General features: G+C 70.9%; 44 protein-coding genes (2 of these 44 running past the window's edge). 22 read left to right on the top strand and 22 right to left on the bottom strand.

Annotation, left to right across the window (positions count from 1 at the left end; translation table 11 throughout):
• Positions 1-1,143, top strand: the 3' portion of a protein-coding gene (gene dnaK, locus IE262_RS19415; protein WP_134027972.1) for a molecular chaperone DnaK. It extends 723 nt beyond the left edge of the window; 1,143 of the gene's 1,866 nt are visible here — the last part of the coding sequence; the start codon falls outside the window, past its left edge; its stop codon occupies positions 1,141-1,143.
• Between the two features lie 30 nt (positions 1,144-1,173).
• Here dnaK and IE262_RS19410 read toward each other — a convergent pair whose 3' ends face one another.
• Complete coding sequence (locus IE262_RS19410; RefSeq protein ID WP_134027970.1) at positions 1,174-2,037, bottom strand: Sco1979 family transcriptional regulator; 864 nt, start codon at positions 2,035-2,037, stop codon at positions 1,174-1,176.
• A gap of 324 nt (positions 2,038-2,361) precedes the next feature.
• Here IE262_RS19410 and IE262_RS19405 point away from each other — a divergent pair, with 324 nt between their 5' ends.
• From IE262_RS19405 to IE262_RS19390, 4 genes are all read left to right on the top strand, one after another.
• Positions 2,362-2,667 carry a 4a-hydroxytetrahydrobiopterin dehydratase gene (locus tag IE262_RS19405; RefSeq protein ID WP_134027968.1) on the top strand — a complete coding sequence of 102 codons (306 nt, stop codon included), beginning with the start codon at positions 2,362-2,364 and terminating at the stop codon, positions 2,665-2,667.
• A gap of 3 nt (positions 2,668-2,670) precedes the next feature.
• Complete coding sequence (locus IE262_RS19400; RefSeq protein WP_134027966.1) at positions 2,671-3,417, top strand: class I SAM-dependent methyltransferase; 747 nt, start codon at positions 2,671-2,673, stop codon at positions 3,415-3,417.
• A gap of 98 nt (positions 3,418-3,515) precedes the next feature.
• Positions 3,516-5,381, top strand: coding sequence for a rhamnogalacturonan lyase (locus tag IE262_RS19395; protein WP_189875156.1), 1,866 nt, complete (start codon positions 3,516-3,518; stop codon positions 5,379-5,381).
• A gap of 168 nt (positions 5,382-5,549) precedes the next feature.
• Complete coding sequence (locus IE262_RS19390; RefSeq protein WP_189875154.1) at positions 5,550-6,125, top strand: DUF4352 domain-containing protein; 576 nt, start codon at positions 5,550-5,552, stop codon at positions 6,123-6,125.
• A 50-nt stretch (positions 6,126-6,175) separates the two neighbouring features.
• On the opposite strand, the gene IE262_RS19385 is transcribed toward IE262_RS19390, so the two are convergent.
• Entirely contained in the window at positions 6,176-8,464 is a 2,289-nt protein-coding gene (locus IE262_RS19385) for a beta propeller repeat protein (RefSeq protein ID WP_308432769.1), read from the bottom strand.
• 147 nt (positions 8,465-8,611) lie between these two features.
• Positions 8,612-11,524: a glycoside hydrolase family 48 protein gene (locus tag IE262_RS19380; RefSeq protein ID WP_189875152.1), complete on the bottom strand. Its 2,913-nt coding sequence runs from the start codon at positions 11,522-11,524 to the stop codon at positions 8,612-8,614.
• Between the two features lie 255 nt (positions 11,525-11,779).
• On the opposite strand from IE262_RS19380, the gene IE262_RS19375 reads away from it, so the two are divergent.
• From IE262_RS19375 to IE262_RS19365, 3 genes are all read left to right on the top strand, one after another.
• The gene (locus IE262_RS19375; protein WP_189875150.1) at positions 11,780-13,297 is read left to right on the top strand and encodes a cellulase family glycosylhydrolase; all 1,518 of its coding nucleotides are present in this window, start codon (positions 11,780-11,782) and stop codon (positions 13,295-13,297) included.
• 117 nt (positions 13,298-13,414) lie between these two features.
• Positions 13,415-15,136: a glycoside hydrolase family 6 protein gene (locus tag IE262_RS19370; protein ID WP_189875147.1), complete on the top strand. Its 1,722-nt coding sequence runs from the start codon at positions 13,415-13,417 to the stop codon at positions 15,134-15,136.
• 236 nt (positions 15,137-15,372) lie between these two features.
• A complete protein-coding gene (locus IE262_RS19365) occupies positions 15,373-16,260 on the top strand; it encodes a class I SAM-dependent methyltransferase (RefSeq protein WP_189875145.1) in 888 nt (295 codons plus the stop codon).
• Positions 16,261-16,344: 84 nt separating this feature from the next.
• Here the strand turns inward: IE262_RS19365 and IE262_RS19360 are convergent, their stop codons facing one another.
• Complete coding sequence (locus IE262_RS19360; protein ID WP_134027952.1) at positions 16,345-17,181, bottom strand: aldo/keto reductase; 837 nt, start codon at positions 17,179-17,181, stop codon at positions 16,345-16,347.
• Between the two features lie 293 nt (positions 17,182-17,474).
• On the opposite strand from IE262_RS19360, the gene IE262_RS19355 reads away from it, so the two are divergent.
• Positions 17,475-18,266, top strand: a complete 792-nt coding sequence (locus IE262_RS19355) for a polysaccharide lyase family protein (protein WP_189875143.1) — start codon at positions 17,475-17,477, stop codon at positions 18,264-18,266.
• Positions 18,267-18,319: 53 nt separating this feature from the next.
• Here IE262_RS19355 and IE262_RS19350 read toward each other — a convergent pair whose 3' ends face one another.
• The 5 genes from IE262_RS19350 to IE262_RS19330 form a co-directional block, all read right to left on the bottom strand.
• On the bottom strand, positions 18,320-19,111 hold the full coding sequence (locus IE262_RS19350) for an ABC transporter ATP-binding protein (RefSeq protein WP_189875142.1): 792 nt from the start codon (positions 19,109-19,111) through the stop codon (positions 18,320-18,322).
• Positions 19,108-21,834: an ABC transporter permease subunit gene (locus IE262_RS19345; protein WP_189875140.1), complete on the bottom strand. Its 2,727-nt coding sequence runs from the start codon at positions 21,832-21,834 to the stop codon at positions 19,108-19,110. The genes IE262_RS19350 and IE262_RS19345 overlap by 4 nt, the downstream gene beginning before the upstream one ends.
• 21 nt (positions 21,835-21,855) lie before the next feature.
• Positions 21,856-23,112, bottom strand: a complete 1,257-nt coding sequence (locus IE262_RS19340) for an ABC transporter substrate-binding protein (RefSeq protein ID WP_189875138.1) — start codon at positions 23,110-23,112, stop codon at positions 21,856-21,858.
• Between the two features lie 110 nt (positions 23,113-23,222).
• Positions 23,223-25,049: an AMP-dependent synthetase/ligase gene (locus IE262_RS19335; protein ID WP_134027942.1), complete on the bottom strand. Its 1,827-nt coding sequence runs from the start codon at positions 25,047-25,049 to the stop codon at positions 23,223-23,225.
• Positions 25,050-25,549: 500 nt separating this feature from the next.
• The gene (locus IE262_RS19330; protein WP_134027940.1) at positions 25,550-26,422 is read right to left on the bottom strand and encodes a LysR substrate-binding domain-containing protein; all 873 of its coding nucleotides are present in this window, start codon (positions 26,420-26,422) and stop codon (positions 25,550-25,552) included.
• Between the two features lie 235 nt (positions 26,423-26,657).
• Between IE262_RS19330 and IE262_RS19325 the strand changes: the two genes are divergently transcribed.
• Positions 26,658-27,698: a bile acid:sodium symporter family protein gene (locus IE262_RS19325; protein ID WP_134027938.1), complete on the top strand. Its 1,041-nt coding sequence runs from the start codon at positions 26,658-26,660 to the stop codon at positions 27,696-27,698.
• On the opposite strand, the gene IE262_RS19320 is transcribed toward IE262_RS19325, so the two are convergent.
• Positions 27,637-28,872 carry a DUF5005 domain-containing protein gene (locus IE262_RS19320; protein ID WP_189875136.1) on the bottom strand — a complete coding sequence of 412 codons (1,236 nt, stop codon included), beginning with the start codon at positions 28,870-28,872 and terminating at the stop codon, positions 27,637-27,639. The two genes, IE262_RS19325 and IE262_RS19320, sit on opposite strands and share 62 nt — an antisense overlap.
• A 10-nt stretch (positions 28,873-28,882) precedes the next feature.
• A complete protein-coding gene (locus IE262_RS19315; protein WP_189875134.1) occupies positions 28,883-30,808 on the bottom strand; it encodes a sialidase family protein in 1,926 nt (641 codons plus the stop codon).
• 629 nt (positions 30,809-31,437) lie between these two features.
• Here IE262_RS19315 and IE262_RS19310 point away from each other — a divergent pair.
• Positions 31,438-31,980: an isochorismatase family protein gene (locus IE262_RS19310; RefSeq protein ID WP_189875132.1), complete on the top strand. Its 543-nt coding sequence runs from the start codon at positions 31,438-31,440 to the stop codon at positions 31,978-31,980.
• A gap of 71 nt (positions 31,981-32,051) precedes the next feature.
• Here the strand turns inward: IE262_RS19310 and fdhD are convergent, their stop codons facing one another.
• The 11 genes from fdhD to IE262_RS19255 all read right to left on the bottom strand — a co-directional run bounded on the left by fdhD (position 32,052) and on the right by IE262_RS19255 (position 45,100).
• Complete coding sequence (gene fdhD / locus IE262_RS19305; RefSeq protein WP_189875130.1) at positions 32,052-32,933, bottom strand: formate dehydrogenase accessory sulfurtransferase FdhD; 882 nt, start codon at positions 32,931-32,933, stop codon at positions 32,052-32,054.
• A gap of 26 nt (positions 32,934-32,959) precedes the next feature.
• Positions 32,960-33,820: a 2Fe-2S iron-sulfur cluster-binding protein gene (locus IE262_RS19300; protein WP_189875128.1), complete on the bottom strand. Its 861-nt coding sequence runs from the start codon at positions 33,818-33,820 to the stop codon at positions 32,960-32,962.
• Positions 33,817-35,781, bottom strand: a complete 1,965-nt coding sequence (locus tag IE262_RS19295) for an NAD(P)H-dependent oxidoreductase subunit E (protein WP_189875126.1) — start codon at positions 35,779-35,781, stop codon at positions 33,817-33,819. Before IE262_RS19295 ends, IE262_RS19300 begins: the two co-directional genes overlap by 4 nt.
• Before the next feature lie 8 nt (positions 35,782-35,789).
• Positions 35,790-37,736 carry a molybdopterin oxidoreductase family protein gene (locus IE262_RS19290; RefSeq protein WP_134027924.1) on the bottom strand — a complete coding sequence of 649 codons (1,947 nt, stop codon included), beginning with the start codon at positions 37,734-37,736 and terminating at the stop codon, positions 35,790-35,792.
• Positions 37,733-38,704: a 2-dehydropantoate 2-reductase gene (locus IE262_RS19285; protein ID WP_189875124.1), complete on the bottom strand. Its 972-nt coding sequence runs from the start codon at positions 38,702-38,704 to the stop codon at positions 37,733-37,735. The genes IE262_RS19290 and IE262_RS19285 overlap by 4 nt, the downstream gene beginning before the upstream one ends.
• A gap of 220 nt (positions 38,705-38,924) precedes the next feature.
• On the bottom strand, positions 38,925-39,701 hold the full coding sequence (locus tag IE262_RS19280; protein ID WP_134027920.1) for a hypothetical protein: 777 nt from the start codon (positions 39,699-39,701) through the stop codon (positions 38,925-38,927).
• Positions 39,701-40,471 (bottom strand): SDR family NAD(P)-dependent oxidoreductase, encoded by a 771-nt coding sequence (locus IE262_RS19275; RefSeq protein ID WP_229877339.1) that lies wholly within the window; start codon positions 40,469-40,471, stop codon positions 39,701-39,703. The genes IE262_RS19280 and IE262_RS19275 overlap by 1 nt, the downstream gene beginning before the upstream one ends.
• Positions 40,472-40,583: 112 nt before the next feature.
• Complete coding sequence (locus IE262_RS19270) at positions 40,584-41,357, bottom strand: SDR family NAD(P)-dependent oxidoreductase (RefSeq protein ID WP_134027918.1); 774 nt, start codon at positions 41,355-41,357, stop codon at positions 40,584-40,586.
• Entirely contained in the window at positions 41,350-42,693 is a 1,344-nt protein-coding gene (locus IE262_RS19265; protein ID WP_189875122.1) for an MFS transporter, read from the bottom strand. The genes IE262_RS19270 and IE262_RS19265 overlap by 8 nt, the downstream gene beginning before the upstream one ends.
• Positions 42,694-42,971: 278 nt before the next feature.
• Positions 42,972-43,859 (bottom strand): polysaccharide deacetylase family protein, encoded by an 888-nt coding sequence (locus IE262_RS19260; protein WP_134027914.1) that lies wholly within the window; start codon positions 43,857-43,859, stop codon positions 42,972-42,974.
• A 2-nt stretch (positions 43,860-43,861) separates the two neighbouring features.
• Positions 43,862-45,100: an asparaginase gene (locus IE262_RS19255; RefSeq protein WP_229877338.1), complete on the bottom strand. Its 1,239-nt coding sequence runs from the start codon at positions 45,098-45,100 to the stop codon at positions 43,862-43,864.
• A 353-nt stretch (positions 45,101-45,453) separates the two neighbouring features.
• Between IE262_RS19255 and IE262_RS19250 the strand changes: the two genes are divergently transcribed.
• From IE262_RS19250 to IE262_RS19200, 11 genes are all read left to right on the top strand, one after another.
• Positions 45,454-46,452, top strand: a complete 999-nt coding sequence (locus IE262_RS19250; protein ID WP_229877337.1) for a LacI family DNA-binding transcriptional regulator — start codon at positions 45,454-45,456, stop codon at positions 46,450-46,452.
• 214 nt (positions 46,453-46,666) lie between these two features.
• Positions 46,667-48,004, top strand: coding sequence for an OFA family MFS transporter (locus IE262_RS19245; RefSeq protein WP_134027910.1), 1,338 nt, complete (start codon positions 46,667-46,669; stop codon positions 48,002-48,004).
• Complete coding sequence (locus tag IE262_RS19240; protein ID WP_166681483.1) at positions 47,970-48,107, top strand: MFS transporter small subunit; 138 nt, start codon at positions 47,970-47,972, stop codon at positions 48,105-48,107. Before IE262_RS19245 ends, IE262_RS19240 begins: the two co-directional genes overlap by 35 nt.
• Positions 48,108-48,301: 194 nt before the next feature.
• Positions 48,302-49,243, top strand: a complete 942-nt coding sequence (locus tag IE262_RS19235) for a beta-ketoacyl-ACP synthase III (protein ID WP_134027908.1) — start codon at positions 48,302-48,304, stop codon at positions 49,241-49,243.
• A 240-nt stretch (positions 49,244-49,483) separates the two neighbouring features.
• Entirely contained in the window at positions 49,484-50,161 is a 678-nt protein-coding gene (locus IE262_RS19230) for a GntR family transcriptional regulator (RefSeq protein ID WP_189875120.1), read from the top strand.
• 269 nt (positions 50,162-50,430) lie between these two features.
• A complete protein-coding gene (locus tag IE262_RS19225) occupies positions 50,431-51,612 on the top strand; it encodes an ROK family transcriptional regulator (RefSeq protein ID WP_134028962.1) in 1,182 nt (393 codons plus the stop codon).
• Between the two features lie 170 nt (positions 51,613-51,782).
• On the top strand, positions 51,783-53,345 hold the full coding sequence (locus IE262_RS19220; protein WP_134027903.1) for a sugar ABC transporter ATP-binding protein: 1,563 nt from the start codon (positions 51,783-51,785) through the stop codon (positions 53,343-53,345).
• Entirely contained in the window at positions 53,342-54,364 is a 1,023-nt protein-coding gene (locus tag IE262_RS19215) for an ABC transporter permease (protein WP_189875118.1), read from the top strand. The genes IE262_RS19220 and IE262_RS19215 overlap by 4 nt, the downstream gene beginning before the upstream one ends.
• Positions 54,365-54,381: 17 nt before the next feature.
• On the top strand, positions 54,382-55,419 hold the full coding sequence (locus tag IE262_RS19210) for a substrate-binding domain-containing protein (RefSeq protein WP_134027899.1): 1,038 nt from the start codon (positions 54,382-54,384) through the stop codon (positions 55,417-55,419).
• 124 nt (positions 55,420-55,543) lie between these two features.
• Complete coding sequence (locus IE262_RS19205; RefSeq protein ID WP_189875116.1) at positions 55,544-56,836, top strand: Gfo/Idh/MocA family protein; 1,293 nt, start codon at positions 55,544-55,546, stop codon at positions 56,834-56,836.
• Positions 56,837-56,850: 14 nt separating this feature from the next.
• Positions 56,851-57,671, top strand: partial view of a sugar phosphate isomerase/epimerase family protein gene (locus IE262_RS19200; protein WP_134027895.1) — the 5' portion only. The gene runs 184 nt beyond the window's last position; only the first 821 of its 1,005 coding nucleotides appear in the window; it begins with the start codon at positions 56,851-56,853; its stop codon lies off the right edge, out of view.

Here is a 57,671-nt window from a genome sequence, read left to right as displayed (position 1 = left end):
GCCGAGAAGGCCAAGATCGAGCTGTCCAGCTCCACCGAGACGACCGTCAACCTCCCGTACATCACCGCCTCCGCCGAGGGCCCGCTCCACCTGGACGAGAAGCTGACGCGCGCCCAGTTCCAGGAACTCACCGCCGACCTCCTCGACCGCTGCCGTACCCCCTTCCACCAGGCGGTCAAGGACGCGGGCGTGAAGCTCTCCGCCATCGACCACGTGATCCTCGTCGGCGGCTCCACCCGGATGCCCGCCGTCACCGACCTCGTGCGGGAACTCACCGGCAAGGACCCGCACAAGGGCGTGAACCCGGACGAGGTCGTGGCCGTCGGCGCGGCGCTCCAGGCGGGCGTCATCCGCGGTGACGTCAAGGACGTCCTCCTTCTCGACGTCACCCCGCTGTCCCTCGGCATCGAGACCAAGGGCGGCATCATGACCAAGCTCATCGAACGCAACACGACGATTCCCACGCGGCGTTCGGAGATCTTCACGACGGCCACGGACAACCAGCCCTCGGTCGGCATCCAGGTGTACCAGGGCGAGCGCGAGATCGCCGCGTACAACAAGAAGCTGGGCGTCTTCGATCTGACCGGTCTGCCGCCCGCGCCGCGCGGGGTGCCTCAGATCGAGGTCGCGTTCGACATCGACGCCAACGGGATCATGCACGTCTCGGCGAAGGACCTCGCCACCGGACGCGAACAGAAGATGACGGTCACGGGCGGCTCGGCCCTCCCCAAGGAGGACATCGACCGCATGATGCGGGACGCCGAGCAGTACGCGGAGGAGGACCGCAGGCGCCGCGAGGCCGCCGAGACCCGCAACCAGGCCGAGCAACTCGTCTACCAGACGGAGAAGTTCCTCCGCGACAACGACGAACGCGTGCCCGCCGCCACCAAGGCCGAGGTCGAGACGGAGATCACCGAGCTGAAGCGGCTGCTGGAACGGAACGGGGAAGGCGCCGAGACCTCAGCGCTGCGCGCGGGAGTCGAGAAGCTCGCAGCGGTCAGCCAGAAGATGGGGCAGGCCATGTACGAGGCGGCGTCCGCCTCCGGCAGCTCGGCCTCGCAGCAGCGCCCGCCCGACGAGGAAGGCGTGGTGGACGCGGAGGTCGTCGACGACGAGAAGGACACGAAAGGGGGCGCCGCGTAGGGCTTGGCCTGTGTCGAACAGGGGCGGGAGTCAGTACCTGTCGCGGTACTCGCGCAGAAGTTCCCTGGTGCGGTCGGCGGTGGCCGCCTGGGCGGCCATGCGGTCCAGCGCCTCCAGGTGCGTGACCACCTCACGCGGCGAGTCCAGGTACAGGGCGCCGGTCAGGTACTCGCTGTACACCACGTCCGGCAGCTCGGGCTCCACGAAGCGGAACAGGACGAAGGGCGCGTACGTCCCCGGATGCGGGCCGGCCTTGAACTCGGCCACCTGGAGCGTGACATGGGCCCGGTCCATCACGTCGAGGAGCCGGTCGAGCTGGTGGCGCATCACCTCGGGCCGGACGCTCACCGGGCGCCGCAGCGCCGTCTCGTCCATGATCACCCACAGCCGGGGCGGGTCGTCGCGGGTCAGGAGCTTCTGCCGGGCCATGCGCAGGGACACATGCCGTTCGATCGACTCCGGCACTCTCTGCCCGACCGTCCCGGCCTCCATGACGGCGCGCGCGTACTCCTCGGTCTGGAGCATGCCGGGCACGTAGTGCGGTTCGTACTGCCGGATCACCTGGGCCGCGCCCTCCAGGCTGACGTGCAGACTGAACCAGTCGGGCAGCACGTCGTGGTACCGCTGCCACCAGCCGGGCCGGTTGGCATCCTCGGCGAGCGCCACGAACGCGGCGACGTCCCTCTCCGCCACGCCGTACGTGGTCAGCAGCACCTGTACGTAGGGAATCCTGAGCGCGACCTCGGCCTTCTCCATGCGCCGTACCGTCGCCGGGGCCACCCTGAGGACCCGCGCCGCCTCTTCCCGCTTCAGCCCGGCGACCTCCCGCAACTCCTGCAACCGCCGCCCGAGTACCACTTGACCCACGGTGGGCGCGGGGCGCCGCTCACTCACGCCACGCCTCCCCACGTGCCGACGTACACAAGCAGTGTGTCATGTTTCACGCGAACACCCATGGGGTCGAACGGCTCGGGCAGGCCCGGTGGGGCCCAATGACGGTAACTCAGTCCGTTTGAGACCGACGGTACTTGACGTCCCCATGCCGACGGGGAGACGGGGTCTCCACGCGGGAGGGACGTCGGTCGCGTGACCGAACCGTGGTGCCAGGGCGCTCCCGAACGCCCCCGGCTTCACCTCCCCCCCGTCTGACCAGGGACTTCATGGCCCGTCTGTGGCAGGCTGGGAGAGGGAGTCCGACGTCATGGAAGGAGCGTCCTCATGCATCTCGAACCCCTGTCCCCGAAGGAGATCGAGGACCGGCTGGCGGAACTGCCGGGCTGGTCCCTGGACGGTGACCGGATCGCCCGCTCCTACCGGCTCGGCTCGCACTTCGCGGCGACGTCGATGGTCGTGCACATCGCCCAGGTACAGGAGGAGCTCGACCACCACTCCGACCTCACCCTCGGCTACCACACCGTCTCGCTCACCGTGAACACCCACAGCGTGGGCGGCGCCGTCACCGAGCGCGACTTCGAACTCGCCCGCCGGGTGGAGCAGCTCGCCCCGGGCCACGGTGCGAGCTGAGCCGTGCTGGACTACGACAAGGAGGCCGAGCGGTACGACGTGCTGCGCGGCGGTGAGCCCCGCGCGCAGGCGGCCGCGGAGGCCGTGCTGAGCCTCGTGCCCGAGGGCGCGCGCAGTCTGCTCGACGTGGCCTGCGGCACCGGCATCGTGACCAGGCGGTACGCGGCCGCGCGGCCCGGCCTGCGGGTGACGGGCGTCGATCTGACGTACGGGATGGCGCGCCGGGCCGCCGACCGGCTGCCGGGCGCCGTCGTCCTCGCGGACAGCCGTCAACTGCCCTTCCCCGACCACGCCTTCGACGCCGTCAGCAGCGTGTGGCTGCTGCACCTCGTCGACAGTCCGGACGACGCCCGGGCCATCGTCGGCGAGTGCGCCCGTGTACTGAGCCCCGGCGGTGTGTACGTCACCACCGTCGACAAGGCCCGTTCCCACAACGTGGGCAGCGACATCGACGCCGTGCTGGCCACCCGTCCGCGCACCCCGGCCCTGGACGCCGCGGCGGCCGTCGAGGAGCACGCCGCCGGGCACGGTCTGCGCCCGGCCGGGCAGGCGCGCTTCCCGGGCCGTGGGCAGGGCCGCAGCCCCCGGCGCGCCCTGGCCGACCTGCGGCGCGGCTGGTTCGTCACGCTGCCGCCCGGCGACCCGCGCGCCGCCCCCTACGCCGCACGGCTCGCGGCCCTCCCCGACCAGGACCGCCCCCGCCCCGACCCGGAGTTCTCCCTGCGCGCCTTCAGGAAGCCGGACGTGTGACTGCACAAGCGCCGTAGCTCGCTACCCCGGCAACTTGCCCCGCACCAGCGGCAACTGTGGGAACAGACACCCGTCTGTCCCCACCGGAGGTATCCACCGTGCAGCACCCGCACAGGCACCGCAGACGCAAGGTCCTGACCATGGCGGCGGCCGTCGTCCTCGCCGCCGCCGGACTCACCACGTTCACCACCGGCCCGGCCGAGGCCGCCGCCGCCCGGCAGGTCGAGGCGCTCGACCGGGGCGTGGTCAGCGTGCACACCGACAGCGGCAACCTGGTCAGCTGGCGCTGGCTCGGCACCGACCCCGGCAACGTGTCCTTCAATGTCTACCGCGCCGGCACGAAGGTGAACTCGACCCCGATCACCGGCTCCACCAACTACTTCCACTCCGGTGCCCCCGCCCAGGCCGACTACACGGTCCGCGCGATCGTGAACGGCGTGGAGCAGAGCGACTCGGTGCACGCGGTGCAGTTCCGCACCGGCTACAAGGACGTACCGATCAGCGCCCCCGCGGGCGGCACCACCCCCGACGGCGTTGCCTACACCTATGAGGCCAACGACGCCTCCGTCGGTGACCTCGACGGTGACGGCGCCCTCGAATTCGTCCTCAAGTGGCAGCCCACCAACGCCAAGGACAACTCCCAGTCCGGTTACACCGGCAACACGATCATCGACGGCATCAAACTCGACGGCACCCGTCTGTGGCGCGTCGACCTGGGCCGCAACATCCGCTCAGGAGCCCACTACACCCAGTTCCAGGTGTACGACTACGACGGCGACGGCAAGGCCGAGGTCGCCATGAAGACCGCGGACGGCACGAAGGACGGCACCGGCGCCGTGATCGGCAGCTCCTCGGCCGACCACCGCAACTCCAGCGGCTACGTCCTGACCGGCCCCGAGTACCTGACGATGTTCAACGGCCAGACCGGCAAGGCGATGGCGAGCGTCGACTACGTCCCTGCCCGTGGCACTGTCTCCTCCTGGGGCGACTCGTACGGCAACCGCGTGGACCGCTTCCTCGCGGGCACGGCCTACCTGGACGGCGCCCGCCCCTCCCTCATCATGGCCCGTGGGTACTACACCCGTACGGTGATCGCGGCCTGGGACTGGCGGAACGGATCCTTCACGCGCCGCTGGACCTTCGACACCAACTCCTCCACCAACAGCGGCAAGGGCTTCGACGGCCAGGGCTCGCACAGCCTGTCCGTGGGGGACGTCGACAACGACGGCAAGGACGAGATCGTGTACGGCGCGATGGCCGTCGACGACAACGGCAACGGCCTGTGGACCACGAAGACCGGACACGGCGACGCCCAGCACCTCGGCGACCTCGACCCGTCGACGCCGGGCCTGGAGTACTACAAGGTCTCCGAGTCCACGTCGCAGCCCGCCGCGCTCTACATCAACCCGGCCGGCGGCGCGGTCCGCTGGAAGCTCGACGCCTGCTGCGACAACGGCCGGGGCGTCGCCGGGGACATCTACGCCGGCAACGACGGCGCCGAGATGTGGTCCGCCTCCGACAGCAGCATCCGCGACGAGGCCGGCGCCACCAAGGGCCGCGAGCCGTCCTCCGTCAACTTCCTGGCCTGGTGGGACGGCGACCCGGTGCGTGAACTGCTCGACGGCACCCGGATCGACAAGTACGGCACGTCCTCCGACACCCGCCTGCTGACCGGCTCCGGCGTCTCCTCCGGCAACGGCACCAAGTCCACCCCCGCCCTGTCCGGCGACATCCTCGGCGACTGGCGCGAGGAGGTCGTCTGGCGCACCAGCGACAACGCGGCGCTGCGGATCTACTCCACACCGATCGAGACGAGCACGAAGATCACGACCCTGCTGCACGACACGATGTACCGCACGGGCCTGGCCTGGCAGAACGTGGCCTACAACCAGCCCCCGCACCCCAGCTTCTTCCTCGGCAACGGCATGCCGACAGCACCCCGCCCGGCGGTCTACACGCCGTGACCCGCTGAAACACCTGAAACACCTGAAGAGCGAGGATGCGGAGGAGCGGCTGCGTGTGACGTGCACGCGGCCGCGACCTTCGTGAGCGTGTCTCTGCCGGGCCACTGGTCCCGGCAAATCAGACAGTTCGGTGATAACGTCCCTGCCTCATCGAGATCTGAGGGGACCATGCGCACCCGCATCCACACCACCGTCGTCGGGCTCACCGCCGCCGGCCTGCTCGCCCTCACGGCCTGCGGAACCGGCGAGGACACCGTCACCACCCAGCCGAAGGCCGCCCCCCGGACGGCCGCCGACGAGAAGGCCGGAGCCACGCGCACGGCGGACAGGACGGCCGGGGTCGGTGACACCCTCGCCCTGAAGGGGACCGGCGGCGAGCAGCTCGACGTCACGCTGAAGAAGTGGCTGCCCACCGCGAAGGGCGCGGACGAGATCAACGTCCCCCCGGACGGCAAGCGCTGGGCCGCCGCTCAGTTCGAGCTGGTGAACACCGGCAGCAAGGTCTACGCGGACAGCCCCGGCAACGGGGCGAAGGCCGCCGACAGCGACGGGCAGCGGTTCGACGCGTGGTTCGGGGAGATCGCCGCGGGCCCGGCGATGGCATCGGACCTGAGTCTGCCCAAGGGGGAGAAGGCCCTGGGCTGGATCGTGTTCCAGGTACCGAAGGGCTCGAAGATCGTGAGCCTGCAGTTCGCGATGAACTCCGGGTTCTCGGACCACACGGGGCAGTGGTCGGTGACGTAGGAGCCGAGGGCGCGTGCCGAGGTCCGGCACGCGCCCCCCCCGCGCTCAGCTCACGCGATGTCGCCGTAGACGACCCCACGCCCGTTCGTCGACACGTACACCCGCCCGTAGACCCGCGGGTCGCCCGTGATCGCGGCCCCCGTCCAACCCCACTGGTGGGCGTCGTCGTTGACGCGTGTCCAGGTCGCGCCCTTGTCCGTGGAGCGGAAGATGCCCCGGACGCCGCCGATCTTCGCGCTGGCGTAGAGCGTCTGGTAGGAGGCGCCCGGTGCCGCCTTGCCGAAGCCGATGGTGTCGGCCTGCTCGACGCCCGAGAGCTTGGTGAAGGTGGCGCCGCCGTCCGTCGAGTGCCACAGCCCGTACGCCCCGTCGGCCGCGCCGCCCGCCAGCCAGATGTCGCCCTTAGTGCCGGGCAGCGCCTTGAAGCGGACGCTGTCGCCGCTCGGCAGCCCCGTGGCGTTCGACGCGGCGAAGGTCGCGCCGCCGTCCGTGCTGACGTAGAACTTGCCCGACTTGAAGCCGTAGAAGGTCTTCGGGTCGACCCGGTCGGACTCGACGATCGCGCCCGCCGGAATTCCGCTGGAGGCCGACCACGAGTTCCCGAAGCCCGTCGTGTACTGCACGCCCGTCCCTGTCGGGCTCCACACGAAGCGGCTGCCGTCCGCGGCCGTGGCGACCGTACCGCCCTCGCTCACGCCCGACGGGTCCGTGCCCGCGAACCAGTTGGCGCCGTTGTCCGTCGAGAACGCGATGTGCGGACCCGAGTCGAGATTGCCCACCCGGACGACCGTGCCCGGGTTCGACTCGGCGTAGTCCAGGCTGGTGGTCGTCGTGAAGTTCGGGGACGTGTACATCATCGAGGGGACCTTCGTGAGGTCCGTGTGGCGGAAGCCGCCGATGTCGCCGAGCGCACTGAGCAGCGGGGCACCGGACGGGGGAGAGGCCAGGTCGTTGACCGCCGTCTCCTCCAGACCCTGCACCATGGGCTTGATGGTGAACTGGGTGCCGCTGTCCCACCGCGTCAGGTTCTCAGTGCCGTAGATCGTCGCGCCCGTCCCGTACATCATCCGGTCCGAGTTGAACGGGTCGATCTCCAGCGCCTCCGTCATCCACCCCAGCTTCGGGGTCTGCTCGGGCGGTGACGGGTACGCGCCCCAGGTCAGCCAGGGCGAGGACGAGACGTCCATCGTGAAGCGGTTCGAGCGGTTGGGATACGACGTGTAGTCCCACGCCCTGGTCCAGGTGCCGCCGCTGTCCGTGGAGCGGAAGATCTGGGTGTCCGGCCACCAGGAGCTGTAGGCCGTGGCCATCACCGTGCCCGGCTTCTGACGGTCGATGGTCAGGCCGGCGAAGCCGTAGTACGTGTCGGCCTCCGCGACCGGGCTGATGTTCGTCCAGGTGCCGGTCGCCGTCGCGTACCGCCACAGCTGGCCCTTGCCTCCGTCGTACGGGCCGCCCTTGTCGCTGTACGCCAGGTACAGGTAGCCGTTCTTCGCGTCGAGGACGCCCTTGTGGGCCAGATAGCCGGTCGGCTGGCCGGGCAGCCGGGACCAGGTGGCGCCCGCGTCCGTCGAGCGGTACACCGCGTTGTCCTTGTCGGCGACCCCGACGTAGACCGTCTTCGTGGCGTTGCCGGACGAGCCCGTCGACTCGTCGAAGGTGACCCAGACGATCCCCTGGTTGTCGGACGCGTAGCCGCTCGTGTCGGACGGGTCCTGCACGTAGTTGCCGACGTTCGGGAAGTTCGTCACCTGGGACCAGTTGGCCCCTGAGTCCGTCGACCGCCACAGGCCCTTGCCGCTGGGCGCGCCCAGGTACAGCACGCTGTTCCTGTTCGGGTCGACCGCGAGACGCTCGCCCATGCCGCGGCCGGGCATGTTGCCGCCCAGCTTGAACGGCAGGTCGGCCTTCCGCCAGGTCGCGCCCCGGTCGGAGGACCTGAGCACGGCACCGTTCTTCGGGTCCCAGCTGTTGGTGTACGTGCCGACGGCCGCGTACACCTTGTTCGGGTCGACCGTGTCGGAGGCGAGGCTGACGACACCCGTGTGACCCCAGTTGTCCCAGCCGATCGAGTCGAGCAGCGGGGTCCACGTCTTCGAGGACTCCATCCAGCGGTAGGCGCCGCCGATGTCCGTGCGGGCGTACGCGAGGTTCTTCTCCTTGCGGTTGAAGACGATGCCGGGGACGAAGCCGCCGCCGTCGATGCGGGCGTTCTTCCAGGTGTAGGTGTCGGCGGCGACCGACACCTTCTCGGTGCCCGCGGCCAGGGCGGGCGGGCTGCCCGCGAGCAGGCCGGCCGACAGGGCGAGTACGGCCGTGAGGATGCGGGTTCTTCGCACGGTTGTCCTCTCCGTGAAGGTGGGGGGAATGGACGGGAGGAAAGGCACGCACGACCGGGCGGACCCGAAGGGGACGGGGCCGCCCGGCCTGGGGCCCTGACGACTCGTGGATGTCAGCGCCCGGTACGCGGAACTTTCAGCGGGGACTTATTCGAGGAGCTCCGCGTACGAGCCCATGGCGAGGGCGATGTCCGCCTGGGCCCAGAACCGGTGGTACGTGAAGGAGGGCGCGGCTCCGCCCGCCAGGTAGGCCTCGATCTTCGACCAGGCCGGGTCGTCCTCGTAGAACGAGCGGATCGAGTCGAAGGTCGACGACGAGTTGATCGTGTCGCCGTTCGGCATGGTGCCGGTCCAGCCGCTCGGGACGTACACACCGTCGTCGAAGCGGTTGTAGTCGGCGCGGGTCTCCGGGACGGCGATGCCGAGCGCGTCCTGGTTGTTCTTCCACATGCCGTCCAGCAGCGCCTTCGCCGTCGCCGCCGCCTCGGTGTCACCGGAGCGGTCGGCGTAGTACGTCAGCGTCTTGGCGTACGCGGCCGCCACGCCCACGTCGTCGGTGTAGTCGGCGACGGTGACGTGCAGTCCGGCGTTCGCACCCGGGTTCGACGCGTTCCAGGTGTCGGGGGCGCCCGACCACTGGAGCGTCGAGGGGATGCGGTAGGTGCCGTCCGGGTTGACCGTGGTCTTGGACAGCGCCCAGTCGACCCACTTGTCGAGGATCGCCTTCGCGCTCGCGTTCCCCGTCTGCTGGTAGTACTCGGCGACCCGTTCCATGGACCACGCCTGGAAGCCGAACCACTGGTTGGACGGCGGGTCGTGGTACACGGGCTTCTCGTCGTAGTACATGCCGTAGAACGTCGGCTTGCCGGTCGGCGGCGTGGCGTACCGCCCGGCCCAGCTGTTGGTGGCACCGCCCGCGATGGCCCCCTCGTTCGACTGGAGCCAGCGGTAGAACTCGATCTGCCGGTCCAGCGACTTGGCCCAGTCCGCCTGACCGGTCGCCGACTTGGGCTTCAGGGGCGCGTAGTTGCTCAGCGCGTACGCGGCGAGCGGGTTCTGGTAGCCGCCGTGGGCGAAGCTGGAGCCGATGCGCCAGGCCCAGCCCGCCGAGGAGTCGGTGGCGCCGCCCCACGCGTAGTACCAGGACAGCAGGTAGTGCGAGGAGTCCTTGCCGGTGCCCGCCGGGCAGGACGAGGCCCCCACACAGTTGCCGATCTTCTTGAAGTACTTGTCGTACATGGCGTAGCGCAGGTAGTCGCCCATCTTCGCGGCCTTGCCGACGACCGCGGAGACGTCACCGCCCTTGCCCTGCTCCTTGGCCCACTTGTCCGCCCAGTACGCGGCCTGCACGGCCCGCGCGTCGGCGTCCGGGGCGTTGGTGAACTTCCACTGCTTGGCGTACGACGCGTCGCCGGTGAACAGGTCCAGGTACCCGTTCTTCCCGCCGTACTTGAAGGCGTCACAGGTGGGCTGCGGGACGGTCTCCCACACCGACTCCTGCGGACCGCGCTGGAAGGTGTTGATGTACGACGGACCGGTGTCCGACGGGCCCGCCTCGCACTTGCCGGGCGAGTTGCCGTAGCCGTAGACGTTGTCGACGTCCTGCAGCCAGTGCATGCCGTACACGTCGTCCGTGCCGTAGGCGCTCTTCAGCTCGCCGGCGATCGGGTCCTGGCCGACCGAGATCCCGGTGTCGAGGCGTGCCGGGTACTCGTTCGGAGTGTCGTACTCGGGCGCGTACGTCGCGGGCTTCGAGGGGTTGTAGAAGGAGTTGGTCGGCTGATCGGCCTTCGTGGGGATCATGTACTTCTCCATGATCTCCCAGGCGCCGTTGAACTTGGACCAGTCGCCCGTCACCTTGCCGTACATGGCCTGGAGCCACAGCAGATAGCTGTACGCCTCCGACGTGGTCTCATGGCCATGGTCCGGCGCCTCGACGATCAGCGTCTCCACCGAGTGGTACGGGATGCCCTCGGGGGAGAAGTAGCCGTTCGCCGGGTTGGTGATCTTGCCGTACATCTCCAGGAAGCGGGAGTCGTACTCCTTCGACGCGGCCAGCTGCGTCACGGTCACCGCGGCCTTGGCATGGCCGGTGGCCGTCGACTCGAAGGTCGCCGAGCCGGTGCCGGAGGTGCCCGCGGTGACGGTCACCTTCTGCGCGGTGTTCCAGTTCTGCGGAGTGAAGGTGAGGGAGGCGCCACCGGTGACCGACAGGCCCGAGTTGCCGCTCGCGCGGGCGGACGTGACCGTCACGTTGCCCGAGGGCTGTGTCGAAAGTTTCACCTCGTACGTGCCCGTCTTGCCCTGCTGGACGCCGAGTTGAGGAGGCGAGGCCACCACGGCGGGGCCCGAGGCGACCGTGATGCCGACCGGGGTGGAGTCCGCCGACGCGCCCATGCTGTCGTACGCCTTCGCGACCAGCGAATGGCTGCCCACGGCCAACGCGGAGACGGACAGCGTGTAGGGGGAGCTCGTGTCCGTACCCAGCAGCTTGGTGTCGTCGTAGAACTCGACCTTGCTGACGGTCGCTCCGTCGGCCGCCGCGGCGGTGGCGGCGAGCGGCACCGCGTCGCCCTGCGCGTAGACGGCACCCGGGGCCGGGCTGGTCAGCACCGTCACCGGCGGCTGGTGGGCGCCGGCGCAGGACGTGCCGTTGATCGCGAAGTTGGACGGCGCCACGTTGCGCCCGCTGTAGGTGAACTGGGCGCCCGTGGTGACGGCGGCTCCGACGGCGATCGTCCCGTTCCAGGACGCGTTCTTCGCCGTCACCGTCGTGCCGGACTGCGACCAGGTGCCGCTCCAGCCGTTGGTGAGCTTCTGGTCGCCCGTGTAGTCGTACGTCAGGGTCCAGCCGGAGATCGCCTCCGTGCCCCGGTTGCTGATCGTGAGCTCGGCGCTGAAACCAGAGCCCCAGTCATTGGTCTTGTAGTCGACACTGCACTGAACCGCCGCTGCCTGCACGGGAGTCGAACCCGTGCTCAGCATGGCGAAGGGGAGTGCGAGAGCCGCCACGGCGGCCGTCCACAGCCGTCGCGTGCGAGGTCTCCGTCCGGTGAGCATGTGCTGGTTCCTCCTTGCGGCTCTAGGGAGTGGGGGGAGGAGCAACAAGCCTTGAACCAGTGGGAGCGCTCCCATATTGAGGAGGGGGGTGGAGGCGGTCAAGGTGTTCGAAGAGTCGAAAAGATTCGATGAACGCAAGATGACGTCACCTCTGGTCTTTACCGTCGCTTGGCGCTACCTTCCCCCACACCAGTGGGAGCGATTCCGTCAGTCGACGCGTCCGTCAGGGCGCGTCAGAGCTGCAAGGAGTCGCTCATGCGACACCCCCCGCGTTCAGGTCTTTTACTCGTCGCCGCCGCGGTCGCCCTGGTCGGCACCGCGGTGGCGCCGGTGGTCACGGCGTCCGGTGCCGCGCCCGTCTGCTCGGTGGAGTACTCGGTCACCAGCCGGTGGGACGCCGGCTTCCAGGGTGCCGTGGAGATCACCAACAATCAGGCGGCGCTGAGCAGTTGGCGCCTGACCTTCGACCTCACCGGTGGTCAGGAGGTCACCCAGGGCTGGAGCGCCCGGTGGTCCCAGACCGGTACGACGGTCACCGCGGCCAACGAGAGCTGGAACGGTTCGCTGGGCTCGGGTGCGAGCGTCAGCGCCGGGTTCATCGCCTCGGGGCCGGGGAGCGACGCCGTGCCCACGGCGTTCAGGCTCAACGGGACGACGTGCAACGTGGACGCGGAGCCCTCGCCGGACCCGACCGACCCGGGGCCCACGGATCCCGGTCCGACGGATCCGGGGCCTTCGGACCCGCCGTCGAGTGGTGACGGGCCTCCCGCGCTGAAGGTGTCGGGCAACAAGCTCGTCGACGAAAGCGGCGCGACCCGCCGCCTGCTCGGCGTCAACCGCTCCGGCGGAGAGTTCGCCTGCGTCCAGGGCCACGGCATCTGGGACGGGCCCGTCGACGACGCCTCGGTCAAGGCGATCGCCGACTGGAACGTCAACACGGTCCGCATCCCGCTCAACGAGGAGTGCTGGCTCGGGCTGTCCAACATCAAGCCCGAGTACGCCGGCGCCCGCTACATCGGCGCCGTCAAGGACCTGGTGGCCAAGGTGAAGGTGCACGGCATGACGCCGATGGTCGAACTGCACTGGTCCTGGGGCCAGTACACCGGCAGCTCGGCCGGCTGCTCCGATGTGCACGCGACCTGCCAGAAGCCGATGCCCAACATGCGGTACACCCCGTCCTTCTGGACCTCGGTCGCCAACACCTTCAAGGATGATCAGGCCGTCGTCTTCGACCTGTTCAACGAGCCCTACCCGGATCGCGCCACCTCCACGGCCGCCCAGGCGTGGACCTGCTGGCGCGACGGCGGCACCTGCCCCGGCATCGCCTACGAGGTCGCCGGAATGCAGGACCTCGTCGACGCTGTCCGGGGCACCGGCGCGAAGAACGTGATCCTCGCCGGCGGGCTCGCGTACGCGAACGACCTGAGCCAGTGGCTGACGTACAGGCCCAACGATCCCACGGGCAATCTCGCCGCCGCCTGGCACGTCTACAACTTCAACACCTGCTCGAACGAGAGTTGCTGGGACTCCACGCTCGCGCCCGTCGCCGGCCGGGTCCCGCTGGTCGCCGGAGAGATCGGCGAGAACACCTGCGCCCATTCCTTCATCGACCGCGTCATGGCCTGGTTCGACGCCCGGGGGCTCTCGTACCTCGGCTGGACCTGGAACACCTGGAACTGCAACTCCGGGCCGTCCCTGATCTCCGACTACCAAGGGACCCCCACGTCCTTCGGTGTCGGGCTGCGCGACCATCTGCGGTCCGTCAACGGATAGCCGTCAACGGACAGCCGTCAACACACCACCACGGAACCCCTGACGGACACCCCCCACAGCCACCCCCCCCACGAACCACCCTCACGGAAAACCCCCACGGAGAGGAAACCCGCACTGATGAGCCGCATCCGAACAAGAACGTCGCTGCTCGCCGCACTGGCGCTGGTGGGCGGTACGACCGGCACCGCGATGGCCGCCGTCCCCGACGACACCGGCGTCCGGGCCGTCCCCTGCACCGTCGACTACAAGATCCAGAACCAGTGGGACTCCGGCTTCACCGCCTCCGTCACGGTCACCAACAACGGCGCCGCCAAGTCGTCGTGGGCCGTGAAGTGGTCGTATGCCGGAAACCAGAAGATCACCAGCGGCTGGAACGCCAATCTCGCCCAGAGCGGCACCGCCGTGACCGCGTCCAACGAGAACTACAACGGGCCGATGTCGACCGGCGGTTCGGTCAGCTTCGGCTTCAACGCCTCCTACAGCGGCAGCAACGCGATCCCGGCCACCTTCATGCTCGACGGCGTGGCCTGCAATGTCGACGACGGCGGGAGCGGCCCCACGGATCCGCCGGACCCCAGCGGCCCGAACGCCAAGGTCGACAACCCGTACTCCGGCGCCAAGGTGTACGTGAATCCGGAGTGGCGGGCGAAGGCCAACGCCGAGCCGGGCGGCAGCCGCATCGCCAACCAGCCCACGGCCGTATGGCTCGACCGGACCGCCGCCATCAACGGGGTGAACGGCGGGATGAGTCTGCGGGCGCACCTCGACGAGGCGCTGCGGCAGAAGGGCTCCGACGAACTGGTCGTCCAACTGGTCATCTACAACCTGCCCGGACGTGACTGCTCCGCCCTCGCCTCCAACGGTGAGCTCGGCCCGACGGAGATCGACAAGTACAAGACGCAGTACATCGACCCGATCGCGGCGATCCTCGCCGACCCGAAGTACGCCTCGCTCAGGATCGTCACGACGGTCGAGATCGACTCGCTGCCGAACCTGGTGACCAACACCGGCAGCCGGCCCACGGCCACCCCGCAGTGCGATGTGATGAAGGCCAACGGCAACTACGTCAAGGGCGTCGGATACGCACTGAACAAGCTCGGCGACGTCGCCAACGTCTACAACTACATCGACGCCGGACACCACGGCTGGCTCGGCTGGGACGACAACTTCGGTCCGTCCGCCAACATCATCAAGGAGGCGGCGACCGCAGAGGGCGCCACGGTGAACGACGTGCACGGCTTCATCACCAACACGGCGAACTACAGCGCCCTGAAGGAGAACAACTACACCATCAACGACAACGTGGCCGGCAAGTCGGTCCGTGAGTCCAAGTGGGTCGACTGGAACCGCTACGTCGACGAGCTGTCCTTCGCCCAGGCCTTCCGCAACCAGCTGGTCTCGGTCGGCTTCAACTCCGGCATCGGCATGCTGATCGACACCTCCCGCAACGGCTGGGGCGGCACCGCGCGGCCCACCGGACCGGGGGCGACGACCAGCGTCGACACGTACGTCGACGGCGGGCGCTACGACCGCCGTATCCACGTCGGCAACTGGTGCAACCAGTCCGGAGCCGGCCTCGGTGAGCGCCCGCAGGCCAACCCGGCGGCCGGGATCGACGCCTACGTGTGGGTGAAGCCCCCGGGTGAGTCCGACGGAGCCAGCTCGTCCATCCCGAACGACGAGGGCAAGGGCTTCGACCGCATGTGCGACCCGACCTACACGGGCAACCCGCGCAACGGCAACAACCTGTCGGGCTCCCTGCCGAACGCGCCGCTGTCCGGGCACTGGTTCTCGGCCCAGTTCCAGGAGCTCATGAAGAACGCGTACCCGGCGCTGTGAGCCGACACATGTCCGGACCCCACGCCCCGGACATGTGAGCGCCTGGTGCACGACGTCCGCCGGGGGCCAGGATTCCTGGGCCGGCCCCCGGCGGACCGATCCGGCCGGAAGCGACCTCTCGCCCGATGTCTCTCACCCGATCTCTCTCGCCCGATTTGCCGAAGCGGCAACGGGAATTGCCGTGGCCGGGTGCGTCGGCGCACGCTGACGGGCATCCGGACGAGAGGGTCTTCACCATGGGACACCACCACAACCACGAGCACCATGATCACGGCGACCGGGACTGGGCCGCCATGGCTCCGCGGCTGGAGGCGGAGGCCGAGCTGTTCTCTCCCCTGTACGCGCGGGCCGCGGCCTGGCTGAGCAAGCGGCAGCCCCATCCGGGGCTCGTCGTCGACGCGGGCAGCGGGCCCGGCGTCGTGGCCTGTGTGCTGGCCGAGGCGTTCCCGGGGGCACGGGTCGTCGCCGCCGACGGTTCCGGCCCCCTCCTCGAACGCGCCCGGGCGCGGGCCGAGCGCCTCGGTGTCGGCGACCGCTTCAGCACGCTGGAGGGCGAACTCCCGGACGCGCTCGGTGACCTGGACTACCCGGTCGATCTGTTCTGGGCGAGCCGGAGCCTGCACCACCTCGCCGACCAGCGGGCGGCTCTCGCGGCGTTCGCCGAGCGGCTGGCGCCCGGCGGCACCCTCGCCCTGCTGGAGGGCGGCCTCCCCGCCCGCTATCTGCCCCGCGACATCGGCATCGGCCGGCCCGGTCTCCAGGCCCGTATCGGCGCCGTCGAGGCCGAGCGGTTCACCGCGATGCGGGCCGAACTCCCCGGCGCCGTCGCGGAGACCGAGGACTGGCCGGGCCTGCTCGCCGCCGTCGGCCTGCACGGCGCCACCAGCCGCACCTTCCTGCTCGACCTGCCCGCCCCGCTGTCCGGTGAGGCCCGCGCGTTCGTCGTGGCCATGTTCCAGCACTACCGCGAAAACCTCGGAGAGCACCTCGACGCGTCCGACCTCGCGACCGTCGACCGGCTCCTCGACCCCGAGGACAAGGCGAGCCTGTACCACCGGCCGGACGTCTTCGTCCTGGCGGCGCACACGATTCATGTGGCGGAGGCGGAGTTGGGGAACCGATAGCGGGACATGCGAAGCGCCCCGGAACCGGACCGGAAGGTCGGGCTCCGGGGCGCTTCGTGCAGCGGTCAGGCCATCGTGTACCGGTCAGACCAGGCTGAACGTCGCCGGGTCCGGGCCGATGCGCCGGTCCTCGTTCAGGGCGCCGATCGCGGCCATGTCCTCCGTGTCGAGGGAGAAGTCGAACACCTCGATGTTCTCCTTGATCCGGGACGGGGTCACGGACTTGGGGATCACGACGTTGCCGATCTGGAGGTGCCAGCGCAGCACGATCTGGGCCGGGGTGCGGCCGTGCTTCTGCGCGATGGCGACGATCGCCGGGACCTCCAGGAGGCCCTTGCCCTGACCGAGCGGCGACCAGGCCTCGGTGGCGATGCCCTGCTCCGCGTGGTACTCACGGGCCGCCTGCTGCTGGAGGTGCGGGTGCAGCTCGATCTGGTTGACCGCGGGGATCACCGAGGTGGCGTCGAGCAGCTGCTCCAGGTGCTCCGGAAGGAAGTTGGAGACACCGATGGCGCGGACGCGGCCGTCCGCGAGCAGCTTCTCGAAGGCCTTGTACGTCTCGACGAACGTGCCCTTGGCCGGCAGCGGCCAGTGGATCAGGTAGAGGTCCACGAACTCCAGGCCCAGCTTCTCCAGTGACGCGTCGAAGGCGCGCAGCGTGGAGTCGTAGCCCTGATCGCTGTTCCAGAGCTTGGTGGTGACGAAGAGATCCTCGCGGGGGATGCCGGAGGCGGCGATGGCCTTGCCGGTGCCCTCTTCGTTGCCGTAGATCGCCGCTGTGTCGATGCTGCGGTACCCGGCCTCCAGCGCGGTGCCGACCGCCTGCTCCGCCTCGTCGTCCGGCACCTGCCAGACGCCGAAGCCCAGCTGGGGCATCTCGACGCCGTTGTTCAGGGTGATCGGGGGGACGTTGCTGCTCACGAGCTCTCGATCCTTCAGTCGTCGGGTGGTACTCCCATCGTCAACGATCACGGGCTCGTTTGCATTCCTGACCGGTGAGCCCTTCGCCTGCATCACAGAATGGCCGGAATGTGCGCAGGGAGTTCACACGTATCGGTCTGGACCATTGACCATGCATCGTCATGCCGCCACCCTGTACTCCCATGGGCGGGCGCGTCAGTGAACGCTGGTCATGTATGTGAATCAGCTCGCGGCTCAGACTCCCGGCTCAGACTCCCGGCTCAGACTCACGACTCACGACGAGGTGATCAGTCATGAGCACCACACGAAGGAAAATCCTGGGCGCCACCCTCGGCGGTGCCGCCGCCGCTGCCGTCGGCCTCCCCGCCGCCTCCACCGCGCACGCCGCCTCCTGGCAGCTGAAGTGGTCCCCGTCGGCGAGCGCCGACGGCCTCGGTGCCTTCGAGACCATCGAGGACGACCGCGCCGACTCGCACACCTCCGCCTCCCCGCACATCTACGCCACGGGCAACAACTGGCGCTTCGACATGCACACCGTCGACCGGGACACCTCGACCGACCGCCAGCGCCAGGAGGTCACCGGACTGCGCAACGGCGGCGGCAGCAACTACCTCAAGTGGACCGAGGGCCAGACCTGGCGGGTCACGTACTCGATGTACCTGCCGAGTTCGCTGAAGGCGACCACCACCTTCACCCACATCATGCAGATGAAGCAGCCGGGCACGGGTTCCGCGCCGATCGTCGTGCAGTCGCTGCGCCGGGTGAACGGGGCCCAGACCATCGAGCTGAAGCTGTTCGAGGACGACATCCTGGTCGGCCGTACCCCTCTCGACCCGCTGCACGACACATGGACGGACGTCGACTTCCAGATCAAGGTCGGCAACGGCTCGGCCGGTTCGGTCCGCTGGATCCTCAAGAGCGGTTCGAGCACCGTCATCGACGCCTCCAAGACCGGCGTGGACACCTTCCTCGCCGACCGCGTCCGCCCCAAGTGGGGCATCTACCGCTCCCTGGGCGACACGTCGGGCTCCCTCCAGAACACCTACATGCTGCTCACCAACCTGCGCGGCTACCAACTCGTCTGACCGCCTCGTCCACCGCCTCGTCCACCGCCTCGTCCACCGCCGGGTCCGCCGCGTCAGCCCGGTACGCCCGTGCCGAGGTACGCCTCCCGCACCCGTGGGTCCGCGCGCACCCCGGCGGGTGTCCCCTCGGCCAGGACCCGGCCCAGGTCGAGGACGACGACCCGGGCGCACAGCGCCATGACGAAGGAGACGTTGTGCTCGACGAGGAGGACGGCACAGCCCTCCTCGGCCGCCAGCCGGAGCACCACGGACTTGAGGGCGCGGCTCTCCTCGGCGGTCATGCCGGAGGCGGGCTCGTCCAGGAGCAGCACCCGGGGCGGGTCCGCGACCGCGCGGGCCAGCTCCAGCATGCGGGCGCGGCCGACGGGCAGGGCCGCCGCGTACGACCCGGCGACCGCGTCCAGACCGCAGGCGGCCAGCACGGCCGCGGCCCGGTCCCGGCGCGCCCTTTCGTAGGGCCGCCGGGCCGGCGCCCCCACCAGGTCGGCGGCGAGGCCGCCGCCACCGCCGCGCCACTCCTGGGCCACGACGAGGTTGTCGGCCACCGTCAACTGGCCGAAGGGCTGCTGCCGTTGGAAGGTGCGCCGCATGCCGTGCCGGGCGCGCCACACGGGGGACCGGCGGGTGATGTCGGAGCCGTCGAGGAGCACACGGCCTGCGTCCGGGCGGCGGATGCCGGACAGGACGTCGAACAGGGTCGTCTTTCCCGCCCCGTTGGGGCCGATGAGCCCGCACACCTCGCCGGGGCGCAGTGTCAGATCCACGCCGTCCAGGGCGCGCACCCCGCCGAAGCGGACGCCCACGCCGGTGGCCCGGAGAACCGGGGCGCTCGTGTTCGTGTTCATGGCCGGCGCACCTCCTGGGGGCGGCCCCCAGGGTCACCGGGGGCGTCATCATGACGTCCCGCACCGCTCGCCCCGATCCCCAGGTACGCCTCCGTCAACCGGTCCGCCTCCACCTCGGCGCGCGGCCCGCACCAGGTCACCCGCCCCTGAGAGAGGTACGCGACCGTGTCGGCGACCTCCAGGACCTCCGCGGCCTTCTCCTCGACGAGCAGCAACGCCGTACCGGCGCTCCTGAGTTCGACGAGGAGGTGGAACACCTCGTCGACCACGCGGGGCGCGAGACCCAGGGACGGTTCGTCCGCGATCAGGACCGCGGGCGGGCGCTGGAGGAGGGGCGCGAGCGCGAGCAACTGCTGTTCGCCACCGGACAACGACCCCGCGGCGACCCCGCGCCGGGCGGCGAGCGCGGCGAAGCGGTCGTAGACGGCGTCACGGTCACCCCTGGCCCGCAGGTGGAGTGCGAGGTTCTCTTCGATGGTCAGCGCCGGGAAGATGCCCCGGCCCTCGGGCGCCAGCAGCACACCGGCCCGCGCCCGCCCCACGGCTCGCTCCCGCGTGAGGTCACGTCCGGCCGCGTACACCTGCCCGGACAGCGGCGGCAGCAGCCCGGCGGCCACCCGGCACAGGGTCGACTTCCCCGCTCCGTTGGGCCCGAGCAGCGCGAGGATCTCACCGGGGCGTACGGCGAGGTCGACGCCGTGCAGGACGGGGGCACCGTCGTATCCGGCGCGCACACCGCGCAGTTGGAGGGCGGCATCCTCGCTGGGCGCCTGCCGGGGCACGGGCGGCTCGGGGGCGGTGCCGTGCGGTTCCGCCGCGGTCCGCCGCCGGTGCAGGCGCGTCGGCAGCGCCGCGCAGTAGCCGTCGGGATCGTGTCCGAGGGCGAGCCCCGCCAGCCCGAACAGGATCACCGGCAGATGCGCCGACTCCGTCACGTAGTCCGCCATGACGTGCGGCATCACCGCGAACACCAGCCCGGCCACCACCGCGTACTGCGGCCGCCGCACCCCCGCGGCCACGACCACCGCGAGCCACACGAGCCCCGTCATCGCCGTGAAGTCGGTCGCTGTGATCCTCGTGCTGTACGACGCGTACATCACGCCCCCGAACCCGGCGAGCCCCGCGGACAGCGTGAACAGCGTCAGCTTGGTGCGTACCACGGAGACGCCGGAGGCCATCGCGGCCGCCGGGGCCGACCGCACCGCCAGCATGGCCCGCCCGGACGGTGAGTCACGCAACGCGCTCAGCGACGCCACGGCCACCGCGACGAGCACGATCATCGCCAGGCCCATCGCCCGGTCGTCGGACAGGTCCAGCGGGCCGAGGACGGGCCGTGGGATCGCCCACCCCGTGTCGCCGTTCCTCAGCCAGCCCATCTGGAAGAGCACCTGATCCGCGAGGAAGGCCAGCGCGAGCGTCGCGAGGGCCAGCGACCTGCCGCCCAGCCGCAGCGCGGGCAGCGCCACCAGCGCGCCCAGCACGGCTGCCGCGCACGTGCCCACGGCGGCCGCCGCCGCGAACGGCCACCCGTGGCTCATCAGCAGCCCCGCCACCAGCGCCGCGGCCGTCACGAACGTCGCCTGCGCCAGGGACACCATCGCCCCCAGCCCCGTCACCACCGTGAAGGACACGAACACCAGCGAGATCGCGAGCCCTTGGGCGATGATGCCGCTCCAGAAGGGGGTGGTCACCGTGTAGAGCGCCACGGCCAGCAGCACGGCCGCCACCGTCCAGGGACCCCACCGCCGTGCCCACGACCGCCCCGCCAGGTGGTCCACGGGCGGCGCGTCGGCCGTCGCGGTCCCCGCCGTCCGCTGCCGCCGGGTGAGCACCAGCAGGCCCGCGAAGAGGATCAGGAACGGTACGGCCGTACGGAACCCGGTGATCCGCTCGGCGAACGACGCGTACCCCGCGACCAGGTTCTGCAGCACCCCGAGCCCGAGCCCGCCCGCGAAGGCGAGCGGGACCGAGGCGAAGCGGCCCAGCACGGCGGCCGTGGCCGACACGAACAGGAACAGAGTGAAGTCGTGCGCCGACAGGCCGAGCAGGGGAGTGGCCAGCACACCCGCCAGCCCCGCCAGCCCGCTCGACACCATCCACGCCACCGACGACAGCCGGTCCGCGCTCATGCCGCGCAACTCCACCAGCGACCGGTTGTCGACGGCCGCGCGCAGCCGCAGCCCCAGCGGGGTGTGCCGCATCAGCACCCACAGCCCCACGGCCACCACGGCCGTCACCACCCAGGTGATCAGCTGGTCGGAGTCGATCCCGACCCCGTCCGTCAGGTGCCAGGACGCGGCCGGGCTCGGCCCGACCCCGGGCAGCCCGAACTGGTTCTCGGCCGGCGTGACCGGTGCCCCCGCGTCCTCAAGCAACTCCACGGTCCACAGCCCGAGCGCCGGCAGCGCCACCAGCAGCCCGATGGTGGCCACGATCTGGGCCGTCTCACCGACCCGCGCCAGCTTGCGGAACATCAGCCGGTCCAGGCACCAGCCCAGCCCGGGTGCGACGACGCACACCAGCAGCAGGGCCGTCGGCACCGCGGGCCAACCGAACCCGGAGTGCAGCTCGTAGAAGGTCAGCGCACACAGGTAGGCGGTGGCGCCGTGCGCGAAGTTGAACAGCCCCGAGGCCGAGTACGACAGCACGAGCCCGCTCGCCAGCAGCGCGTACAACGCGCCGGAGACCAGTCCGCTCAGTACGAACCCCAGCAGGTCGGACATCCCCATCCCTCCCGGGGGCAGCTAGGTGAAGGGAATCGGCGAGTAGCACGTGAAGGGCGCCGACACCACGTACGTCCCGTCCTTCAGCTGGACCAGCGCCCCGCACCCGAAGGACTCCTTCTGCCCCTTGGGCTCGGCCCGGTCGCCGACCAGCGTGCCCGTGTCGGAGAAGCCCTTCGCCGCCTTCTGGAAGGACCCCGCGGTCAGGTTCCTGCCCGCCTTCCGGGCGATGGCGAGGAAGAGATCCGCGGACATGTAACCGGTCATCATGTGCATGTTGAGCTGCACGTCCTTCCCTGCCGCCTTCCGGATGTCCGCCCGGAACCGCCGCATGTCCGCGCTGTCCTGCTCGAACGGCTGGAACTGCGTGAGCACGTGCACCCCGTCCAGCGCCTGCGCGGTCGCGTCCTTGGCGAGCAGCGCCGGGTCGTAGTCGGTGGGATCGGAGAGCACGCCCCGGTAGCCGGTCCGTTTGACGGCGGTGAACAGGCCGATGTTGTACGGCGTCTGCATCACCGACACCACGGCGTCCGGGGCCTTCCCGCCGTCGCTGCGCAGGATCTCCTTCGTGTAGGCCGACCAGTCGCTCGGCACGGACCCGGCGGGGACGGCCGCCTTCGCGTACGTCACCTCGTAGCCCGCCGAGAGGAAGCTCTGCTTGTAGGTGCGGATCGCGAACGTGCCGGCGTCGCTGTCGTTGGCGAGGATCGCCACCGACTTGCCGTCGGAGCCGCCCATCACCTTCTTCAGGCCCTCCGGCCAGGTCTGCGAGATGGTCCCTCCGGGGGTGGGGACCATGCAGCCGCCGAAGCCGTAGATGTAGCTGGGCCCGCAGAACGAGGGCAGGGTGCCCCAGCCGAAGGTCGGCACCTTCTGCTGCTGCAGGAAGTCGGCGCCGGAGAAGGTGGTGGAACTCATGGGCGCGATCGCGAACACCTCGTCCTGCTGGACGAGTTTCCGCGCGGCCGCGAGGTTCTTCGCCGGGTCCTGCCCGTCGTCCTCCGCGCCCAGGTAGTCGATGGTCCGCCCGCCCACCCCGCCCTCGGCGTTGGCCCGGTTGAACCGCGCCTTCGCGCCCAGGTCCGTGTCCTTCTTCGAGTACCCCGTACTCGTGGTCATCGAGACGATCCCGCCGACCCGGACCGAGTCGTCGGTCACTCCCCGGACGGCGCCTGAGCCGGCCTTTCCGGAACTGCCGCTGTTCGCGGCGGAGTTGCAGGAGGTGACGAGCAACAGCCCGGCCACGACGGCGGTGATGGCACGGATCGAACGCGACACGGTCGGCCCCCTTGCGTCGGGTGACCGAAAGCGTGCGGCAGATCTGATGGATCGTCAATAACTGCTGCGGCTGGAACTGGGGAGCCGTCAGGAAACGCTGACCTCGGGGCTCACGCCCGGTACAGCGCCTCGACCTCCACCGCGTACGCGTTCTCGATCGACTTCCGTTTCAGCTTCAGCGACGGCGTGAGCAACCCGTGCTCCTCGGTGAACTGGTGGGCGAGTATCCGGAACGTACGGATCGACTCGGCCTGCGACACCAGGGTGTTGGCCGCGACCACGGCCCGCCGTACCTCGGTCTCCAGATCGGGGTCCCGCACCAGTTGGGCCGGAGTCATCTTCGGCTTGTCCCGCATCTGCAGCCAGTGCTCCACGGCCTCCCCGTCGAGCGTGACGAGGGCCGCTATGTACGGCCGGTCGTTGCCGACGACGATGCACTGGGCGACCAGCGGATGGTCCCGTACCCGCTCCTCCAGCAGGCCGGGGGAGACGCTCTTGCCGCCCGAGGTCACCAGGATCTCCTTCTTGCGCCCGGTGATGGTGAGGTAGCCGTCCTGGTCGAGCGAGCCGAGGTCACCGGTGGCCAGCCAGCCGTCGTGCAGCGCCTCGTCGGTGGCCTTGGGGTTGTTGAGGTACCCCTGGAAGACGTTGTCGCCGCGCAGCCAGATCTCGCCGTCGTCCGAGATGTGCACGGTCATGCCCGGGATGGGCTGCCCGACCGTGCCGTACCGGGTGCGCTCGGGCGGGTTGGCGGTCGCGGCCGCGGTGGACTCCGTGAGGCCGTACCCCTCGTAGATGGAAACGCCCGCGCCCGCGAAGAACAGGCCGAGCCGCCGGTCCATCGCAGAGCCGCCGGACATCGCGTGCCGCACACGTCCGCCCATCGCGGCCCTGATCTTGGAGTAGACGAGCTTGTCGAAGATCTGGTGCTGCAGGCGCAGGCCGGCCGAGGGGCCTGGTCCGATGCCCCACGCCTTCGCCTCCATGGCGTCCGCGTAGTTCACGGCGACCTCGACGGCCTTCTCGAACGCGCCGGCCCTGCCCTCCTTCTCGGCCTTGCGGCGCGCGGCGTTGAAGACCTTCTCGAAGATGTACGGCACGGCCAGGAAGAAGGTCGGCCGGAAGGCGGCCAGGTCGGGCAGCAGCGCCGCCGCGTTGAGCTGGGGCTGGTGGCCGAACTTGACCTTCCCGCGGATCCCGGCGACCTGCACCATGCGCCCGAAGACATGGGCGAGCGGCAGGAACAGCAGGGTCGCCGCCTCGTCGCCCTTCCTGGAGTGGAAGAGGGGCTTCCAGCGTTCGATGACGGTGTCCGCCTGGAACATGAAGTTCCCGTGGCTGATGACGCAGCCCTTGGGGCGGCCGGTGGTGCCGGACGTGTAGATGATCGTCGCGGTGGACTCCGGGGTGACCGCGCGCCGGTGCCGGTGCACCACGTCGTCGTCGAGGTGCGCGCCCGCCTCGTACAGCTCCTGTACGGCGCCCGCGTCGAGCTGCCACAGCTTGTGCAGTGCCGGAAGCCGGTCGACGACGGTGGCGACCGTCATCGCGTGGTCCTCGTGCTCCACCATCACGGCCGACACCTGCGCGTCGTGCAGCATCCAGAAGACCTGCTCGGCGGAGGACGTGGGGTAGACCGGGACGACCTGGGCGCCGACGGACCACAGGGCGAAGTCGAAGAGTGTCCACTCGTAGCGCGTACGGCACATGATGGCGACCCGGTCGCCGAAACGTATGCCCTGGGCGAGGAGCCCCTTGGCGAGGGCGAGCACCTCGTCGCGGAACCCGGCGGAGGTGACGTCCCGCCACCGTCCCCGCTCGTCCTTGCGGCCGAGCGCGACATACCGGGGGTCGTCCCGGGCGTACTCGTAGACGACGTCGGCCAGGCCGCCCACCGGCGGTGCCGACGCCAACGGAGGGTTGGTGAACTCGCGCAATCCCGCTCCTCGTGGCGCTCCCCACAGCGCCGTGAAAGCTACCCCACCTGCGGACGGGGCGGGAGGGGCGTCCGAACGTGTCAACGGGGTGGCACCGGCCCCCGGCTGCCTGCGGAAATGCCCGCACAGGGGGAGAGTCCGGACAGAATTTCCTACGGTGGGGTAAGTTTCGAGCCCGTAATCTCCACCGAATCTGTACGGCGCGGTTACGGTGCGCGTCGGTGCGGACACGATCCGGAAGACCTTGTTCCGTGTGCGGGGCGTGGCCGGCGTGGTGGCCGCTGGGGCCGGGTCACGCCGCTTCGGTTCCCGGCCCCAGCGGCGGTCCGTCGCGCGGCTTCGCGGCTTCCTCCGCCGGTGCGTGCTCACGGACGACGTCCTGCGTGGTCCGCGGGGCACGCCCCAACACCTGTACCAGCGCACCGGCCGCCGCCACCGTCACACCCCCCGCCACATCGCCCGTGTCCGGCCGGGAAGTGACGGCCGCCCGCCTCCGACGGTCAGCCCCGCCGCCCGGGGTGCAGCCGGTCCCCGCCGGACAGGATCGCCGCCGCGAGCGCGTCCGCGGCGCCCCGTTCCGCGCCGTGCCGCCGCCCGTGGACGATGACGAAGTCGACCTCGCCCAGCTCGGGCAGGCCGGCCCGGTCGGGCACCCGGACCAGGCCCGGGGGCACCAGCCCGTGCGAGTGCGCCATCACCCCGAGGCCCGCGCGGGCCGCTGCGATCAGCCCGTTGAGGCTGCCGCTCGTGCACGCGATGCGCCAGGCGCGGCCCTCGCGCTCCAGCGCCTCCAGAGCCAGCGCCCGGGTGATCCCCGGCGGCGGGTACACGATGAGCGGCACCGGCCGCTCGGGGTCCAGGCGCAGCCGCTCCGCACCGATCCAGACCAGCCGGTCGTGCCAGACCAGTTCACCGCGCGGGTCCTGGGGCCGCCGCTTGGCCAGCACCAGGTCGAGTTTGCCCGCGGCGAGCTGCTCGTGCAGGGTCCCGGACAGCTCCACCGTCAGCTCCAGATCCACCTCGGGGTGGTCGCTGCGGAAGCGCTCCAGGATCTCCGGGAGCCGGGTCAGCACGAAGTCCTCGGAGGCCCCGAAGCGCAGGCGTCCGCGCAGCCGGGTGCCCGTGAAGAACGCCGTCGCCTGTTCCTGCACCTCCAGCAGCCGGCGCGCGAAACCGAGCATCGCCTCGCCGTCCTCCGTCAGCTCCACGGAGTGGGTGTCCCGCGAGAACAGCTGCCGCCCGGTGGCGTCCTCCAGGCGGCGCACATGCTGGCTGACCGTGGACTGGCGCAGCCCGAGCCGGCGGGCGGCCTGTGTGAAGCTCAGCGTCTGGGCCACCGCGAGGAACGTGCGCAGATGGGAGGGGTCGTACATGGCGACCAGCGTAGTGCGCGGTCATCACGAAATCCGATGACAGTGAGAGCGGTATACCGGATTCCCGATCGCGGTGATCAGGAGGACCATGGAGAGGGCACGATCCAGCCCCGAGACGATCCCGGGACGATCAGAACCAAGCGATCGGAACCGGGCGATCGAGAACCAAGCAAGTAACGAGAACCAAGCAGTTTCAAGAACCAAGCAGTTTCAAGAACCAAGCAAGTGGAGCACCGTGAAACGCCTGCAGTGGCCCAGCCGGCTGCCGATCGACCCGTACATCCTGCTGTTGCTCGGGACGGTGGGTGTCGCCGCTCTCCTCCCGGCCCGGGGTACGGCCGCCGACGTCGCCTCGGGGGCGTCCACGGCCGCGATCGCCCTGCTGTTCTTCCTCTACGGTGTCCGGCTCTCCACCCGTGACGCACTCAACGGACTGAAGCACTGGCGGCTGCACGTCACCGTCCTCGCCTGCACCTTCGTGATCTTCCCGCTGCTCGGCCTCGCCGCCCGCGCGCTCGAACCGGTGTTCCTGACGCACTCCCTCTACACCGGTCTCCTCTTCCTGACCCTCGTGCCGTCGACCATCCAGTCGTCGATCGCGTTCACCTCGATGGCGCGCGGCAACGTGCCCGCCGCGATCTGCGCGGGCTCCTTCTCCTCCCTCGCCGGCATCGTCATCACCCCGCTTCTCGCGGCGAGCCTGCTCGGCAGCAGCGCGGGCGGGTTCGCCGCGGACTCGCTCGTCGAGATCGTGCTGCAACTGCTGGTGCCGTTCGCCGCGGGGCAGATCGCGCGCCGCTGGATCGGCGGCTTCATCGCCCGGCACCGGAAGGTCGTGGGCCTCGTCGACCGCGGCTCGATCCTCCTCGTCGTCTACGTCGCGTTCAGCGAGGGCATGGTGCGGGGCATCTGGCACCAGGTCAGCCCCGTACGGCTCGGCGGCCTGCTGGTCGTGGAGGCCGTACTGCTCGCGGTGATGCTGGCGCTCACCTGGTACGGCGGGAAGGCACTGCGGTTCAGCCGTGAGGACCGCATCGCCCTCCAGTTCGCGGGCTCGAAGAAGTCCCTCGCCTCCGGGCTGCCCATGGCGAGCGTGCTCTTCGGCGCCCAGGCGTCCCTCGCCGTGCTGCCGCTGATGCTCTTCCACCAGATGCAGCTCATGGTGTGCGCGGTCATCGCCAAGCGCCGCTCCCACGACCCGGTGGAGCCGGAGCTCACCCAGGAGCGAGACGAAGCGATACGAACCGCGGTCGGTACAGGGACACGTTCCGGCTGAGGTTCACCTGCGCCGACGTGGCATTCGCGGTCAGCCAGTTGACGTCATAGCTGAGCACGAGCCGACTGCCGCCGCCGCTGAGCGCCTCGTGGGCCTGCGGGTTGTACGCCGCCACCTCCCCGGCGGGCAGGGGCGGGCGGAAACCCTTCCCGGGGCCGTGCCAGGGGCCGGTGGGCGAGCAGGACCAGTACGAGGTGACCGTGGTCAGGCCCCGGATGCCCGCGGCCATCGTGAACAGCACGTACGTACGGCCGTCGCGGACCACCGTGAACGCGCTGCCCACACCCCGTCGCCGCCCGTCCCCGAGCACCGGCTCGGGCCGGCCGCGCACCGCCCACCGGCCGCCGTCCCAGTACTCCCACGCACCGGGCTCCCCGAGCCTGCCGCGCGGCACCCGGGCGACGTACGCCTGCGACACCCGGCGGGAGACGGCCTGCGCGTCGTTCCCGCCGAAGACGTAGGTCCAGGCGCCCGCGTCGACGGCCGTCGTCCCGAACAGCGTCCGCCGGGCCGGGTCGGCGACCGACCGCTGGTCCAGGACCGTCCTGATGCCCTCAAGGCGGAGACCGGGCAGCGAGAGCGTGGCGACCTCGGTGGCCGTGGGAACGCCGTAGATCCACGGGGCCTGCCCGGCCGCGCGGGTCCACAGAAGAACCCTCACCACCCTCTCCGCCGAGCCGGGGGAGCGCGGCTCGACGCGCGCCGCGACCGGCCAGCGCCACTGCTGAGGGGCCGGGTCCGGGAAGACCGGGGCGGGCAGGGTGGACAGCAGCCGACCGGAATCGGACATCACCACGGCCGAGTTGCGCACCAGCGGCGTCGAGGTGTCCCGCCACGCGACGGACTCGCCGACCGGATTGGGCGGCCCGTGCACCCGGCCGAGATACGTGTCCGAGAACAGCCACAGCACGCGCCCGTCCGGCAGCCGCACCGAGTGGGTGCCGTCGCCGCCGGTCCAGTCGTCGGTGCGCGTGCCGTCGTCCCCGTACCGCGCGAACTCGCCCGTGAGCGCGCTGTCCGCACGCCAGGTCCGGACCGTACGGGCCCCGCACGTGCCGCCGCCCTCCCGGTCGTCCGGGAGGGCGGTGAGCAGCACGGCGGCGAGGACCAGCGCCAGGAGAAGCCCCAGCCCGGTCCCCGTCCGCCCTCGTGCTCGTGCGTCGTCGTCGGGCACGGACGGGACGTTAGTGGTCCGCGCGTACCCGGTCCACCCGGTCCATGGGCAGCCACAGGACCGAGCCGCGGGCCGCCGTGCCTGCCGCGCCCGGCTTTCGCAGACCGGTCAGCTCTTCGTCACCGAGCGCCCGGTCGTAGACGCGCACGTCGTCGATCGCCCCGTCGAAGAACGCCCGGCTGTCCATTTTCTGCCCTATGTGGACCCCGAAGGGTGAGTTCCGGCTGACCGACCCGGGTGCGTCCGCCGTACCGACCGCCGTCCCGTCGATGAACAGCGTCAGCTGCCCTCCGCCGCGCCGCAGCGCGAGGTGGTGCCACCGGCCGTCGTTGTAGGCACCGGCCGTGCGCACGGACGCCGACCTGGGCGGGGAGGACCCCTCCCGCACGGTGATCAGGCCCTGGATACGGTCCGACGCGGGCTCGCCGCGCAGCCACACCTGGGGCTGCGTCGTCCCGACACCGCCCATCCACAGCAGCGGCTGCTCACCGGTCGTGGCCGAGTAGCGGAACCACAGGGACGCGGTGAAGTCCCTCGTCCCGAGCGGGAGCCGCGGGCTGTACGGCAGGCGTACGGCGTCGTCGGTGCCGTCGAACTCGATCGCGCCGCCGAACACGCCGTCCGTCGCGCGGGCCCCGCCGAGCACGAGCGCGGGCCTGCCGCCGGCCGCCCGGTCGGCCGTGGTCGGGTCCGGGCCTCGGCGCGACTCCAGCCAGTTCTCGGTGAAGCGGGCGAAGCGGATCTCGTCGCGGGCGTCGACCGCACCGCCCTCGTACATCAACCCCACGGTGTCCGCGCCGATCTGCACCATGTCGGAGTAACCGGACCAGTCCGTGGTGATCACGGTGCCGCGGTCCACGCTGTCCCAGGTGCGGCCGCCGTCGTAGGAGGAGCGGATCATCATGGTCCGCCGGCGGTCCGGGTCGCCGGGGCAGGCGAGCAGCAGCCGCTTCCCGAGGCGGAGCGAGGAGCCCTGTACCTGCGGCGTGTAGAAGTCGGGGAGAGCCCGGAAGGGGGAGTCGAAGCTGTCGCCGCCGTCGCGGCTGACGGTCTGGGTGCGATGGCCGAGGTCGGTCCCGTCCTGTTCGCGTCCGCTGACGAAGACTGAACCGTCCTGGCGTTCGGTGAGCGTCAGCTCGGAGGGCTTCTGGCGGAACGTGCCGTCGTCCGCGATCGGCCACGAGTCCGTGGCGCCGGTGCGCCAGTGCTCGCCGCCGTCGTCGCTGACGATGAGGGCGGCGTGGTTGGCGGTGACGCGGGTGCCGTCCCAGGTCTCGGCGTTGACGCCGAAGACCAGCCGGCCGGCGTGCTTGCCGCGGCTGAGCTGGATGCCGTGCACCGGGCCGGTGGCGTACCAGGAGTTCCAGTGCGGCGGCAGGATCTCCGCACTCAGGTCACGCGGCTGTGACCACGTGAGACCGTCGTCGTCGCTGTACTGGAGGTGCGGGGTGCGGTCGCACGGCACCTGGCAGCTGGCGCTGTCCTTACGGCCCGTGTTGTACGTCTCGGCGAGGACGATGCGGCCGGTCTCGCGGTCCACGATCGGCGCGGGGTTGCCGTGTGTGTCGCCCGCGCCCTCGTTGACGACCCGGAGCGGGCCCCAGGTGCGGCCCCCGTCGGTGGAACGCTTGACCACGATGTCGATGTCGGCCGCGTCCCCGCAGTTGAGCACGCGGCCCTCGGCGAACGCCAGGAGCGTGCCCTTCGTGGTCCTCACGATCGCAGGGATCCGGAAGCAGGCGTAGCCGGGGTCCTGCGAGGCCTTGAAGAGGATCTGCTGGTCGAACTGCCCGGTCGCGGGCTCCGCGCCGGCTGCCACCCTCGCCGGTTCGGCGCCCGCCGGTCCGGGCGACACGAGTAAGGCGGCCACGGCGAGAAAGGCGGTGAGTGTGGCGGTGACGAGCGCTCTCAGACGTGCACGGTGACTTGACGGCATGGTGCGGCCCGCCCTTCATGCGTCTAGACAAACAGGACATCGGACATCCCACGTCCAACGTGCGGGGCCACAGACGCTACTTCGCGCCCATGTGCGTCACAAGAGGTGCGGGGCCAAGCCGGTGACGAAGGGTCAGGCCCGACGCCCCGCCCCGGATCACGCCCCCGCCGCCCCTACCCGTCCCATCCTCAGGGGCTCCGCCCCTTCGCCCCCGCCAAGGGGCCAACCCCCCTGAACCCCCGATTACGGGGCTCGGCCCCGGCCCCACCCATCGGTTCGCCCCTCGGACCGGGATTCCGGGCCCCGATCTTGCCCATCGGTCCGCCTTCCGGACCGGGATTCCGACGCCCCGCCCCGCCCCCGAACTTCCGGGGCTCCGCCCCGTACCCCCGCTCCTCAAACGCCGGAGGGGCTGGACTTTTCAGCCCGTCCGGCGTTTGAGGACGAGGCCGTTCAGGCCGACAAGCGGGGGTTTGGGGGTGGCAGCCCCCAGGGATGGGACGGGTAGGGGCGGCGGGGGCGAAGGGCACCGGTACGGGGGGCCGTGTCGTGTGCCGAGCGCGAGCAGTTCACGGGCTCGTTGACATGGATTTCCGGTACGGACGGCTCTCGCGGGCTAACGTTCCGTCATGACCGCACCGGACCCCGAATCCCACCCCGCCCTGGACCCGTCACGCACCGCCCTCGTGCTCGTAGACCTGATGGACCGCATCGTCGGGCTGCCCCTGGAGCCCCGCAAGGGAACGGACGTCCTCGCCGCCGCGGAAGAGCTGGCGAGCTCCTTCCGCTCCGCCGGCGCCCCCGTCGTACTCATCCGCGTCGAACGCTCCAGCACCGTCGAACAGCCGCCCGGCAGCGGTCTGGTCGCCGGTCTCGCCCGGGACGGGGATCTGGAGATCGTGAAGCGGACCATCGGCGGCTTCCAGGGCACCGGCCTCGACGAGCGGCTGCGCGAACGCGGCATCACCACGCTCGTCTTCGGAGGGATCGCCACCAACCTCGGCGTGGAGTCCACCGCCCGCGCCGCCGGCGACCTCGGCTACGAGCTCGTCTTCGTGGAAGACGCGATGGCCGCGTTCACGGCCGCCGAGCACGACGCGTCGGTGCGGCTGGACTTCCCGCGGCTCGGCACGGTCGTCACGACGGGCGACGTGCGCTTCGCCAAGGGGTGAGGCGGGGCCCCTGCGGCGCAGGGGGCGCTCCCCGCCGACCGGGGCCCCGCCGCCGTGTCGCGGGGAGCCGGTCAACCCTGGGCGGCCGCGGCCCGCAGGGCGATACGGTCCTCGCCCGCGTACACGTTCATGGAGGCGCCCCGCAGGAAGCCGACGAGCGTCAGGCCCGACTCCAGGGCCAGGTCGACCGCCAGCGACGACGGGGCCGACACCGCCGCCAGCACGGGGATGCCCGCCATCACCGCCTTCTGCGCCAGCTCGAAGGAGGCGCGGCCCGACACCAGCAGGATCGTGCGGGACAGCGGCAGCGCGCCGTTCTGCAGCGCACGCCCCACCAGCTTGTCCACCGCGTTGTGACGGCCCACGTCCTCCCGTATGTCGAGGAGCTCGCCGTCCTCACGGAACAGGGCGGCCGCGTGCAGGCCCCCGGTCCGGTCGAAGACCCGCTGGGCCGCGCGCAGCCGGTCGGGGAGCCGCGCGAGCAGTGCGGGATCGATACGGACCGGGGGAGCCTCACCGCCGTGCGCGCCGTGCGCGCCGTGCGTGTCGTCGATCGGCCAGCGGGCCGTCGTACGGACCGCGTCCAGGCTCGCCTTTCCGCACAGCCCGCAGGACGATGTCGTGTACACGTTGCGTTCGAGCGTGATGTCCGGGATGACGACGCCCGGCGCCGTCTTCACGTCCACGATGTTGTACGTGTTCGAACCGTCCACCGTGGCGCCCGCGCAGTACACGATGTTCTGGAGGTCCTGCTGGTGCGCCAGCACACCTTCGCTCACCAGGAAGCCCGCCGCCAGCGCGAAGTCGTCACCCGGGGTGCGCATGGTGATCGCGAGGGGCTTGCCGTTGAGCCGGATCTCCAGGGGTTCCTCGGCGACGAGCGTGTCCGGGCGGGCGGAGACCGCGCCGTCCCGGATGCGGATCACCTTGCGTCGTTCCGTGACTCGTCCCATGTCCCCTCAGTCCCCATCGGTCCCGATCAGTCCAGGTTCTGTACGTGCTGATAGCCGAAGCGGCCCTTGATGCACAGGTTGCCGTGGGTCACCGGGTTGTCGTGCGGCGAGGTGACCTTCACGATCTCATTGTCCTGCACGTGGAGCGTGAGGTTGCAGCCCACTCCGCAGTACGCGCACACCGTCGTCGTCTCCGTCTGCGCGGACTCGTCCCAGGTACCCGCCGCGCGCATGTCGAACTCCGACTTGAAGGAGAGCGCGCCCGTCGGGCACACCTCGATGCAGTTCCCGCAGTACACGCAGGCCGAGTCGGTGAGCGGCGCGTCGTGCTCGACGGCGATCCGGGCGTCGAAGCCGCGTCCGGCGACGGAGATCGCGAACGTGTTCTGCCACTGGTCGCCGCACGCGTCCACGCACTTGTAGCAGAGGATGCACTTGTCGTAGTCGCGCACATAGAGGTCGTTGTCGATCTTCGGTTCCTCGTTGAGGCGGGCCGCGTCCGGGCCGAAACGGTCCGGCTTCGCCTCGTACTCCTTGATCCACTCGGCGACCTGCGGAGTCGTCGACAGGTCGACGGAGGACGCGAGCAGTTCGAGCACGATCTTGCGGCTGTGCCGGGCGCGCTCGGTGTCGGTACGGACCTCCATGCCGGGCTCGGCCTTGCGGGAACAGGCCGGGACGAGGGTCCTGGATCCCTCGACCTCGACCACACAGACACGGCAGGCGTTCTTGGGGGTGAGGGTGTCGCCCTGGCACAGGGTCGGGACGTCCTTGCCCGCGGCACGGCAGGCGTCGAGGATCGTCGAGCCCTCGGGGGCGCGCACCGGCTCCCCGTCGATGGTGAACTCCAGGAGGCGACGCGGCACTCCGAGCGGTATCACGGTCATTCGTAGGCCCCCAGACGGTCGATGGCGGATTCCACGGCGTTCCACGCGGTCTGCCCGAGACCGCAGATCGAGGCGTCCCGCATGGCGCGGCCCACCTCGCGCAGCAGGGCGATGTCGTCGGCCGCGGCCGCTCCCGTGCGCTCGGCGATCCGGTGCAGCGCCTCCTCCTGGCGCACGGTCCCCACGCGGCACGGCACGCACTGGCCGCACGACTCGTCGCGGAAGAACTCGGCGATGCGGAGCAGCAGGCGGGGCAGCGGAACGGTGTCGTCGAAGGCCATCACGACACCCGAGCCGAGCGTGGTGCCCGCCTCCCGCGTGCCCTCGAACGTGAGCGGGATGTCCAGCTCGTCGGGCCGTACGAAGCCGCCGGCCGCTCCGCCCAGGAGCACCGCCCGCAGCCGCTCCCGTACCCCGGCGAGTTCCAGCAGCTCGCCCAGCGTGGCGCCGAAGGGCAGCTCGTAGATGCCGGGACGGTCGACGCTGCCGGACACACAGAACAGCTTGGGGCCGGTGGACCTGCCCGTGCCGATGGCCGCGTACGCCTGGGCCCCCATCGTCAGGATGGGCAGGACGTTGACGAGGGTCTCGACGTTGTTCTCGGCGGTGGGTTTGCCGAAGAGTCCCTTCTCCACGGGGAACGGAGGCTTCGAGCGAGGCTCGCCCCGGTAGCCCTCGATGGAGTTGAACAGCGCGGTCTCCTCACCGCAGATGTACGCGCCCGCCCCGCGCCGGATCTCGATGTCGAAGGCGTACCCCTGGCCGAGGACGTCGTCGCCGAGCAGCCCGCGTGCCCGTGCCTGCTCGATGGCGTGGGTCAGCCGGTCGAGGGCGCGCGGGTACTCGCCCCGCAGATAGAGGTAGCCCTTGTGCGCCCCGGTGGCGTACCCCGCGATCGTCATCGCCTCGACGAGCGCGTACGGGTCGCCCTCCATGACCACGCGGTCCTTGAAGGTGCCCGGCTCGGATTCGTCCGCGTTGCACACCAGGTAGTGCGGGTGGTCCGGCTGGGACGCCGTGGCCTGCCACTTGCGGCCCGTGGGGAACGCGGCGCCGCCCCGCCCGACCAGACCGGAGTCGGTCACCTCGCGGATGACCCCGGCGGGGCCGAGCGCGAAGGCCCGGCGCAGGGCCGTGTAGCCGCCGTGGGCCCGGTAGTCGTCGAGGCTGAGCGGGTCGACGACACCGATGCGGCGCAGGAGGACCAGGTTGTCCTGTCCCGCTTGGGGGACGGCCATGGCCGCCGGCGCTTCGGCGGGGGCCGTTTCGGGGGCGGTCGCGGCGAGGACGGTGGCGTCGGGGGCGGCGGGTGCGACGACGGCTGTGGCCCGGGAGGCCCGCGGCGGAGCCGCTGATGGATCCAGTCGCCCCCGCCGCCCCTTCCCGTTCCCGACCTTGGGGGCTGCCGCCCCCCAACCCCCGCTGTCGGCCTGAACGGCCTCGTCCTCAAGCGCCGGACGGGCTGAACTGCTCGGAACCCCCGCCCGCACCACCAGCGCCGCGGGCGCCCGCTCGCACAACCCCAGGCACGGGCTCCGCTCCACCGAAACCCCGCTCCCGGGCCCCAGCCGCGACTCCACCCCCGCGCACAGCTCCGCCGCCCCCGCCGCCGCACACGCGAGGTCCGTGCACACGTGCAGCACGGTCGCGGGCCGCGGGCGTACCGAGAACATCGAGTAAAACGTCGCCACCCCGTACGCCTCCGCCGGTGGCACCGTCAGACGTCGGCACAGGTAGTCCAGCGCGCCCTCGCTGATCCAGCCCACCCGGTCGTTGATCGCGTGCAGCCCCGGCAACAGCAGGTCGCGGCGGTCCCGCGCCTCGCGCCCGCCCCGCGCCCACCGCAGATCCGCATCGGAGCGGTCGGCGCCTTCCCAGGACGACTCCGGCGGGCCGAGCAGCGCGTCGACCGCCGCCCGTTCGTCGTCCGTCGGCTTGCTGTCACCGAAGTGCAGATCCATGTCCTGTCTCAGCTCCTCACGGCCGTGACGGGCAGCTTCTCGATCCGGATCGCCGACGCCTTGAACTCCGCCGTGCCCGCGATCGGGCAGTTGGCCTCGATCGTCAGCTGGTTGGTGTCCACCTCGTCGGGAAAGTGCATGGTCATGAAGGCCAGTCCGGGCCGGAGCGCCGTGTCGATCCACACCGGCGCCACCACCGAGCCGCGCCGCGAGGACACCCGGACCTTCTCGCCGACCACCACCCCGTACCGCTCCGCGTCCTCCGGGCACAGCTCCACGAACTCGCCGCGCCGCAGCGGCGAGGCGAAACCGCCGCTCTGTACGCCCGTGTTGTACGAGTCGAGCCGCCGGCCCGTGGTCAGCCGGATGGGGAACTCCTCGTCCGTCAGGTCCACCGGCGGATCGTGCGGGACGAGACCGAAGGGGGCGGGCCGGCCCCGCCGCCCGGGATCCGGGTCCCACAACCGGCCGTGCAGATAGGTCGGTTCCAGCTTGTCCGTGTCCGGGCACGGCCACTGGATGCCCTGGTGCTCCTCCAGACGGTCGTACGTCATCCCGTAGTGGTCCGGTGACACCGACCGCAGTTCGTTCCAGACGGCCTCGGAGTCGGCGTACTTCCAGTCGTGGCCGAGGCGCGAGGCGAGGTCACAGATGATGTCGATGTCCTCACGGGCCTCACCGGGCGGGGTGACCGCGCGGCGTACGCGTTGAACCCGTCGCTCGCTGTTGGTGGTGGTGCCTTCGGTCTCCGCCCAGCCGGCGGTCGCGGGGAGGACGACGTCCGCCAACTCGGCCGTCTTCGTCAGGAAGATGTCCTGCACGACGAGGAAGTCCAGCTGCCGCATGCGCCGTACGGCCTGCCCGCTGTCCGCCTCCGACTGCGCCGGGTTCTCCCCGATGCAGTAGACGGCCTTGAGCGTGCCCTCCTCCATGGCCTCGAACATCTCCGTCAGGTTCAGCCCGTAGCGCGGCTGGATGACGGTGTCCCACGCCGACTCGAACTTCAGCCGGGTGCCCGGGTCGAGGAGGTCCTGGAAGCCGGGCAGTCGGTTCGGGATGGCGCCCATGTCGCCGCCGCCCTGCACGTTGTTCTGCCCGCGCAGGGGTTGCAGGCCCGCCCCGTAGCGGCCCACGTGCCCGGTCAGCAGGGACAGGTTGATCAGGGCCCGTACGTTGTCCGTGCCGTTGTGGTGCTCGGTGATGCCGAGCGTCCAGCACAACTGGGCACGCTCGGCGCGGGCGTACGCGTGCGCCAGGTCCCGGATCGCGGCGGCCGGCACGCCCGTCACCTTCTCGGCGAGCGACAGCGTCCACGGCTCGACCAGTTCCCTGTACTCCTCGAAGCCCGTCGTCGCGCGCTCGATGAACGCGGTGTTCGCCAGGCCCGCGTGGATGATCTCCCGGCCGATCGCGTGGGCCATCGGAATGTCCGTGCCCACGTTCAGCCCGAGCCAGCTCTCCGCCCACTCGGCGGTGGACGTGCGGCGTGGGTCGACCGCGTACATCCGGGCGCCGTTCCTGATCCCCTTCAGCACGTGCTGGAAGAAGATCGGGTGGGCGAAACGGGCGTTGGAGCCCCACATCACGATCAGGTCGGTGTGCTCGACCTCCTCGTACGACGACGTCCCGCCACCGGAGCCGAAGGCGGCCGACAGGCCCGCGACGCTGGGGGCGTGGCAGGTGCGGTTGCAGGAGTCCACGTTGTTGGTGCCCATGACCACGCGGGCGAACTTCTGCGCCACGTAGTTCATCTCGTTGGTCGCGCGGGCGCAGGAGAACATGCCGAACGCGCCGCGCGCCGCGTCCAGTCCGCGGGCGGCCCGGTCCAGGGCCTCGTCCCAACTCGCCCGGCGGAAGGGCTCGTCGCGCGAGTCCCGGACCAGGGGATGGGTCAGGCGGGTGTAGGTCTTCGGGGCTCGGTCGCGTTTCCTGGTACGGCGTTCTTCAGCCTTCATGCGGCGCTCCTCAGCGCGAGCAGGTCCGAGATGGCGTGGACGGTGCGCAGGGTGGGCACCTCCACGCCGGTGATCTCCGCCAACTCGACGACGGCCGCGAGGAGTACGTCGAGTTCGAGCGGTTTGCCGCGCTCCAGGTCCTGGAGCGTGGAGGTGCGGTGGTCGCCGACGCGCTCGGCGCCCGCGAGACGGCGCTCGATGGAGATGCCCACCTCGCAGCCCAGCGTCTCGGCGACGGCGAGCGTCTCGGCCATCATGATCTCGATGACCTTGCGGGTGCCGCCGTGCAGGCACATCTGCCGCATGGTGGCGCGGGCCAGCGCGCTGATCGGGTTGAACGAGATGTTGCCGAGCAGCTTGAGCCAGATGTCGTTGCGCAGGTCGGGCTCCACCGGGCACTTCAGCCCGCCCGCCGTCATGGCCTCGCTGAACATCCGGCAGCGCGCCGAGATCGTACGGTCGGGCTCGCCGATGGAGAACCGGGTGCCTTCGAGGTGGCGGACGACTCCTGGTCCGGCGAGTTCCGTCGCCGCGTAGACGACACACCCGACGGCCCGTTCGGGCGCGAGCACCGCACTGACCGCGCCGTCCGGGTCCACGCTCTCGACACGGTGCCCGTCGTGGGGGCCGCCGTGCCGGTGGAAGTACCACCAGGGAATGCCGTTCTGGGCGGCCACCACCGCCGTCGTGTCATGGAGCAGCGGCTCGATCAGCGGCCCGCACGCCGCGTACGAGTTGGCCTTCAGGCCCAGGAAGACGAAGTCGACCGGGCCGATCTCGGCCGGGTCGTCGGTGGCGTGGGCGCGCGCGGTGAAGTCGCCGCGCGGGCTGAGCACGCGCACTCCGTGCTGCCTCATGGCCGCCAGATGCGGTCCACGGGCGATGAGGTGCACGTCGGCGCCCGCACGATGCAGGGCCGCGCCGACGTAGGCGCCGATGGCTCCGGCGCCGAGAACTGCGACTTTCATACGAGGGAGCTCCGTTCGGTCGAGGGTACCGAGGAACTGCCGAACTGTGTCGACGAAATATTGTCTACAGTATGGAAGCAGGCCCAGCAAGGCTTCGCGCAGCAACTCGACGGTCCGCTGCGGCCGGTGAGGGAAACCGGCGGGTCAGCTCCGAGCCGTCGACTGGTCCGCCACCCGCCGCGAGCGGATCGACGCGGCGCTGGGCATCACCGACGACCGGTCACCGCCGCGATGTCACGGCACGGTGCGGTAGGGCACGGCATGGCACGGCGCGGACCACCCATCCCGCGCGCACCTCGACGTCCAGCTCGGCGTCGGCGGTGAGGGGCACCCGCACCGTTATCGCCGCGTCGTCGAACCGGCCCTCCTGACGCGCCAATTCCACCCATACGACGAGATCGGCGGCCGAGTCCGGGGCGCCGTGGGAGCACAGCGGCATGGCCGGGGCGCCCCACGGGGCCGTCACGCCGGTGAGCCCGGCGAGGTAGTGGCGCGTGGCGTGCGGGCCGTCGGCCAGTGCCTTCAGGGCCGCTCTGGCCTCGGCCTCGGTTCTCACGGTCCAGGTGTCCGCGGCTCCCGGCGTCGAGGTGTCCGCCGTCCGCGCTTCCGTTGGTCCCGTTCGCAGAGGGGTACCGGCCGGGCCCTCCGTGCCGGTCGTACGGTCCGGGGTCAGGGCGACCACGACACCCCGGCGGTGGTCGGGGCCGGGCAGGGTGAGCCGGCCGGAGGCGGCGTCGGGGCCGGTCGCCGCCTCGCTGCCGGCCGGCCGCCCGGTGTCGGCCCGTACCCGGGCGACGAGTTCGGTGAGCGTGTCACAGACGGCGAGTGCCCCGGTGACACCGAGCACCGACCAGCCGCCGGGGCGCACCGCGATGCGCCCCGCCCGGCGGCCCGCGATCCGGGTCACGGCCGTCGCCACGGCGGAGCGTGCGGTGACCTCGGCGGTGAGCGGCCGGGCCCAGTCGCCGAGGGCCTGTGTGCCGCACGCCCCGCACATCAGGGCATCACGTCCCCGGAGTTGGGGCCGAGGGTCTGGCCGGTGTAGAGGTTGCCGCCCGGATCGGAGGCGAGGAGGACAGCCGTGGGGGCGATCTCCTCGGGCCGGCCGAAGCGCCCGAGCGGCAGCTCCGCGCGTTTGGCGTCCTTCCACTCCTCGGTGATGCCGTCCACCATCGGCGTCTCGACCGGCCCCGGAGCGATGGCGTTGACGAGGATGCCGTGCGGAGCCGCTTCCAGCGCGAGGGACTTGGTGAAGCCGATCACCCCGGCCTTGGCCGCGGCGTAGTGGGCGAGCCCGGTTCCGCCCTTGATGCCGAGCTGCGACGCGACGTTGATGATGCGGCCGGAGCCGCGTGCGGTCATGCCGGGCAGCACGGCGCGGCAGCACAGGAACACTCCGGTGAGGTCCACCGCGAGAGTCTGCGCCCAGGTCGCGAGGGACATCTCGGCGACGGGCGCCTCGGTGAGGATGCCCGCGGAGTTGACCAGGATGTCGATCCCGCCGCCGAGCCGGGCCTCGGCATCGGCCACGGCGGCGGCGACGGACGCCTCCTCGGTGATGTCCACGCGGACGGAGCCGACCGCCCCGGCGGAGCGGGCCGTGGCAGCGGCGCGGTCGCCGTCGTGGTCGGCGAGCACCACTCGGGCTCCTTCCGCGACGAACGCCGTCGCGATGGCGGCGCCGATGCCGCCCGCCGCCCCGACCACCAGCGCGGTGCGGTCCTTCAGTACCTGCATGGCCTTCTCTGCCCCTCTCGCGGTTCTCATGGTTCTCACGGTTCTCGTGCTTTTCACGGTCGGATTCCCGGTCGGTCGCGGTGCCCCGGACGCCCGGTTCCCGGATCGCCCCGGTTCCCGGTCGTCCCGGCTCCCGAATCACTCAGGCCGGCATGCGCACGGTGAGTCCGCCGTCGACGACGATCTCCTGGCCGGTGAGGTACGAGGCCTCGGGCGAGGTGAGGAAGCGGATCACCTCGGCGATCTCCTCGGGGCGCCCGGCGCGGCCGAGCGGGATGTCCCGGCCCGCGCGCTCCAGCCCGTCCGGGCCCAGGGAGTTGACCGGGTCGAGGGACTGTGGGGTCACCACGTAGCCCGGGACCACGGTGTTGACGCGGATGCCGCGCGGCGCGAGTTCGACGGCGAGGCTGCGCACCAGCCCGAACACCCCCGCCTTCGCGGCTCCGTAGTGGGCGTGTTCTCCCCAGCCGTACACCCCGCCCGCGATGGAGGACACGGCGACCAGGGCGCCCGGCCCGGTCATGGCCCCGGCCGCCGAGCGGAACGTGCGCAGGACGCCGGTGAGGTCGACCTGGAGCAGGTCGTCCCAGGCGGTGTCGTCGAGGTCGGCGAGCGCGGCCCGGCGCAGGATCCCGGCGCCCGCGACCGCGATGTCCAGCCGCCCCCACTCGTCCAGGGCCCGCTGTGCGAAGGCGTCGGTCTGGGCCGAGGACCGCACGTCGAGTTCGTGGACGACACAGGTGCCGCCCGCGGCCTCCACGGCCCGCACGGTCTCCCGCGGGTCGTGCGGGTCTCCGGGGTAGCTGCCGACGACCGTACGGATGCCGTGGCGGGCGTAGGTCACGGCCAGGGAGGCGCCGATGCCGCTGGCGGCACCGGTGATGACGGCGACGGGGCGCTGGTCGTGGTCAGCCATGGAGGGTCTCCACCTTGCGTGCGGCGAACATGACGAGCCCGGACAGGGAGGTGCCGATCGCGCCGACCAGGAGCGCCGCGGTGTTCCAACCGGTCCCGGAGGCGAGCAGCGCGGTCACGATGAGTCCGGCGACGATGGCACCGGGCTGCGAGAGGGCGTTGAGGAAGGCGGTGCCCGTGGCCCGGCAGCCGGTGTCGTAGCACTCGCCCATGTAGAAGAGCAGCGCCGCGTACGGGCCGACCAGGAAGAACATGCCGAGGGAGTAGAGGGCGACGACCGCGAAGGTGCCGTGGGCGACGGTGAGGGTCAGAGTGAAGAAGATCCCGGAGGCGATCCAGCCGAAGCCGATGACGTTGCGCCGGCCGACGCGGTCGCCGATCCAGCCGTGGAAGACATAGCCGAGGTATCCCACGGCGTTGATCACGATCAGCATCACCAGGGACCCGGTGAAGCTGACGTGCTTGCCCTCCGTGAGAACCGTGGTGCCGAGGACACTGAAGACCTGGATGCCGAACCAGTTGACGATCCACGCGAGTCCGAGGACCAGGGTGTTGCGCAGCGCGGTGCCGCGGAAGATCGCGGCGAGCGGGGCCTTGGGCTGCTCCTCGACGCCGTAGGAGCGGGCGAGGACGGCTGCCTCGTCGGTGCGGCCCTCCTTGCGCAGCGTGCGCAGCCTCAGTTCCAGTTCGAACTGCGGGGATTCCTTGAGGCCGCGCCGGGTCAGGGCGATGACCGCGGCGGGGAAGACGGCGAGGAGGAAACAGCCGCGCCAGCCGACCAGCGGAAGGAAGACGGCGACGAAGGCGGCGGCGAGGAGCACGCCAAGTGGCCAGCCGCCCTGCACCAGGCTGTAGACGAACCCGCGGCGCTTCTTGATCTTCTCGTCCTCGGTGACGGCGTAGATCTCGTTGAGGTAGGTGGCGTTGACGGCCTGTTCGGACAGTCCGAGGCCGCCGAGCGCACGGACCCCGACCAGGTATCCGGCGCCGGGGGTGACGGCGGTCGCCGCGGAGGCGAGGGCGGTGCCGGCGACGGTGAGGATCATGCCCTTGCGGCGCCCGATGCGGTCGACGAGGGGACCCACGCCGAGCGCGACGATCGCCGTACCGACGGATATGAGGGTGGACACGAACGAGGCTGTGGCCGAGTCCCAGCCGAAGTGGGTGGACATCTCCGGCAGCAGCGTGCCGAAGAGGATGTAGTCGTAGACGGCGAAGAGCCAGGCCAGGAAGGCGATCACGGTGGCCTTGCGGGTGGCGCGGACACCGACTCTGGGGAAGGAGCGGGCGGGGCCGGTGACAGTGCCGGCCGCCGTGCCGGGGGTTGCAGCGGACATCGGAAAGCACCCTTCTACGGGAGCGGTTCGGGTCTGGGCGAGAACGGGAGCGGGAGCGGGCACGCGGACCCGCCGGGGTCCGGAACGGGTGCGTGCCGGGGAAGGGGAGAGAGGGGCAGTGGGGCGTCCGGGCCGCGCGAACGGCGTACGGGGGCACGTCGCGCCGTGCACACGGACAGCGGGCCGACAGCAACGGCAATGGCGACGACGGCAACGGCACCTGTGATGACGACGGCGGCAGCCGGCCGGGAAGAGGCGGGACGGAGCGGCGGTGGCCGTCAGCCGCGCGGGGTGCGGGCGATGAAGTCGTCGGCGATCTCGTCGAAGGTGGACCAGGTCACGCCCTCGTGGCCGCCGATGTGGTCGATGAGACGTTCCAGCATCAGCAGGTTCTGCGGGCGCCCGGAGACATCGGGGTGGATCGTCATCGTGAAGACCCCGTAGTCCATCTCGCGGTAGACCCAGTCGAACTGGTCGCGCCACATCTGTTCGAGGTCGCGCGGGTTCACGAAGCCGTGGCTGTTGGCGCTGGCCTTGACGAACATCATGGGCGGCAGGTCGTCCAGGTACCAGTTGGCCGGGATCTCCACCAGGCCGGTCTCCTCGCCCCGCACCAGCGGCTTCATCCACTGCTCGGCGGGCAGCGAGTAGTCGATCTTGGTCCAGCGGTCGCCGACGCGCACGTAGTAGGGGCTGAAGTCGTTGTGCATCAGCGAGTGGTCGTACTTGATGCCGCGTTCCAGCAGGAGTTCGTTGGTGACGGGGGAGAACTCCCACCAGGGGGCGACATAGCCGGTGGGGCGGCGGCCCGAGACCTGCTCGACCAGGTCGATACCGCGGTCCAGCACCGCGCTCTCCTGGGCGCGGGTCATGGCGATGGGGTTCTCGTGCGAGTAGCCGTGGATGCCGATCTCGTGTCCGGCGTCGACCACCATCCGGGTCTGGTCCGGGAACGTCTCGATGGAGTGCCCGGGGATGAACCAGGTGGTGCGCAGGCCACGGCGTTCGAACAGGCGGAGGATTCGCGGCATGCCGACCTCGCCCGCGAACAGGCCACGGGAGATGTCACAGGGCGAGTCCTCGCCGCCGTAGGAGCCGAGCCAGCCGGCCACGGCGTCCACGTCCACGCCGAAGGCGACACGGATGTCCTTGCTTGCCTTGCTCATGATCACTCATTCCTCTCGGTGGAGCGGACGGGCACGGTGGCCCGTCCGGGGAAGCCGGCACCGGGGGACCGCGGGGCGGCGGCGTCCGGGCCGCACGGATCGGTGCGGGGGGATTCGGAGTGGGGGGAGTCGGAGCGGAGGGATTCAGTGCGGGGGGATTCAGCGCGGGGGGAGGCGGAGCCGGGAGAGTCGGAGGGGCGGGGAGAGTCGGTGAGGGGGACGTCGCCCTGGCGGAAGCCGGCGTCGGGGAAGTCGGCGTGCCTGCTCAGTTCGCTCGCGGCGCGTATCGGATCGGTGTCCGTGGCGAGGAGCGCGGCGAGCAGGATGCGTGCCTGGGAGGCGCGGAGTGTGCCGGTGGGCACGGCCCCCGCGCGCACCAGGTCGGCGCCGCCGCCGTTGCCGTACAGCGCGGCTACGGGACCTGCGTGCACCCGACTGGAGAGTGCCACCACGATCCCGGCGCGGGTCAGCCGGGCGATCGCGGCGTACACGTCGTGGTTGGCGTTGCCCGCGCCGGTCGCCTCCAGCACCAGGCCGCGCGCGCCCGCGGCGGCGAACGCGTCCATGGCGATGGCGTCCGAGCCCGGGTAGCAGGCCACGATGTCCACGCGGGCGGCCTCCAGGTCCAGCGCCGAGGGGCCGAGCGCGGGCGGCCGCACCGGCCGGGCGGAGAGCCGGGGCACCCCCTGCGTCACCCGGCCGAGCGGGCCGGAGTCCGGGGCGGAGAACGCCGCCGGCGCGAGCGTGTGGGACTTGCGCGCGCCGCGGGCGGCGAAGATCCGCCCGTCGAAGACGATCAGCACTCCGCAGCCCGCCATCTGCGGTGACGCGGCGACCGCGACCGCGTCGGCGAGGTTGCGCGGACCGTCGGTGTCCCGGTTCGCGGCGTGCCGCTGGGCGCCGGTGAACACCACCGAACGCGGGTCCCGGTGCACCAGGTCGGCGAGGAACGCGGTCTCCTCCAGGGTGTCGGTGCCGTGGGTGACGACCACCCCCGCCACGTCGGGATCGTCCAGTGCCCGGTGCACTTCGCGGACGATGCCGGCCATGCCGCCGGGCGTGAGCAGATAACTGCCGACCCGCGCGACGTCCCGACCCTCCACGGCGACATCCGCCGGGCCGGGCAGCCCGGGCAGCCCGGCGAGCAGCGCCTCCGCACCGTCCGTGGCACGCGCGGCACCACGGCTGTCGGGGCGGGAGGCGATGGTTCCGCCGGTGGAGAGGACGACGACCCTGCGCACGAGGAGACCTCCTGGCCAACTAGAGCAAACGATTGGGCCAAACGTTTGGGTATCTTGCACGCATGGGTGCGTCCGGTCAATGACCTCACTGTTACGATCACGGAAAACGCCGTCCGCACCCGGTGGCGCGCTCACCGGGCACCGGCCATCGGCGGGCCGTCCGGGGGATCAGGCTGGAGGAACCCACCGGAGCCTCGTCACCGCAGGTCAGGCCCTTGCGGCCACCGGCACCGGACGGAACGGGCCTGGACGGAACGGGACCGCACGGAACGGCACCGCACAGGGCGGCACCGCACAGGACGGGAGGGACACGGGCAGCGATGGACCCGCAGCGTCCACAGGTAACCCTGCGCATGTTGGCCGACCGGCTGGGGCTTCATGTCTCGACGGTGTCACGCGCCCTGCACGCCAAGCCCGAGGAGGGCCGGCGTGCCGCGTCCAGTGCCACCATCGCCCGGATCAGGGAACTCGCCGACGAGCTCGGCTACCAGCCCAACCCGCACGCCACGAGCCTGCGGACCCAGCGCAGCAATCTGGTCGGCGTCCTGGTGCCCCGGCTGTCGGACCTGGTGCTCGCGACCGTCTACGAGGGGATCCAGGAGGCGGCGCGCGCCCAGGGGCTGTCCACCTTCGTGACCAACACCAAGGACGAGCCGGACACACAACGGGCCCAGACGGAGATGATGCTGGCCCGCCGGGTCGACGGTCTGATCTTCGGCGACGCCCGTGCCGACGGCGCCCTGCTGGCCGAGACCGCCGCCCGCGGTGTGCCGTTCGTCCTGGTCAGCCGGCACGTGGCCGGGCACACCTCGGTGACCTGCGACGACCCGCTGGGCGGTCGGCAGGCGGCCGAGCACCTTCTGGGCCTCGGGCACCGCGACTTCGCCGTGATCGCCGGCGAGCCCTACGCGAGCACGGGCATCGACCGTACGCGAGGCTTCCTGGAACGCTGCGCCGAGGACGGCGTGACCGTTCCCCCCGACCGGATCGTGCACTCCGCCTTCGACGCCCGGGGTGGCCGAGAAGCCGCCGACCGGGTCCTGGACACCTCCGGCCCACAGCCGACCGCACTCTTCGCCGTCAACGACTTCGCGGCGATCGGAGCCATGGGCGCGCTCCGCGACCGGGGTCTGAGTCCCGGTCAGGACATCGCGGTCGTCGGCTTCAACGACACCCCGCTCGCGGCCGAGTTGCCCATCCCGCTCACCAGCATCCGCTCGCCCATGCACGAGATGGGCCGCCGCGGCCTGGACCTGCTCACCCGCCTCCTCGCCGGCGAGCCCGCCCCCTCGGAACGCCTCGCCCCGACCCTCGTCGTACGGGCGTCCAGCGACCGGCCGCCACGGTCCTGACGCGACCGTTCGCCACGGGCCTGATGTGATCGATCGTTCGCCCCCACTTCGCGATCGTTCGCCCCCTCCTTGCGACCGTTCACCCCCTCCTGGTGACCGCTCGTCCCGCCCCACCGACCGTTCGTCGCGCCCGGCATACCGTTCACCGCATACGGTCGACAAGTTGACGCGTCATGCTTCCCAACACCCTGGCCGGTTCCTATCGTTCGGGATCATGAGCCCCCCTGTAGCACCACCCGGCTGGAGCCGCTGGCTCGTCCCTCCGGCCGCCCTCTCGGTCCACCTCTCCATCGGACAGGCCTACGCCTGGAGCGTGTTCAAGCCGCCGCTGGAGTCCGCGCTCGGTCTCAGCGGAACGCAGAGCGCGCTGCCCTTCCAGCTCGGCATCGTCATGCTCGGCCTGTCCGCCGCGTTCGGCGGCACGCTCGTGGAGCGCAACGGGCCGCGCTGGGCGATGACCGTGGCCCTCGTCTGCTTCTCCTCCGGCTTCCTGATCTCGGCCCTCGGTGCCGCCGTCGAGCAGTACTGGCTGATCGTGTTCGGCTACGGCTTCATCGGTGGTATCGGACTCGGCATCGGCTACATCTCGCCCGTCTCGACGCTGATCAAATGGTTCCCCGACCGGCCCGGCATGGCCACCGGCATCGCCATCATGGGCTTCGGCGGCGGCGCCCTCATCGCCTCGCCCTGGTCCACCCAGATGCTGGAGTCCTTCGGCGCCGACTCCTCCGGGATCGCCCTCGCCTTCCTCGTCCACGGACTGGCGTACGCGGTCTTCATGTCGCTCGGTGTGCTGCTGGTGCGCGTGCCGAGGAGCGAGAAGCCGGTCGACACCGGGCCGGGTGTCCTCGACGGGGTGCAGGTCTCGGCGCGCAGCGCGCTGCGCACCCCGCAGTTCTGGTGTCTGTGGATCGTGCTCTGCATGAACGTGACCGCGGGCATCGGCATCCTGGAGAAGGCCGCCCCGATGATCACTGACTTCTTCGCCGACTCCCCGACACCGGTGTCCGTCACCGCGGCCGCGGGATTCGTCGCGCTGCTGTCGGCGGCCAACATGGCGGGCCGTATCTGCTGGTCGTCCACGTCCGACCTGATCGGACGCAAGAACATCTACCGCGTCTACCTGGGCGTGGGCGCGCTGATGTACCTGCTGATCGCCCTGTTCGGGGACTCCTCCAAGCCGCTGTTCATCGTCTGCGCGCTGGTCATCCTGTCGTTCTACGGCGGCGGCTTCGCCACCGTCCCGGCGTATCTGAAGGACCTGTTCGGCACCTACCAGGTCGGCGCGATCCACGGCCGGCTGCTCACCGCCTGGTCCACGGCCGGCGTCCTCGGGCCGCTGATCGTGAACTGGATCGCCGACCGGCAGGAGGCGGCGGGCAAACACGGCTCGTCGCTCTACGACCTGTCCTTCTTCATCATGATCGGCTTGCTCGTCGTCGGTTTCGTCGCCAACGAGCTGGTCCGCCCCGTCCATGCCCGCCATCACGTCCCCGCACCGAGGGAGGCCACCGCCGATGCCGTCCAGCGACAGCAGCCCGAATCCGCCTGACCGGCGTGCCCTGATCGCCGTCTCCTGGCTGTGGGTCGGGCTGCCGCTCGGCTACGGACTGTACGAACTCGTACGGAAGGCGACGCAGCTGTTCACGGGGTGAGCCGCCGTCGCCGGTCACAGGGGGCGGGCACCGCTGGCCCGCGAACGATTGGACGATTGTTCGGGCGTCCTGGGGAATGACAGAAGCCCACAACCCTGCCGCCCCTTTCCTGTGTCTGTACGTGCACACTTACCCGTGAGTCAGTGATCAGACTGGTGAATCCCGCTACCCGAGGCTACGAGGGGGATCCACCCATGAACGGCACTCGCATCGCCGCCGTCGGCCACTACCAGCCCGCCAAGGTGCTCACCAACGAGGACCTGGCGGGCATGGTCGACACCAGTGACGAGTGGATCAAGTCCCGGGTGGGCATCCGTACGCGTCACATCGCCGGGCCCGACGAGCCCGTCGACGAGCTGGCCTCGCACGCCGGCGCCAAGGCGCTCGCCGCCGCGGGCCTCGCCCCGGGTGCCGTCGACCTCGTCGTGGTCGCCACCTCCACGGCCGTCGACCGCTCCCCGAACACCGCCGCCCGGGTCGCCGCCCGCCTGGGCATCCCCTCCCCGGCGGCCCTGGACGTCAACGTCGTCTGCGCCGGCTTCACCCACGCGCTCGCCACCGCCGACCACGCCGTGCGCGCGGGCGCGGCGAGCCGCGCCCTGGTCATCGGCGCCGACAAGATGTCCGACGTCACGGACTGGACCGACCGTACGACCTGCGTGCTCGTGGGTGACGGAGCGGGCGCGGCCGTCGTCGAGGGCGTCGAGGGCGAGCCCGGCATCGGACCGGTGTTCTGGGGCTCGGTGCCGGAGATGGGGCACGCGGTACGCATCGAGGGAACGCCCCCGAGGTTCGCGCAGGAGGGGCAGAGCGTCTACCGCTGGGCGACCACCCAGCTGCCGGCCGTCGCCCGGAAGGCGTGCGAGCGTGCGGGGTTCGCCCCGGAGGAACTCGCCGCGGTCGTCCTGCACCAGGCCAACCTGCGGATCATCGAACCGCTCGCGGAGAAGATCGGCGCGGTGAACGCCGTGGTGGCACGGGACGTCACCGAGTCCGGGAACACCTCGGCGGCGAGCATCCCGCTGGCCCTGTCCAAGCTGGTCGAGCACGGCGAGATCTCCACCGGGGACCCCGTGCTGCTGTTCGGCTTCGGCGGAAACCTGTCGTACGCGGGGCAGGTCGTCCGCTGCCCGTGAGGCTCCACCGGTCTGGTGGGCCCACTGCCTGTGTGGGCCCCACTACCCATGCGGGCCTCGCTTCCGGTGAGGGCCGCATGACTTTCGACGGCGCCGAATGATCTCTCGGTGATGCAGCCGATGTGACGAGGCCAACTCCCTCCAGGCCTGGCCACTGTGCACCGTAGACTGTAGACGAAAGACAATCCATACTGACGTTCCGGCTGCTGCCGCGCCGCCGTTGCCCTGGAGGGGGACGCGATGTTGTCGACAGGACTGCCACAGGGGGCGGTGCCCAAGCTCGAACGCCCCGGTCCGCTGCGCGACCGCGTGTACGAGGCGCTGCTCGAACTGATCACGACGCGCGCCCTCCAGCCCGGCCAGCACCTGGTCGAGAGCGAGCTCGCGGGCCATCTGGGGGTCTCGCGGCAGCCGGTGCGCGAGGCGCTGCAGCGGCTGAACACCGAGGGCTGGGTCGACCTGCGGCCCGCCCAGGGCGCGTTCGTGCACGAGCCGACCGAGGAGGAAGCCGACCAACTCCTCACGGTGCGCACGCTGCTGGAGGCCGAGGCGGCCCGGCTCGCCGCCGCCCACGCGGACACGGCGGGTATCACGGCGCTGGAGGAACTGTGCGCCGAGGGCGAGAGCGCCGTCGAGGCCGACGACGTGGACGGCGCGGTCGCGATGAACGCCCGTTTCCACGCGAAGGTCATGGAACTCGCGGGCAACACGGTCCTCGCCGAACTCGCCGGCCAGGTCGACCGCCGCGTCCGCTGGTACTACACGCCGGTCGCCCGGCAGCGCGGACAGCAGTCCTGGATCGAGCACCGCGACCTGATCGCCGCGATCACGGCCCGCGACGAGCGGCGCGCCACCGAGGTCATGCGCGCCCACACGGAGCACACACGCAGGACCTACCACGCCCGTCCGCGATCGTAGGTCTCCAGATATCTGCGTGCGCTTGCGGGTGCTGCCGCCGGGCGCGGCCCCGTCGACTCGACCGTCGACGGGGCCGCGCCCGGCGGCCGGTTGAGGACACCCTCCGACCCGCCTTTGTCCTGTGAGTGGAGAAAGTAGTAAGTAATTCGTGCGCAAGTTCTTCCCACTCGCGGCAGCCACTGCTACGTTCCCCTCGAAAGCAAGCCACACATGTGGCTGGAACCCGACGGACACAGGCCGGTTGAGGCGGGGAGGGGCTCGTGAGACGCATGACGGCTCGACCGGCGAACACCCACCAGGCCCGGCTGCTGCGTCTGTTGCGGGACGGTGGACCCAACTCCAGGGCTCAGCTCGGTGACCAGGTCGACCTCTCGCGGTCGAAGCTGGCCGTCGAGGTGGAGCGGCTGCTGGAGACGGGCCTGGTCGTGGCCGACGGACTCGCCGCCTCGCGCGGCGGCCGCCGCTCCCACAACATCCGGCTCGCGCCCGGCCTCCGCTTCCTGGGCGTCGACATCGGCGCGACCTCCGTCGACGTCGCCGTCACCAACGCGGAGCTGGAGGTCCTCGGGCACATCAACCAGCCCTTGGACGTACGGGAAGGCCCCGTCGCCGTCTTCGAGCAGGTCCTGGCCATGGCCGCCAAGCTGAAGGCATCAGGGCTCGCGGACGGCTTCGACGGCGCCGGCATCGGCGTCCCCGGGCCGGTCCGTTTCCCCGAGGGCATTCCGGTCGCGCCGCCGATCATGCCGGGCTGGGACGGGTTCCCGGTGCGGGAGGCGCTCAGCCAGGAGCTCGGCTGCCCGGTCATGGTCGACAACGACGTGAACCTGATGGCGACGGGGGAGCAGCACGCGGGCGTGGCGCGCTCCGCGGGCGACTTCCTCTGCGTCAAGATCGGCACCGGAATCGGCTGCGGCATCGTCGTCGGCGGTGAGGTGTACCGCGGTACGACGGGCAGCGCGGGCGACATCGGGCACATCGTGGCGGTACCGGACGGCCGCCCGTGCGCCTGCGGCAACCGGGGCTGCCTGGAGGCCTACTTCAGCGGTGCCGCGCTCGCCCGCGACGCCACGGAGGCCGCCCAGCAGGGGCTCTCCGCCGAACTCGCGAACCGACTGGAAACCAACGGCTCCCTCAGTGCCGCCGACGTCGCCGCGGCGGCCGCGGCCGGCGACGCCACCGCACTCGACCTGATCCGCGAGGGCGGAAACCGCACCGGCCAGGTCATCGCCGGACTCGTCAGCTTCTTCAACCCGGGCCTGGTGGTGATCGGCGGCGGCGTCACCGGCCTCGGCCACACGCTGCTCGCCGCCATCCGCACCCAGGTCTACCGCCAGTCGCTGCCTCTCGCGACCGGCAACCTGCCCATCGTTCTCGGGGAGCTGGGCCCCGCCGCCGGAGTCATCGGCGCGGCCCGGCTGATCAGCGACCACCTGTTCTCGCCCGCGTAACCCAACTCCAGCAGCCACCGGTCACCAGCACAGCGCCCTGCTCAGCCCTGTTCCACCCTGTTCCACCCTGCTCAGCCCTGCTCTGCCGTGCTCCGCCCTGTCCTCAACACGCCTGCCCAGCAGGCCCATCGCCCTGAAACCGGCCCGCACGCCCGCCAAGGGGAACCGTCATGGCACCAGAACCACCGCTGCTCACCATGTCCGGCATCACCAAGTCGTTCCCCGGGGTCCGCGCCCTGGACGGCGTCGACCTCGACGTCCAGGCCGGCGAAGTGCACTGCCTGCTCGGCCAGAACGGCGCCGGGAAGTCCACCCTCATCAAGGTCCTCGCGGGCGCCCACCAGCCCGACGACGGCACGATCACCTGGCGCGGCGAACCCGTCACCCTGAAGTCCCCGATCGCCGCCATGCGCCTCGGCATCGCCACCATCTACCAGGAACTCGACCTGGTGGAGGGCCTGTCGGTGGCCGAGAACGTCCACCTCGGCCATGAACCCACGGCCGCCGGCTTCGTCGTCCGGGGCAAGGCGGCCAAGGAGTCGACGGCGGCTCTGCTGGGGCGGCTCGGTCATCCCGAGATCGATCCCGCACGCCTCGTCGGTGACCTGTCCGCCGCCCACCAGCAGATCGTCTCCATGGCCCGGGCGCTCTCCCACGACGTACGTCTCATCGTCATGGACGAGCCGTCCGCCGCGCTCGACCCGGACGAGGTCGACAACCTGTTCCGGATCGTGGGCGACCTGACGGCCGACGGGGTGGCCGTCGTCTACATCTCGCACCGGCTGGAGGAGATCCGCCGCATCGGCGACCGCGTGACCGTACTGAAGGACGGGCGCGCCGTGGCGGGCGGGCTGCCCGCGAAGAGCACACCGACGCGCGAGGTCGTGGCGCTGATGACGGGACGCAACGTCGAGTACGTCTTCCCGGAGCGGCCGCCCGCGCCGCCCGCGGACGGCACGCCGGTCCTCCAGGTGCGAGGACTGGCCCGCGACGGCGAGTTCGAGCCCCTCGACCTGGAGGTCCGCCCCGGCGAGATCGTGGGCCTGGCCGGACTGGTCGGATCCGGGCGGTCGGAGATCCTGGAGACGATCTACGGCGCCCGCAAACCGAGCGCCGGTCAGGTCCTCGTCGAGGGGCGGCCGCTGCGCCTCGGCAGCGTACGGGCCGCCGTCAGAGCGGGACTCGGACTCGCGCCCGAGGAGCGCAAGGCACAGGCGCTGCTGATGCTGGAGTCCGTCACCCGAAACGTTTCCGTGTCGTCCATGTCCCGCTTCGCACGCGGCGGCTGGATCGACCGGGGCGCCGAACTCGCGGCTGCGCGGACCGCGACCCGGGAGCTGTCGCTGCGGCCCGACAACCCGTCCGTGCCGGTGCGCACGCTCTCCGGCGGCAACCAGCAGAAGGCCGTCCTGGCCCGCTGGCTGCTGCGCGGCTGCCGCGTCCTGCTGCTCGACGAACCCACCCGCGGCGTCGACGTCGGCGCCCGCGCCGAGCTGTACGCGGTGGTCCGCCGTCTCGCCGACGAGGGCCTGGCCGTCCTGCTGGTCTCCAGTGAGGTCCCCGAGGTGCTCGGCCTCGCCGACCGCGTCCTGGTGCTCCGCGAGGGCCGCGTCGTCCACACCGCGCCCGCCCGCGAACTCGACGAACACCGCGTACTCGACCTCGTCATGGAAGGAAGCCCGGTGGCCAGTGTTGGAAGCCCTGTGGCCGGTGAAGGGAGCCCGGCGTCATGACACAGCACGTGTCCCCGCCCCGGAGCGGAACCGGCAAAGCGACACCCGCCAGTGAACCACCCGCCTGGCGCGCTCTCCTCTTCCGCGCCGACGTCCGCACCTTCTCACTCCTCGGCGTCCTCGCCGCGCTGATCGTCATCGGCGGCATCACCAGGCCCGACCAGTTCCTCGACACCCGCAACCTCCAACTCGTCCTCACCCAGGCCTCGGTGATCGGTGTCGTCACCGTCGGCATGACCTTCGTCATCATCTCCGGCGGCATCGACCTCTCCGTCGGCGCGATCGTCGCGCTCGCCTCCGTGTGGGCGACGACGGTGGCCACGCAGGAGTACGGCTTCGCCGGCATCCTCTTCACCGCGGTGATCGTCGGTGTCGGGTGCGGGCTGGTGAACGGAGTGCTCATCGCGTACGGCGGGATGGTCCCCTTCATCGCCACGCTCGCCATGCTCGCCTCGGCCCGCGGTCTCGCGCTCCTGATCACCGACGGCAAGACCCAGATCGTCACCGTCGACGGCATTCTGAACCTCACCGAACGTGACGCGTACGTGCTCGGCATCCCGCCGCTCGTCCTCGTCTTCGCGGCCGTGACGATCATCGGCTGGCTGGTGCTGAACCGCACGACGTTCGGCCGGCGCACGGTCGCCGTCGGCGGCAACGCGGAGGCCGCCCGCCTCGCCGGCATCGACGTGCGCCGCCAGCGCCTGTACCTCTACCTGCTCTCCGGGCTGTGTTGTGGCATCGCCGCGTTCCTGCTGATCGCACTGTCCGGTTCGGGACAGAACACCAACGGCAACCTGTACGAACTCGACGCCATCGCGGCCGCGATCATCGGCGGCACCCTGCTCAGCGGAGGCCGGGGAACCATCATCGGCTCCGTACTCGGCGTCCTGATCTTCACCACCATCACCAACATCTTCGCGCTGAACAACCTCCAGAGCGACGTCCAGCAGATCGCCAAGGGCGCGATCATCGTCGCCGCGGTCCTGGTCCAGCGACGTACGGCAAGCACGACGACCTGACACGGAAGGGCCCCACCATGGCACACGTCACGAGCCGCAGAGGACTGCTCTTCGGGACCGCCGCCGTCTCGGCCGGCGCCCTCCTCGCCGGCTGCACCAGCAACGAGTCGAGCGAGGAGCCCGCGGCGAACGACCAGCCGGCCGCCGACGACAAGCCCGGCAAGGAGGTCACGATCGGCTTCGCCGGGCCGCAGGCCGACCACGGCTGGCTCAACGCCATCAATGAGAACGCCAAGAGCCGCGCGGAGAAGTACGAGGACGTCACGCTGGAGATCACCGAGGGCTCCAACGACACCGCCCAGCAGATCGGCCAGATCGAGACCCTCATCAACAAGAAGGTCGACGTCCTGGTCATCCTGCCCGCCGACGGCAAGGCCCTCACCCAGGTCGGCCTGAAGGCGATGCGCGCCGGCATCCCCGTGGTGAACCTGGACCGGATCTTCAACTCCCCGCAGGCGTACCGCTGCTGGATCGGCGGCGACAACTACGGCATGGGCCTGAACGCCGGGCACTACATCGGCGAGAAGCTCAAGGACAAGCCGAACGCCCGTGTCATCGAACTCGCCGGTGTCGACAGCCTGGAGCTGACCCGGCAGCGCACCCAGGGCTTCGACGACGCGCTGAAGAACTACCCGAACATCAAGAAGGTGGCCCGGCAGGCCGCCGACTTCACCGTGGAGTCCGGGCAGGCCAAGATGGCCCAGCTCCTCCAGGCGCAGTCGAAGTTCGACGCGCTGTGGAACCACGACGACGACCAGGGCGTGGGCGCGCTGCGGGCCATCGAACAGGCCGGACGCGACGACTTCCTGATGGTCGGCGGCGCGGGCGCCCTGTCCGCCTTCCAGGCCATCAAGAAGGACGACGGCGTCCTCAAGGCGACCGTGCTCTACCCGCCGACCATGGCGGCGTCCGCGATCGACCTCGCCCGTGCCCTCGGCCAGGGCAAGGGTGTGGGCGGTCTCGCCGAGTTCGAGATCCCGGCCTCGCTGACGCTCTACTCGGCGGTCGTCGACAAGGACAACGTCGACCAGTACATGTCCACCGGCTTCAAGTGATGCGCCCTGCTCCGCGGGTCCGACCGGTGTGACCCGCGAACCAGGACACACCGGTCCGACCGGTGTGACCCGCGGACCAGGACAGACCCCCCACCGCGCCATGACGAACGAGGAGGACCTCCGTATGGGACAGCCGCAACAGCCCGACGAAGCCGAGGCAGGTGCCGCGACGCCGGCCACGGCCGGGGCGGCGGTCACGGCCGAGGCGGACACCGGGGCCGGGGACGGCGCGGGCGCGACCGTCACCAAGCCCTCGCTCGGCGTCGGCATGGTCGGCTACGCCTTCATGGGCGCCGCCCACTCCCAGGGCTGGCGCACCGCGGGCCGCGTCTTCGACCTGCCGAGCCGTCCGGTTCTCGCCGCGATCTGCGGCCGGGACGCGACCGCCGTACGCGCGGCGGCCGACCGGCACGGCTGGGCGGCGGCCGAGACCGACTGGCGCGCCCTGATCGAACGCGACGACGTCGACGTCGTCGACATCTGCACCCCCGGCGACAGCCACGCCGAAATCGCTCTGGCCGCGCTCGCCGCGGGCAAGCACGTGCTGTGCGAGAAACCCCTGGCGAACACCGTCGCGGAGGCCGAGGCGATGGCCGAGGCGGCCGAAGCGGCGTACGGGCGCGGCCAGTTGGCGATGGTCGGCTTCAACTACCGCCGGGTGCCCGCCACCGCCCTGGCCCGGCGGATGGTGGCCGAGGGCCGGCTCGGCACCCTGCGGCACGTACGGGTGACGTACCTTCAGGACTGGCTGGTGGACCCGGAGTTCCCGCTCACCTGGCGGCTGCGCAAGGAGTCGGCCGGCTCCGGCTCGCTCGGCGACCTGGGCGCGCACATCGTCGACCTCGCCCAGTGTCTGGCGGGGGAGCAGCTCGCCGGGGTGTCCGCGCTCACCGAGACGTTCGTACGTCAGCGGCCGCTGCCTGTCGGCGCCACCAGCGGCCTGTCCGCCGGGTCGTCCGCCGGCACCGGGCAGGTCACCGTGGACGACGCGGCCGTGTTCACCGGCCGCTTCACCTCCGGCGCCCTCGCGTCCTTCGAAGCCACCCGTTACGCCACCGGACGCAAGAACGCCCTGCGCATCGAACTCAACGGCGAGCGCGGCTCCCTGGCCTTCGACCTGGAACGCCTCAACGAGCTCGCCTACCACGACGCCACGGAACCCGGGGAACACGCCGGTTTCCGCCGTATCCTCGTCACCGAACCCGACCACCCCTACCTGGACGCCTGGTGGCCGCCGGGGCACGGTCTCGGTTACGAGCACACCTTCATCCACCAGGCCCGCGACCTCGTCCACGCCATCGCCGAGGGCCGCCGCCCCGAACCCTCCTTCGCCGACGGGCTGCAGGTCCAGCGGGTCCTCGCGGCGGTCGAGGAGAGCGCCGAGAAGAACTCCGTCTACACACCCATCCCGGTCTGAGGAGGGCTCAGAGCATGCCGCGCACCTTCACACTCTTCACCGGCCAGTGGGCGGACCTGCCCCTGGAAGAGGTCTGCCGCCTCGCCCGGGACTTCGGCTACGACGGCCTCGAACTCGCCTGCTGGGGCGATCACTTCGAGGTCGACAAGGCCCTTGCGGACCCCTCGTACATCGCGTCGCGCCACCAGCTTCTCGACAAGTACGGCCTGAAGTGCTGGGCGATCTCCAACCACCTGGTCGGCCAGGCCGTCTGCGACGCCATCATCGACGAACGCCACCAGGCGATCCTGCCCGCCCGCATCTGGGGCGACGGCGAACCCGAGGGCGTACGGCAGCGGGCCGCCGCCGAGATGGCCGACACCGCACGGGCCGCCGCGGCCTTCGGCGTCGACACCGTCATCGGCTTCACCGGCTCGGCGATCTGGCATCTCGTCGCCATGTTCCCGCCCGCCCCCGAGTCCATGATCGAGCGTGGGTACGAGGACTTCGCGACGCGCTGGAACCCGATCCTCGACGTCTTCGACGCACAGGGCGTCAGGTTCGCGCACGAGGTCCACCCCAGCGAGATCGCCTACGACTACTGGACCACCCAGCGTGCCCTGGAAGCCGTCGACCGGCGACCCGCGTTCGGGCTGAACTTCGACCCCTCGCACTTCGTCTGGCAGGACCTCGACCCGGTCGGCTTCCTGTGGGACTTCCGCGACCGGATCTACCACGTCGACTGCAAGGAGGCCCGCAAACGGCTCGACGGACGCAACGGCCGCCTCGGCTCCCACCTGCCGTGGGGTGACCCGCGCCGCGGCTGGGACTTCGTGTCGGCCGGTCACGGTGACGT

It is taken from the genome of Streptomyces bluensis (genome assembly GCF_014650715.1).
In the GTDB taxonomy this organism is placed as follows: Bacteria; Actinomycetota; Actinomycetes; order Streptomycetales; family Streptomycetaceae; genus Streptomyces; species Streptomyces bluensis.
Note: the sequence above shows the minus strand (reverse complement) of the source record. Positions and strands in the feature narration are given on the sequence as shown.

Excerpts from the sequence above, each read along its gene's own strand:
- IE262_RS19365 (WP_189875145.1), top strand. The coding sequence starts at position 15,373 with ATGGGACACCACCACAACCACGAGCACCATGATCACGGCGACCGGGAC.
- IE262_RS19270 (WP_134027918.1), bottom strand. The coding sequence starts at position 41,357 with ATGGCTGACCACGACCAGCGCCCCGTCGCCGTCATCACCGGTGCCGCC.
- IE262_RS19215 (WP_189875118.1), top strand. The coding sequence starts at position 53,342 with ATGACACAGCACGTGTCCCCGCCCCGGAGCGGAACCGGCAAAGCGACA.
- IE262_RS19245 (WP_134027910.1), top strand. The coding sequence starts at position 46,667 with ATGAGCCCCCCTGTAGCACCACCCGGCTGGAGCCGCTGGCTCGTCCCT.
- IE262_RS19380 (WP_189875152.1), bottom strand. The coding sequence starts at position 11,524 with ATGCTCACCGGACGGAGACCTCGCACGCGACGGCTGTGGACGGCCGCC.
- IE262_RS19210 (WP_134027899.1), top strand. The coding sequence starts at position 54,382 with ATGGCACACGTCACGAGCCGCAGAGGACTGCTCTTCGGGACCGCCGCC.
- IE262_RS19250 (WP_229877337.1), top strand. The coding sequence starts at position 45,454 with ATGTTGGCCGACCGGCTGGGGCTTCATGTCTCGACGGTGTCACGCGCC.
- fdhD (WP_189875130.1), bottom strand. The coding sequence starts at position 32,933 with ATGGGACGAGTCACGGAACGACGCAAGGTGATCCGCATCCGGGACGGC.
- IE262_RS19265 (WP_189875122.1), bottom strand. The coding sequence starts at position 42,693 with ATGTCCGCTGCAACCCCCGGCACGGCGGCCGGCACTGTCACCGGCCCC.
- IE262_RS19390 (WP_189875154.1), top strand. The coding sequence starts at position 5,550 with ATGCGCACCCGCATCCACACCACCGTCGTCGGGCTCACCGCCGCCGGC.
- IE262_RS19315 (WP_189875134.1), bottom strand. The coding sequence starts at position 30,808 with ATGCCGTCAAGTCACCGTGCACGTCTGAGAGCGCTCGTCACCGCCACA.
- IE262_RS19330 (WP_134027940.1), bottom strand. The coding sequence starts at position 26,422 with ATGTACGACCCCTCCCATCTGCGCACGTTCCTCGCGGTGGCCCAGACG.
- IE262_RS19310 (WP_189875132.1), top strand. The coding sequence starts at position 31,438 with ATGACCGCACCGGACCCCGAATCCCACCCCGCCCTGGACCCGTCACGC.
- IE262_RS19355 (WP_189875143.1), top strand. The coding sequence starts at position 17,475 with ATGAGCACCACACGAAGGAAAATCCTGGGCGCCACCCTCGGCGGTGCC.
- IE262_RS19225 (WP_134028962.1), top strand. The coding sequence starts at position 50,431 with ATGACGGCTCGACCGGCGAACACCCACCAGGCCCGGCTGCTGCGTCTG.
- IE262_RS19235 (WP_134027908.1), top strand. The coding sequence starts at position 48,302 with ATGAACGGCACTCGCATCGCCGCCGTCGGCCACTACCAGCCCGCCAAG.
- IE262_RS19220 (WP_134027903.1), top strand. The coding sequence starts at position 51,783 with ATGGCACCAGAACCACCGCTGCTCACCATGTCCGGCATCACCAAGTCG.
- IE262_RS19350 (WP_189875142.1), bottom strand. The coding sequence starts at position 19,111 with ATGAACACGAACACGAGCGCCCCGGTTCTCCGGGCCACCGGCGTGGGC.
- IE262_RS19240 (WP_166681483.1), top strand. The coding sequence starts at position 47,970 with ATGCCGTCCAGCGACAGCAGCCCGAATCCGCCTGACCGGCGTGCCCTG.
- IE262_RS19280 (WP_134027920.1), bottom strand. The coding sequence starts at position 39,701 with ATGTGCGGGGCGTGCGGCACACAGGCCCTCGGCGACTGGGCCCGGCCG.
- IE262_RS19375 (WP_189875150.1), top strand. The coding sequence starts at position 11,780 with ATGCGACACCCCCCGCGTTCAGGTCTTTTACTCGTCGCCGCCGCGGTC.
- IE262_RS19405 (WP_134027968.1), top strand. The coding sequence starts at position 2,362 with ATGCATCTCGAACCCCTGTCCCCGAAGGAGATCGAGGACCGGCTGGCG.
- IE262_RS19205 (WP_189875116.1), top strand. The coding sequence starts at position 55,544 with ATGGGACAGCCGCAACAGCCCGACGAAGCCGAGGCAGGTGCCGCGACG.
- IE262_RS19370 (WP_189875147.1), top strand. The coding sequence starts at position 13,415 with ATGAGCCGCATCCGAACAAGAACGTCGCTGCTCGCCGCACTGGCGCTG.
- IE262_RS19345 (WP_189875140.1), bottom strand. The coding sequence starts at position 21,834 with ATGTCCGACCTGCTGGGGTTCGTACTGAGCGGACTGGTCTCCGGCGCG.
- IE262_RS19290 (WP_134027924.1), bottom strand. The coding sequence starts at position 37,736 with ATGAAGGCTGAAGAACGCCGTACCAGGAAACGCGACCGAGCCCCGAAG.
- IE262_RS19230 (WP_189875120.1), top strand. The coding sequence starts at position 49,484 with ATGTTGTCGACAGGACTGCCACAGGGGGCGGTGCCCAAGCTCGAACGC.
- IE262_RS19275 (WP_229877339.1), bottom strand. The coding sequence starts at position 40,471 with ATGAGAACCGCGAGAGGGGCAGAGAAGGCCATGCAGGTACTGAAGGAC.
- IE262_RS19260 (WP_134027914.1), bottom strand. The coding sequence starts at position 43,859 with ATGAGCAAGGCAAGCAAGGACATCCGTGTCGCCTTCGGCGTGGACGTG.
- IE262_RS19285 (WP_189875124.1), bottom strand. The coding sequence starts at position 38,704 with ATGAAAGTCGCAGTTCTCGGCGCCGGAGCCATCGGCGCCTACGTCGGC.
- IE262_RS19300 (WP_189875128.1), bottom strand. The coding sequence starts at position 33,820 with ATGACCGTGATACCGCTCGGAGTGCCGCGTCGCCTCCTGGAGTTCACC.
- IE262_RS19295 (WP_189875126.1), bottom strand. The coding sequence starts at position 35,781 with ATGGATCTGCACTTCGGTGACAGCAAGCCGACGGACGACGAACGGGCG.